This window comes from Xenorhabdus sp. KK7.4, from assembly GCF_963876465.1.
GTDB classification, from domain to species: Bacteria; Pseudomonadota; Gammaproteobacteria; order Enterobacterales; family Enterobacteriaceae; genus Xenorhabdus; species Xenorhabdus stockiae.
Window position 1 is genome coordinate 464,329 of record NZ_CAWNQF010000001.1, and the last position, 45,878, is coordinate 510,206.

A 45,878-nucleotide genomic window follows, 5' to 3' on the forward strand; every position below is an offset into this window, starting at 1 on the left:
AATGTCGGTTACGAGCGTAAGATAGTCAGCTGGAAGGACAACCAGAGTGAATATGATAATAAATGGTCACTCAATATTGAACTCCGTGGCTTAAGTAACAATCATAGTTTGGGTAGCCAGAAGATGCTTCAGCAAAGTATTTTGCCTTACCAGCGTGCCTTCTGATACCAATAAACAAAATGTAAACACAATAACCCCGCTGTAAGGCGGGATTGATATGATGGGAAACATATGAAGAACTGGAGAACGCTCATTCTCGGGTTGATGTTTGCAATGAACACTGCCATAGCAGCACCACAGGAAATCAATAAGGTCGCTGCCATTGTTAATAATGATGTTGTGCTGGAAAGTGACGTCAACAATCTCTTAGAGTCCGTTAAGAATAACGCAAGACTGTCTGGTCAGCAGATTCCGGATGAAAAGACATTGCGCCACCAAATTCTTGAGCGTCTGATTATGGATGATATCGTCCTGCAAATGGCAAAGCAGATGCAGCTTACTATTCCTGATGCGGATGTGAATTCAACCATTGAAAACATTGCGGCACAGAACCATATGAGCCTTGCTCAGATGAAGCAAAGTCTGGCTGCGGAGGGTATGAGTTTCGATACCTATCGTAATCAAATCCGCAAAGAAATGCTGATTGCTGAAGTGCGTAACAACGAAGTCCGTCGTCGCATTTCTATTCTACCCCAAGAAGTTGATTCTTTAGTTAATCAACTCAGTAGCCATAATGATCAGAATACTGAACTGAACGTTAGTCAGATTTTGATCCCTCTGCCTGAGAATCCGACCCACGCTCAGGTCGAGAAAGCAGAAGTTACGGTAAACAAGATTTTGTCTGATCTTAAAAAAGGCGGGGATTTTGGGAAACTGGCAATTGCTTATTCCAGCGATACACAAGCCTTAAAAGGCGGCAACATGGGCTGGAACCGGTTACAGGAACTGCCATCATTATTTGCTGAACAACTTCAGTCGGCTCAGAAAGGGCAGGTTATCGGCCCAATCCGTTCCGGTGTCGGCTTCCATATTCTGAAAGTGAATGATATCCGTGGCGGTAATGCGCCTGTTGCCGTCACCGAAGTCAATGCCCGCCATATTCTGCTAAAAGCATCACCAGTGATGACTGATGATCAGGCCCGTGACAAATTAAGACAGCTCCGGGAAGAAATTTTGAGTGGTAAAACGACATTCGAGCAAGCAGCAAAAGAGTATTCTGAAGATCCGGGTTCTGCCATGCGTGGCGGTGAACTGGGCTGGAATGTGCCAAGTGCTTATGATCCTGCTTTCCGTGATGCTCTGGTTAAACTGAAAAAAGGCGAAATCAGCCAGCCTATTCACTCCGCTTTCGGATGGCATCTTATCCAGTTGCTTGATACCCGCAAAGTCGACAAAACCGATGCAGCACAGAAAGATCGTGCTTACAAGCTGCTGTTTACCCGTAAATTTAATGAAGAAGCGCAAACCTGGATGCAGGAATTACGCGCCTCTGCTTATGTGAAAATTTTAGATGGCAACGATGCAAAATAAACCCATCATTATCACCCCCGGCGAACCAGCCGGGGTTGGCCCGGATTTAGTCATTGCCCTCGCCCAATCTGAGTGGCCCGTCCAATTAGTTGTCTGTGCCGATCCTGAACTCATGCTCTCCCGTGCACGGCAACTGAACCTGCCCTTGCAATTGCAGCCTTACTCCCCGGAACATTTATCTGACTCACAGGCCGCCGGAACACTGAGTATTCTCCCCGTTTCTCTCCATACTCCGGCTGTCGCGGGGGAATTAAACCGGGAGAATGGTACTTATGTAACAGAAACTCTGGCTAAAGCCTGCGATGGTTGTTTAAGAGGTGAGTTTTCGGCACTGGTAACAGGCCCTGTACATAAAGGGGTTATCAATGATGCCGGGATCGCCTTCACCGGCCATACTGAGTTTTTTGCTGACCATAGCCAGTGTTCACGCGTCGTGATGATGCTGGCAACAGAAGAATTACGGGTCGCTCTGGCAACAACCCATTTACCGATTCTGGATGTTCCCAAAGCGATAACTTTTGATTCTCTGCGGGAAGTGGTCACTATTCTTAATCATGACCTGAAAACCAAATTTGGCATCCCTCGCCCTCATATCTATGTTTGTGGTCTTAACCCTCATGCAGGTGAGAACGGCCATATGGGGCGTGAAGAGATAGATGTGATTATTCCGGCATTGGAAAGCCTCAGAGCCGAAGGCATCTGGCTGGAAGGACCATTAGCGGCTGATACGCTATTTCAGCCAAAATATCTGGATCATGCCGATGCGGTGCTTTCTATGTATCACGATCAAGGGCTGCCCGTGCTAAAATACCAGGGTTTTGGCAGAGCGGTGAATATCACGCTGGGGCTGCCATTCATCCGAACCTCTGTCGATCATGGCACCGCACTGGAGCTGGCAGGGACAGGTCAAGCTGATGTGGGAAGTTTTATCACCGCATTGAATCTCGCAATTAAAATGATACAAAACAGTAATGAATAATAAAGTCCACCAAGGGCACCATGCCCGTAAACGCTTCGGGCAAAATTTCTTAACCGACCAGTATGTCATTGATAGCATTGTTGATGCTATGAACCCACAGCCTGGGCAGGCTATGGTGGAAATCGGGCCGGGTCTGGCGGCACTGACCGAACCCGTTGCAGCGCGTCTGGATAAAATGACGGTCGTCGAACTTGACCGTGATTTGGCCGCTCGCTTGCAGGTCCACCCGAAACTGAAAGATAAGCTGACTATTATTCAGCAGGATGCCATGACCGTTGATTTTGGTGAGATCGCCAAAGAACTGGGGCAACCTCTGCGTGTATTCGGTAATCTGCCGTATAACATCTCTACACCATTAATGTTTCACCTGTTCAGCTTCACCGATGCTGTCGCGGATATGAACTTTATGTTGCAGAAAGAAGTCGTCAATCGTCTTGTAGCCGGGCCGGGCAGTAAAGCCTACGGGCGTTTGAGTGTAATGGCGCAATATTATTGCCATGTTATGCCAGTACTGGAAGTACCGCCGACCGCGTTTACCCCGGCACCGAAAGTCGATTCAGCTATCGTGCGATTAATTCCTCATAAGGCCATGCCTTATAAGTCGATACCTCATCCTGTGCAGGATATCCGCATGTTGGCAAGGATCACGACACAAGCATTTAATCAACGTCGCAAAACTATCCGCAATAGCCTAAGTGACCTATTTTCTCCTGAACAACTCTCTGATTTGGGTGTTGATCCGGGCACACGTGCTGAAAATATTTCAGTCGAGCAATACTGTAAAATGGCAAACTGGTTATCGTCTCAATCTGAAACTGTCTGATAACGGACATACGTTGCAGTAAAAGGAGGCATTTATGCTCAACGAACCAAGAGTTCATATTCAAGTTCAAAGCGCTTACGTAGAAAGCCAGTCAGAACCGGACCGGCTACGTTTTGTGTTTTCTTACACAATATTAATTCGTAATCTTGGGCATTCCCCCGTGCAACTCATCAGCCGTTACTGGCGTATAACCAACAGTAACGGCCATCAGACAGAAGTTCATGGCGAAGGCGTGGTGGGAGAGCAGCCAGTGATCCCGCCCGGAACGGAATATCGCTACAGTAGCGGGGCTGTTCTGGAAACACCTTTGGGAACAATGGAAGGCCATTATGAGATGATTGATCATCTTGGCAATCCATTCCGGGTTGCTATTCCGGTATTCCGACTGGCTATCCCAACACTGATAAATTAACTATGGCTACATACCTTATCGGCGATATTCACGGCTGCTACCGCGAGCTGGTTGCACTCTTACAACAGGTTGATTTTGATCCCGACAGAGATACATTGTGGCTGACAGGTGATTTAGTCGCCCGCGGCCCTGATTCTCTGGCGGTTCTGCGCTATGTTAAGCAACTGGGGTCCGCCGTCAGGCTGGTTCTGGGCAATCATGACCTGCATTTACTGGCTGTGTATAACAAAATCAGCCGTAATAAACCTAAAGACCAGTTGGATGAGTTGCTTACTGCTCCTGATGTCGATGAGCTGATTAATTGGCTGAGAAAACAACCGGTATTACAGATCGATGATGAACTGAAACTGGTCATGGCTCATGCAGGACTGACTCCACAATGGGATCTGGAAACAGCCAGAATATGTGCCGACGAAGTGGAAGCAATCCTGCGCAGTGACAGTTATCCCCTGTTTCTCAATGCGATGTATGGTGATATGCCCAATAGCTGGTCACCAAAATTAAGCGGGCTGTCACGACTGCGTTATAGCACCAACGTACTGACACGAATGCGTTACTGTTTTCCGAATGGTCAGCTGGATATGATTTGCAAATCCAAGCCCGAAAATGCGCCCGCGCCACTAAAACCGTGGTTTGAACTCCCGCGAAAAATTCCTGAAGATTATTCCATTGCATTTGGTCACTGGGCAGCACTGGAAGGGCGAGGAACGCCTGCTGATATTTATGCTTTGGATACAGGCTGTTGCTGGGGTGGAGAGTTGACGCTTTTACGTTGGGAAGATAAACAATATTTCAGTCAGCCTGCATTTGCTACTCAGTCAGATGATTCAGATTCGTAATTTTTAATGGAGGGTCGTCTGACACTCCATTTCTCGTACCTGACAGAGAAAAATAATTACTGCCGTCTTTCCAGAATTTCAAAACAGTAGCTGTGTGAATTGCGCTCATCGGCATCGTGATATTCAGTAAAAACCGAGTTCCACTCATCGGGTTCATAATCAGGAAAATGGGTATCCCCGATCACTTCGGCGTCAATATGAGTCAGATACATGCGACGGGCCAGAGGAATAAATTGTTCATAAATTTTACCACCGCCTATCACCATGATTTCTTCGACATCATCTGCCGCAGCCAGAGCTTCTTCGATAGAACTGACCCAGGTTACACGATCATCGCTGCCTGGCTGACGGCTGATGATAATGTTCAGACGGCCCGGTAAAGGTCGACCAATCGATTCATAGGTTACTCTTCCCATCACAACCGGCTTTCCGAGTGTATTACGCTTAAACCAGGCTAAATCACCCGGAACAGTCCACGGCATAGCATTGTCCAGACCAATAACGCGATCTATCGCCATTGCAGCAATCAAGCTGATATTCATTAAGTCACCTTGCAGGCAAGTAGTATGAAAATTGCGGACACTATACGGAAAGAGATAGTAACAGTCGATAAGATTAGTGATTTGTTCAGAATAGATAATTAGCCTATGCATTTGGTAGATTTCAAGCTGTATGACCTTGTTTAATATTTTGTGTAATCGCCATTTTCGTTTAAACGTGACCGTCTAGACGGTCACTAAATTCAATCATAAAACGACTCATCGCAAGACGCCAATCTTGGATAGGCAGGGTCCATTTTTTAGACGCGGCTTGAATCGCCAACCAGATCAGCTTTTTCACCGAATCATCGGACGGGAAGATTTTGCGTTTCTTGATAGCATACCGAATGACATTGTTTAGCGATTCGATAGCATTCATCGTGTAAACCGGAAACCTGAACTATAGATTTCGAGAAACCATATTCTTAAATTGTGATAATGAAGCGACCCCAACTATAGAATCAACAGGTTTCTCATCTTTATAAATGTATGTCGTGGGTATACCACGGATACCATACTTCATAGCGATAGTATTAAACCGTTCAATATCAATTTCGCCGAAAGTGGCCTTATCTTTCATATCAATTGATAACTGCTTAAACGTCGGCGCAACCATGCGACACGGCTCACACCACGGTGCCCAGAATCTGACAACACTGACCCCTTTGGCACTGACAACACTGTCAAAATTCTCTTCGGTTAATTCAAGTAATGTGCTCATATGAATCCTTAGAAAAATTTTCAAGTTGATGAAACACAATCCAGACTAACAATCAATTATTATATTGAATATATTAATTATTACAATCAGTATTATATCAGTTCACTGTCTCCCCCGGCATAAGTTATTAGGACACTACATTCGCCAACATTGGCGGATTGAGAATAGCCAATATTATCTCCTTGATGTGGTTTTTAAAGAGGATGATTTAGGTATTGTTGGACGAAACAATTGAAAATCTGGCGTTATTCCGGAGTATCGTATTGAATATGGTCAAACAATATGACTATGGCTGCTCCCAGCCAAAGAAATAAACTCAAAAAAGCAGACTGGAGTGATGATTATTATGCTCAAGTATTCTTTGGATAGATATTAATCAAAGTATGCTCGTACCCTGCCTAAAAAGTAATGATCATTGAATTATTAAATGTGGGAACAGCAGCATGTAGACATTTAATAATTCAAAAAGTTTTAATTCGATTAAATCATTTAAACCTTACTTGACAAATATCAATAGCCATTAACATCATTAAAAAAATGAGTTGCAGTAATTAATTATATTGTTAAATACTCAATCCGTTATAATTATTGGGGTTGAGAATGAAAAGAAAGGTATCCAGTTCAAAAAGGGAAGTTATTTTTGCTGCAGAGTATGTTCGAATGTCTACTGAGCATCAAAAATATTCGCAAGATAATCAATCTGCATACATTCATGATTACGCAAATAAGAATGGTATCACTATCATTCATACTTATAATGATGCTGGAAAGAGTGGATTAAATTTAACTGGCAGATCCGGACTTAAGACATTAATTGATGATGTCATAAATCACAAAATAAACATCTCCACTCTACTTGTTTATGATGTCAGTAGATTCGGGCGTTTTCAGGATGCGGATGAGGCTGGACATTATGCATATTTGTTAAAAATACATGGTGTGAAGATTATTTACTGTGCAGAACCCTTCTTCAACGAACAATCTGAGATGTATATGCTGGGAGTGTCATTCTCTCGGTATAATGCTGCAAGCTACAGTCGAAATTTGTCGGAAAAAGTATTCCTCGGACAAGTTAATTTAATAAAACGGGGTTTTCATCAGGGAGGAATGGCCGGGTATGGATTGCGCCGTTTACTCATTGATGAGCACCGTAATCCCAAAGGAATACTTGAGTTCGGTCAGCGTAAGAGTATTCAGACCGATCGAGTTATACTTATACCTGGTCCACAAAACGAAGTAGACATCGTTAATCAAATCTTCGATATGTTTATAGTAGAGGGAAAACCTGAATTGGTTATTGCATCTGAACTTAACAGAAAGCAGATCCTCGCTGAGAATGGTACTGAATGGACTCGCGGAAAAATCCATCAAATACTCACAAACGAAAAATACATTGGAAATAACGTTTATAATAAGACTTCGTTCAAACTTAAGCAACAACACATAATAAATCCTGAAGAAGAATGGATTCGATGTAATGGAGCATATCAATCAATTATTAGCCATGATAAATTCAAACAGGCAAACGATATAATTAAATCTCGAACGCTTATTTTTACTGAAGAAGAATTGTTGGAAAAATTACACTCATTATTACAAAGAAAAGGAAGATTATCAGGGCTTATCATTGATGAGGAAGAACTATTACCTTCAAGTAGTGTTTATCGTTCTCGTTTTGGTAGCCTACTCCGAGTATATAAGCTGGTTGGATACAATCCCAAAACTGACTACTCCTGGTTGGAAACCAAAAAATATCTTAACGAGATAAATGCCAATATAACAGAATCAATAATAAAAAATATCTATCTTTCTGATGGCTGGGTTAGTGATTCACCAGAAACAGGGGTTCTGAAAGTTAATGATGAATTCACATTAACTCTACAAGTAGCCAGATGCCAAAAAATATCACCAGAAAACTTTAGATGGAAAATTAAATTTGACCACATGTTTTCACCGGATGTAAATATAGCAGTTCGCATGGATAGTTTTAATCAGTCTATCGTTGATTATTATATATTCCCTTCAATAGATACTATTTTGGGAAATCATTATCTAAAGAAGAAAAACCCATTCAGTTTCGAACTATATAGATTTGATACATTAAATACTTTCTACCAATTAATAAAAAGAACCACTATTCAGGAAGAAAAAAATGCATAAAGAAAAAATAACAATGATAGAAATATCTAAAATACTTATTACTAATCCACGAGAAAGAGATAAGTTTACTCACGATGAAATTAAAACGAACATACATAATATTGGCCTAAAACGTCCAATCACTGTAAGAAAAATAATTCACGGTGATTTTCTTTACGCTTTGATATGTGGGCAAGGAAGGCTGGAGGCTTACCAACAAGTTAGTGAGACACATATACCAGCAATTATTAAAGATGTTGATGAAGAAACAGGACACTTGATGAGCCTGACCGAAAATATTGCTAGAAGAAAGCTTCGTACAACTGAATTATTAGAGAGCGTAAAACAACTTAAAATACAAGGACTCACAGATAAAGAAATTGGTGAACGTTTAGGATATGTTGTTAGTTGGGTTAATGGCGTCATAAAAATAGCGGATCTATTATCCGCTATTCAAAGAGTTAGTCTATTGTACGCAGCAATTCATTGATACCCACTTTGCCACGGGTTTTGGCATCGACTTTTTTCACGATAACAGCACAATACAGGCTGTAGCTGCCATCTTTGGAAGGCAGGTTACCTGATACGACGACAGAACCCGCAGGTACCCGGCCATAATGGATTTCACCGGTTTCACGATCATAGATTTTGGTACTTTGGCCGATGTAAACACCCATTGAGATCACAGAGCCTTCTTCTACGATAACCCCTTCTACAATCTCAGAGCGCGCACCGATAAAGCAGTTGTCTTCAATGATAGTCGGATTGGCCTGTAATGGTTCCAGAACTCCACCAATGCCGACACCGCCGGACAAGTGAACATTTTTGCCGATTTGAGCACAGGAACCTACTGTTGCCCATGTATCGACCATTGTGCCTTCATCCACATAAGCACCCAGGTTGACGTAAGATGGCATTAACACAGTATTACGTGCGATGTAGGCGCCCTGACGTACGGCTGCTGGTGGTACGACACGGAAGCCTTCTTTTTCGAAACGCGCCTGATCATAATCAGCAAACTTCATCGGTACTTTATCGAAATAGCGGCTTTCAGCACCTTCCATAACCTGATTGTCATTAATGCGGAAAGAGAGCAGGACTGCTTTTTTCAGCCACTGATGTGTTACCCACTCACCTGCGATTTTTTCAGCGACACGCAATTTACCGCTGTCCAACATTTGAATGACCTGATTGATGGCATCACGTGTTGTTTCGTCAACAGTTGTTGGAGTGATGTTGGTACGGTTTTCAAATGCACTTTCGATAATGCCCATTAACTCGGCAATAGGTTGTATTTGCTGCATTGGTAAGGGATCCTTTATTCTTAGTCAAATATTGGTTAGTGAACGCTATACTTTATCCTTGGTGTTAAGGGCTTCTGTCAACCTTTCTGACAATTCATCTTTGATTTTTTTATCCAGCGCCAAATAATCTTTATCCGTCAGTACAAAAAAATCCTCTACCCGCTCACCGATGGTTGTAATACGCGCACCATGCAGGGAAATACCTAATTCGGCAAAAATACTGCCGACTTTGGCCAGTAAGCCGGGTTGATCCAGAGCGACGAGTTCCATATAAGTGCGTCGGGTATTTTGTGTCGTTAAGAAACTAATTTTTGGAGGTACGTCAAAGTGGCGTAATTTAGCCGGTAATTTACGCGTTTTGGGTGCTTTCGGATGAGGATCGTTAATGGCTTTGAGCAAAGACTGTCGGATAGGTTCATGGCGATCAGGTGCCAGAGAGTGATCATTCGGATCCAGTATGACAAAGGTATCCATTGCCATTTCGTCCCGATTAGTAAAGATCTGGGCGTTATGAACACTTAAATTGCGCCGATCTAATTCCCCCACGACAGCCGCGAAAAGAGAAGGTCTATCCTGACACCAGATAAATATTTCCGTTCCTCCATGAGAAAATGAAGTACTAATCAATACCATTGGATCGGGATATTGATGGTTAACTAAATGGCTGGCATGCCATGCCAGTTGATCCGGCGTATGGCGCAAAAAATAATCTGCGTGGCAGCGGCTCCAGATAGTATGCAGCCTTTCTTCGTCAATCGCTTCCTGCCGTAACAGTGCCAAAGCCTGTAATCGGTTATGCCGGATACGCTCCCGTAAATCAGGCGTATTTTGTATCCCTTTAAGTAATTGGGTTTCAGTCGCGAAATAAAGCTCGCGCAGCAGGCTCTGTTTCCAGCTGTTCCATAGTTTGGCGTTTGTGGCACAGATATCGGCAACAGTGAGGCAAAGCAGGTAATTCAGGCGATTCTGATTTTTGACCTGACAGGCAAATTGCTGAATGACTTCGGGATCCTGAATATCCCGTCGTTGAGCAGTGATTGACATCAGTAAATGATAGCGAACAAGCCACTCTATCAATTCAGCTTCGTAAGTTGTCAATCCATGCTGTCTGGCGAAGGTAAACGCATCTTTCGCTCCCAGCTCGGAATGGTCGCCATTGCGCCCTTTGGCAATATCATGGAAAAAAGCGGCCAGCCGCAGTATTTCAGGCTGCGGTATGCGTGGATAGAGTTCAACACACACAGGATGAAGTATGCGGTTATTTTCATCGGCAAAACTTTCCAGTTTCTGTAATAACCGGATGGTGTGCTCGTCGACGGTATAAGCATGGAACAGGTCAAACTGCATTTGGCCGACGATGTTGCTCCAAAGCGGAGTATAGGCACTTAATACACTGTGACGATGCATTGGCAGTAAAGCACTTTTGACTGCGTGAGGGTGCCTCAGAATTGCCATAAAAATTTTTCGTGCTTGAGGAAGTTCGCACAATGGCTGTTTAAGGTTCCGGCGGGCATAGCGAAGCTGGCGTAACGTAGTGGAATAGATCCCGTTAATTTCCCGGTGAACGGCCATGTGATAAAACATGCTCAGAATTGAGGCAGGATCACGGGTAAACAGTGATTCATCAATAACATCGATAAGATCTCCCCGTAACTGAAAGGCCTCATTCAGGGGACGGGGTTTTTCATCTGGCTGTAGTGTCAGGATTGCTTCATCAAACAGTTGCAACAGCATGTCGTTCAATTCGCTGACTCGGCGGGTCACGCGATAGAAATCTTTCATCATACGTTCAACAGGCTGATTATGTTCGCCTTTATAGCCGAGAAGCTGTGCGACACTAAACTGCTGTTCAAACAACAGCCGGTTATCATAACGGATAACAGACAGATGAAGGGCAAAACGGATACGCCAGAGAAAATTCTGGCATTCGTTTAATTCATCCCGCTCTTCGTGAGTCAGAAAACCAAAATCGACCATTTCATCTAAAGATGTCGCCCCGAAATGACGGTGAGCCACCCAAAGGAGAGTATGGATATCACGCAATCCTCCCGGGCTGCTTTTTATATCAGGTTCCAGATTGTAGCTGGTACTGTGGTATCGCTGATGACGATTTTTCTGTTCGGTGAGCTTGGAGGCAAAAAATTGGGCTGATGGCCAGAAGTCATCACTGAAAATGTGTTTTTGTAAGCGCAGGAACAGAGGTAAATCACCGCAGATTAAGCGGGATTCCACTAAGTTAGTGGCGATAGTCAGATCGGAAAGCCCTTTTTCAAGACACTCTTCGAGAGTTCTGACACTGTGGCCGACATCCAGACGAATATCCCAGAGCAGAGCAATAAAACGTCCAATCTGGGTTGATTGTTCTTCAGTCAGCGGATGTTCGCTCAGAACCAGCAGATCGATATCTGAAAGAGGATGCAACTCGCGTCTTCCATAACCCCCAACAGCAATCAGGGAAAGAGTGTCTATCTGATCAAACCCATACTGCTGCCATAACCGGGTCAGAAGTTTATCAATATAATCACTACGTGCATAAATCAGTGCGGTCGGGGAAATACCCGCTTTGAATGCCTGTTCAAGCCATAGTTGAAACTCATCAATATGCTGCTTCAGCACCGGGCATTGCAGATCATCACATGAAAATTCTACCGGAGAGACAGGAGGAATCGGGGCGTGCGCAAAAGCAATATCAACTGGCATATTCAGAAACCTATGATAAGAAACTGTGAGATGGGCAGGCGTTTGTAGTCGATTTTGTAGTCGATGATGAAGCCCTGTGAGGACAGTTTATGTACAAGGGCTTCATTTGGCAATGCTATCCTGACAACGGTATCTTTGGCAGGAGTGAACAAATTATGTCAGCAGATTGTTATCGATTAATCTGTGGTTGGTTTACGTAACTACTTGTTAAGCTATTACGCGTTAACCAATACCGCTGAAATTTGCGCTTCTTCCTCTTTGCGCCATGTCATGATTTCGCAGCCGTTGTCAGTAACGACAATAGTGTGCTCGTATTGTGCAGACCAGCCGCGATCCTTGGTTTTGACAGTCCAGCCATCTTTCATGGTACGGATACGATAATCACCCGCATTGACCATGGGTTCGATGGTGAAAGCCATGCCTTTTTGCAGCACAACACCGCCATCATCGGCATCGTAATGAAGTACATGCGGTTCTTCGTGGAAAACCCGGCCAATACCGTGACCACAATATTCACGAACTACGGAGAAATCATTCCCTTCCACATATTGCTGAATTGCTTTGCCGATAGTACGCAGACGGATACCCGGTTTCACCATTTTCAGCGCAAGGTACAGACTTTCCTGAGTCACACGGCACAGACGTTCGCCCTGAATCGTTGGTTTACCAACGATGAACATTTTGGAGGTATCGCCGTGGAATTCATCTTTAATAACAGTAACATCGATATTAACGATATCGCCGTCTTTCAGTACCTTGTCATCACTTGGAATACCGTGGCAAATCACGTCATTGACCGAAATACAGACGGATTTAGGAAAACCGTGATAACCCAGACAGGCAGAAATAGCCTGCTGTTTATTCGTGATGTGTTCGTGGCAAATCCGATCAAGTTCACCCGTGGTAACGCCTGCTTTAACGTGTTGCTCGATCATCTCCAGAACTTCAGCTGCCAGACGACCGGCAACGCGCATTTTCTGAATATCTTCGTCTGTTTTGATAGTAATAGCCATGAAATCAGTCCATTAGAACCGGTAAATCACCGATTCTTTGATATTAGTTAATGAAAAAATGATGGAGTTAATGGTATCAGCCTGCCTGATATCTAACAATAACCGTTGATTGCTAAGACGCCATAAAGCGATAACAAATGTTGGTGTATAGGGTCGGATTATGGTATAAAGCGCGCCGGTATTCTGTGTAATTGTTTCCTGTGGAAGCAATATTTCAGAAATGCTAAATAAACTCATTTGTGTAAATAACACACACGGATCGGCACATACACCGGGGTGCTCTCATGTGACTAATTCGTATGAATCTCTTTCATGCGGTATGAATAGCACACAGTTAAAGAGTCGGTGTCATGGGATCTGTGGAGGCATAACCCCAATTAACTTTATAGAGGTCTAAAATGGCAACTGTTTCCATGCGCGATATGCTGCAAGCGGGCGTTCACTTCGGTCACCAGACTCGTTACTGGAACCCAAAAATGAAACCTTTCATCTTTGGCGCTCGTAACAAAGTTCATATCATCAACCTGGAAAAAACTGTTCCAATGTTCAACGATGCTTTGGCTGAGCTGAACAAAATTGCTTCCCGTAAAGGCAAAATTCTGTTTGTTGGCACCAAGCGTGCTGCAAGCGAAGCAGTAAAAGAAGCAGCTCTGGGCTGTGACCAATACTTCGTTAACCACCGTTGGTTAGGTGGTATGCTGACTAACTGGAAAACTGTTCGTCAGTCAATCAAACGTCTGAAAGATCTGGAAGCTCAGTCTCAGGACGGTACTTTTGACAAGCTGACTAAAAAAGAAGCGCTGATGCGTTCTCGTGAGCTTGGCAAACTGGAAAACAGCCTGGGCGGTATCAAAGACATGGGCGGCCTGCCTGATGCTCTGTTTGTTATCGATGCTGAACACGAACACATCGCTATCAAAGAAGCAAACAACCTGGGTATCCCAGTATTCGCTGTTGTTGATACTAACTCTGATCCAGATGGCGTTGATTTCATTATCCCTGGTAACGACGACGCAATCCGTGCAGTAAAACTGTACCTGACTGCTGCTGCGACTTCTGTTCGTGAAGGCCGTTCACAGGATCTGGCTGTTCAGGCTGAAGAAGGTCTTGTAGACGCTGAATAATAAGGCATGCTCATTTCTGAGCCCTTATTGACCAGGTATTGAAATATATTGGTTAGGGGGCCTGTCAAGGCCCCCTTTACATATCTGATATAGAACTATACCCAATGGATTTCGAGTTGCATCGCGGCGGCAAGGAAGAGAATCCCCGGGAGCATAGATAACTATGTGACTGGGGTGAACGAGCGCAGCCAACAAAGAGGCAGCTTGAAAGACGAAGGATATTATCTGATAACTTTCCACGCGGAATATTATCTTCCCGCGAGACACATCGAGGAATTAAACAAATGGCTGACATTACCGCTGCTCTGGTAAAAGAACTGCGTGAGCGTACTGGCGCAGGCATGATGGAATGTAAAAAGGCACTGGTTGAAGCGAATGGTGATATCGAGCTGGCTATCGATAACATGCGTAAATCAGGTCAGGCAAAAGCGGCTAAAAAAGCAGGCCGTGTTGCAGCTGAAGGCGTTATCCTGGTTGAAGTTTCAGCAGATGCTAAATTCGCAGGTATCGTTGAACTGAACTGTGAAACTGACTTCGTTGCTAAAGATGCTGGCTTCCTGGCATTCGGTAAAGAAGTTATCACTTCCGTTATGGCTGACAAAAATTCTGACATCGATGCACTGAAAGCTAAGTTCGAAGAACAGCGTACTGAACTGGTTGCTAAAATCGGTGAAAACATCAACATCCGTCGTGTTGCTATTCTGGAAGGCGAAGCTGTAGGTTCTTACCTGCACGGTGCTCGTATCGGTGTTCTGGTTGCTGCTGAAGGCGCAAGCGAAGAACTGATCAAGCACGTTGCAATGCACGTTGCTGCAAGCAAACCAGAATATGTTGACCCATCTGACGTTCCTGCTGACGTTGTTGCGCGCGAGCATCAGATCCAGCTGGACATCGCAATGCAGTCTGGCAAACCACGCGAAATCGCAGAGAAAATGGTTTCTGGCCGTATGAACAAATTCACCGGCGAAATCTCTCTGAATGGTCAGAACTTCGTGATGGATCCAAGCAAAACTGTTGGCGCTCTGCTGAAAGAGAACAACGCTAAAGTTATCAACTTCATCCGTTTTGAAGTTGGCGAAGGCATCGAGAAAGTTGAAGCTGACTTCGCAGCAGAAGTTGCTGCGATGAGCAAACAGTCTTAATTGTCTTAACGGAGCCGCCGATTGGCGGTTCTGTTTTATTTAAGAAGAATTTTTTACATCTGGCTGCATAGCATGGATGTGTATTAACTGAATAATTGTAGTAACCCCCAATAATCCTTATCTGCTTAGGACTGAAACACCATGGCAACCAATGCAAAACCCGTATATCAGAGAATCCTGCTTAAGCTCAGTGGAGAAGCCCTGCAAGGCGCAGAAGGTTTTGGTATCGATGCTAGCGTCTTAGACCGTATGGCTCAGGAAATCAAAGAACTGGTTGAGCTGGGTATTCAAGTCGGCGTCGTTATTGGCGGAGGCAACCTGTTTCGCGGAGCCGGTCTGGCTGAAGCAGGAATGAACCGTGTAGTCGGCGACCACATGGGCATGTTGGCAACAGTAATGAATGGTCTGGCAATGCGTGATGCCTTACACCGCGCCTATGTGAACGCCCGTCTGATGTCCGCTATTCCTTTGAATGGCGTCTGTGATAACTATAGCTGGGCTGAAGCTATCAGCTTACTGCGTCATGGTCGTGTTGTTATTTTCTCGGCAGGTACTGGCAACCCGTTCTTTACGACAGATTCCGCAGCTTGTCTGCGCGGCATTGAGATTGAAGCGGATGTTGTGTTAAAAGCAACCAAAGTTGACGGGGTCTACTCTGCTGATCCTGCAAAAGATCCAGAAGCTGTTCTTTATAACAAACTCGATTATCAGGATGTATTGGAGCGTGAACTGAAAGTTATGGATCTTGCTGCCTTTACACTGGCCCGCGATCATAACCTGCCAATCCGTGTCTTCAATATGAACAAACCAGGTGCACTTCGTCGTGTTGTCATGGGTGAAAATGAAGGTACGTTGATTTCTCACGACTGATTTCTTCGTACACATATCCAATGGATTTCGAGTTGGATCGCGGCGGCAAGCGAGTAAATCCCCGGGAGCATAGCTAACCGTATGTTTATAAAAACGGTGACCGGGGGGTGAGCGAGCGCAGCCAACAAAGAGGCAACTTGAAAGACGAAGGGTATAGAGACATCGGTGAGATTTGACGGTATGATCAGCGTCCTGATGCGCCGAATTTAATGACACAGGGTCATAGTATGCCATACTGGCATTTATGGTCTAGAAAATAACCAGTTCCCAAGGGTTTATAACGTGATTAATGAAATCAAGAAAGACGCACAAGACCGCATGGAAAAAAGCGTCGAAGCACTGAAAAACCAAATCAGCAAGGTACGTACTGGCCGTGCTTCTCCTAGCCTGCTGGATGGCATCAGCATCGAATATTATGGCGCAGCGACTCCATTGCGTCAGATCGCGAACGTTGTTGCCGAAGATGCACGTACTTTAGCGATCACAGTATTCGATCGTTCTATGACTCCGGCTGTTGAAAAAGCGATTATGGCTTCTGATTTGGGTCTGAACCCATCTTCTGCCGGAACCATTATTCGTGTTCCTCTGCCTCCACTGACTGAAGAACGTCGTAAAGATTTGATCAAAGTGGTTCGTGGTGATGCAGAGCAGGGGCGTGTATCTATCCGTAATATCCGCCGCGATGCTAACGATAAAGTTAAAGCACTGCTGAAAGATAAAGAAATCAGCGAAGATGAAGAACGTCGTTCACAGGACGATATTCAGAAACTGACTGATACCTTCATTAAAAAGATTGATGAAGCACTGGCGAACAAAGAAACAGAGTTGATGGAATTCTAATTGCCATTTCTCTGCTATGCCTGATTGATTCCGGGTTGTTTCACAGCCAATAAAGAGGCAGCTTGAAAGACAACGGGCATAACTTAACGCCGCAGCCCTGCGGCGTTATTCTTATCATTTAATATTATCAATATTACATTTCGTATCACATTTCTTTCTCAGGCAATGGACATAGCGATCAGGACAGATCAAACTATTGCGATATTATGTCAGTAGAATACTCAGAGTATTAATATGAAACGCTTAACTATCCTCGGCTCAACGGGGTCCATCGGGACAAGTACACTCTCAGTTGTCAGAAAGAACCCAGATAAATTCCGTGTTGTGGCACTTGTTGCCGGGAAAAATAGTGGAGTCATGGCACAACAGTGTCTGGAATTTCAGCCTCAGTATGCCGCAATGGCCGATGAATATTCCGCAACAGAATTGCGGCGGTTATTGCAGGAACAGGGCTGCCAGACTGAAGTTCTGTCTGGAAAAGAGGCTATCTGTGATTTAGCCGCGCTGGAAGATGTCGATCAGGTTATGTCTGCTATTGTCGGTATTGCAGGGTTACTGCCAACACTGGCGGCTATCCGTAAAGGTAAGCAGGTTTTGCTGGCTAACAAAGAATCGCTTATTACCAGCGGGCGTTTATTTATGGAGGCGGTTAATCAATATAAAGCACAATTGTTGCCGATTGATAGCGAACATAATGCCATTTTTCAGAGTTTGCCTGAGTCAGTCCAGCACAATCTTGGTAATGCAACATTAAAAGATCATGGCATTTCCAGTATTATTCTGACCGGATCTGGCGGTCCATTCCGTAAAACGCCGTTGGAAAAATTCTCTTCTGTCACCCCCGATGAAGCTTGTGCTCATCCAATCTGGTCAATGGGACGTAAAATTTCCGTTGATTCTGCAACAATGATGAATAAAGGGCTGGAATATATTGAAGCCCGCCATCTGTTCAACGCTTCTGCTGATGAAATGGAAGTTCTGCTGCACCCACAATCCGTTATCCACTCAATGGTGCGTTATCAGGATGGCAGTATCATTGCACAGTTGGGCACACAGGATATGTGTACGCCAATTGCTTATAGTATGGCTTATCCCAATCGCATTGAGTCTGGCGCTAAACCGCTGGATTTTACTGAACTCAGCACACTGACTTTCGAAGCTCTGGATTATCGTCGTTATCCCTGTCTCAAACTGGCGATTGACGCGTGTCATGAAGGTCAGGCAGCAACAACTGCATTGAATGCCGCTAATGAAGAAACAGTGAGTGCCTTCTTGCAGAATCAGATCCGTTTCACTGATATTGCGGTGATGAATCGACAGGTTGTAGAGAAATTAAATTTGCCTGAACCTCAAAGCATTGAAGAGGTCTTAGAAATCGACCATATAGCAAGAACTCTGGCGAAAGAGGCAATTGGCGCCTTTACTAACTAGCGAATTTTGTTAATAAGTATATGTTTGTTTGCATTTTGGCAAATGATATAGTTCGCAGGTAAATCGTAGTTGCTATAATAGCCAGTTCAATATTTAGCGTATTTTGGTATCTGTTTTTAAAACATGTATCAGAGATAAAGGCTTTCGACCGGGTCTATGCCAGAAATAGCCGTGATAATTGTTGGCACGGCTTTTTCATGTGTGGAAATTCTTGAGCTATAAAGTGTCAGCTTAATTATTTAAGGATTAGTTTGAGTGATATCTCCTAGTGATTGTGACTCATCGCTGTCATTACCCAGACATGTTGCCATCATTATGGATGGTAATGGGCGTTGGGCAAAAAAGCGTGGGAAGTTAAGAGTTTTTGGTCATCGTGCAGGGATTAAGGCTGTACGAAGTGCTGTGAGCTTTTCGGTTAAAAATAATATCGAATCACTGACATTATATGCTTTCAGTAGCGAAAACTGGAATCGTCCACAACAAGAAGTCAGTTCATTAATGGAACTGTTTGTTTTTGCTCTCGATAATGAAGTGAAGAGCTTACATAAGCACAATGTGAAATTGTCTGTTATTGGTGATATTAGTCGGTTCAGCTCACGGTTGCAGGAGCGTATCCGCCGTTCAGTTGAGTTGACGGCGGGCAATACCGGATTGCAGCTTAATATTGCTGCCAATTATGGCGGTCGTTGGGATTTAATTCAGAGTGTCAGGCAGGTTGCTGAAAAGGTCAGGGCAAATCAGCTTGAACCTGAAGACATTACTGAATCAACAGTAAGCAGTTTTATGAGCCTGAGTCGGCAGTCTGATGTTGATTTAGTAATCAGAACCGGGGGCGAGCATCGTATCAGTAATTTCCTGTTATGGCAGATAGCTTATGCAGAATTATATTTTACCGATATACTTTGGCCTGATTTTGATGAAACAGCCTTTGAAGGTGCTATTCATGCCTTTGTTAAACGAGAACGCCGTTTTGGCGGAACGCCAGACGATGCCGAAGTGGGATCATAGGAGGAGAACTTGCTGAAGTACCGTCTTTTAACTACGTTAATATTAATTCCCCTTGTTGTTGCAGCTCTGTTTTTACTTCCTCCTTCAGGGTTCGGGCTGGTTGTCATTGCAGTTTCAGCGCTCGCTGCATGGGAATGGGGGCAATTTGCCGGATTATTCACACAGTCCAAACGTATAGCACTGGCAGTATTGTGTGCTGCTGGGCTGCTTGCTTTACAATATTCTTTGGCAGACTTTACTCACCTGACTGAGAAACCTCAAATTCTGTATCTTTTATGGGCAGGAATGCTCTGGTGGGTTGTCGCTGTCGTATTAGTTGTTGCTTATCCAGCTTCAGCTTCTATTTGGAAATCTTCCGTTATATTGCGCCTGCTATTCGGTTTTCTGACGATTGTGCCATTCTATTGTGGAATGATGGTTCTCCGTACTCAGGGGTATGAAAATAATACCTATAATGGTGCGTGGTGGCTGCTGTATGTGATGCTGCTGGTTTGGGCCGCTGATTCAGGGGCTTATATTTTTGGTCGCACATTGGGTAAACACAAAATGGCACCTAAAGTATCCCCGGGCAAAACCCTCGAAGGGCTGGCCGGAGGGCTGCTGACAGCGGCACTGATTTCCTGGTTGTTCAGTAAATTTGCTCCAGTCCCAGTGATGCCTGAAAACTTGTTGCTGATTTCTGCTGTTGTCGTTATTGCCTCTGTTTTTGGTGATCTGACCGAAAGTATGTTTAAACGGGAATCGGGAATTAAAGATAGCAGCCAGTTGATCCCGGGGCATGGCGGAGTAATGGACCGGGTGGACAGTTTAACGGCGGCAGTACCTGTTTTTGCCGGGCTGGTAATGTTAGTTTCTTCTGGATTTGGTCTCTGAAGGTACATTAATGGATATTCTCTGGAATCTGGCTGCATTTATTGTTGCATTGGGAGTGCTTGTTACAGTGCATGAATTTGGTCACTTTTGGGTGGCCAGACGGTGTGGTATTTACGTTGAGCGTTTTTCTATCGGGTTTGGTAAAGCGCTTTGGCGTCGTACAGATAAACAGGGAACCGAATTCGTTATTGCCCTTATTCCTTTGGGCGGCTATGTCAAAATGCTCGATGAAAGAGTTGAGACCGTCGCCCCTGAGCGCCGCCATATGGCGTTCAATAATAAAACCATAGGACAGAGAGCGGCAGTTGTCAGTGCCGGGCCAATCGCAAACTTTATTCTGGCTATTGTTGCTTACTGGCTGGTTTTTGTGATCGGCGTACCTTCCGTTCGTTCCGTGATCCTGGATGTTAAGCCTGACTCGATTGCGGCCCAGGCAAATATTTTGCCCGGAATGGAACTAAAAGCCGTTGATGGTATCGAAACTCCTGACTGGAATTCAGTAAGGCTCGCTTTGATAAGTAAAGTCGGAGAATCTTCTGTGTCGCTGGATGTGGCCCCGGAGGATTCTTCGGAATCCATTCAAAAGACTCTGGATTTACGGCACTGGGCTTTTGATCCGTCCCGGCAGGACATCCTGCTGTCTTTAGGCATTATGCCCGTTATTCCGTACCCTAGTTCTCAGATAGAGAAAATTTATCCCGGCTCAGCGGCGGAAAAAGCGGGTTTACAAAGCGGGGACAGGATCGTTAAAGTCGATGGCCAGAACGTAGATATTTGGCACTCTTTTGCATCTTACGTCAGGAAGAATCCGAATACTCCCCTGAAACTTGATGTTGCAAGAGCCGGCAGTATGATGACTCTGTCATTGATACCCGAGGCTAAGAAACTTTCCGATGGGCGAGAAGAAGGTTTTGCCGGAGTTGAATTGAAAATTATTCCATTGGCTGATGAATACAGAACAGTTCAGCAGTATGGGCCTTTCTATTCCGTTTATGAAGCTGGAGAGAAAACCTGGCAATTGATCAAGCTGACCGTGAATATGATTGGCAAATTGATTGTCGGGGATGTGAAACTTGATAATTTGAGTGGCCCTATTTCTATAGCCAAGGGTGCTGGTGTGTCAGCGGATTCTGGCTTGGTGTATTATTTGATGTTTTTGGCGCTAATCAGCGTCAATCTTGGGATCATAAACTTGTTCCCGTTACCTGTACTAGATGGTGGACACTTGCTTTTCCTTGCTATCGAGAAGATCAAGGGGGGGCCAGTTTCCGAGCGTGTACAAGACTTCAGTTATCGCATTGGTGCTATATTGCTGGTGTTATTAATGGGGCTTGCACTTTTCAATGATTTCTCCCGCTTTTAGGTGGGGGACCAGTTAGGAAAACGCATAACAACGATGGCGATGAAAAAGTTGCTCATAGCGTCGCTGCTGTTCGGCAGCGCCACTGCATACGGTTCAGACGGATTCGTAGTTCAGGACATTCATTTTGAGGGTCTTCAACGTGTCACCGTTGGTGCAGCATTATTGAATATGCCAGTTCGCGTAGGTGATACAGTCAGCGATGAAGATATCAGTCGTATGATTCATGCCCTGTTCGCGACTGGAAACTTTGAAGATGTTCGTGTCTTGCGTGATGGTAATTCACTGGTTGTTCAGGTAAAAGAACGGCCAACCATCGCCAGTATTACTTTCTCCGGTAACAAGGCCGTGAAAGATGACATGCTCAAGAGTAATCTTGAAGCATCGCGCGTTCGTGTTGGTGAAGCCCTTGACCGCACCATGCTGTCGAATATCGAAAAAGGGCTGGAAGATTTTTACTATAGCGTCGGTAAATACAACGCTACAGTGAAGGCTGTTGTTACACCCCTTCCCCGTAATCGGGTTGACTTGAAACTTGTTTTTTCTGAGGGTGTCTCTGCCAAAATTCAGCAAATTAACATTGTTGGCAATAAAGATTTCTCAACGAGTGAATTACTCGATAGTTTCCAACTCAGGGATGATGTTCCGTGGTGGAATCTGACGGCTGATCAGAAATATCAGAAGCAGAAATTAGAAGGTGACCTTGAGAAATTGCGTAGTTTCTACCTTGATAGAGGCTATGCGCGGTTTAATATTGATTCGACTCAGGTGAATCTGACGCCTGATAAAAAAGGGATTTATATTACTATCAACGTCACTGAAGGGGATCAATATAAAATCTCAGGTGTTGATGTTAGTGGTAATCTGGCAGGCTATCAGGCTCAAATAACAAAACTGACTACTATTAAGCCGGGTTCACTGTATAACGGAACAGAAGTTACCCACATAGAAACAGCAATCAAGCAGCTTCTTGGCCGTTATGGTTACGCTTATCCTCGTGTCATGACACAACCTGAAATCAATGATGCCGATAAGACGGTGAAGTTGCATATCAATGTGGATGCCGGTAACCGTTTTTATGTACGTAATATTCGTTTTTCTGGTAATACCACCAGTAAAGATTCGGTATTGCGTCGCGAAATGCGCCAGATGGAAGGGGCGTGGCTGGGTAGTGACTTAGTTGAATATGGCAAAGAACGCCTTAATCGTCTGGGTTATTTTGAAACTGTTGATGTTGCCACTGAACGTGTGCCGGGTAGCCCGGATCAGGTTGACGTCATTTATAAAGTTAAAGAACGTAACACAGGCAGCATGAACTTTTCTGTTGGTTACGGTACTGAAAGCGGAATGAGTTTTCAGGTCGGCGTTCAGCAGGATAACTGGCTGGGTACAGGTAATGCGGTTGGGATCAGTGCCAGTAAGAATGATTATTCAACATCGGCTGACTTATCGTTTACTAACCCTTACTTCACTGTTGACGGGGTCAGTTTAGGCGGGCGGATATTCTATAGTGATTTCCGTGCGGATGATGCCTCGCTTTCTAATTATACCAATAAATCATACGGTACAGATGGCTCTCTTGGCGTTCCTCTGAATGAAAATAACTCATTATATTTCCGGTTAGGTTACGTTCATAACTCATTGTCTAACATACGTCCTCAGTTAGCGATGTGGCGCTATATGGAGAAAATGCATAAAAAACCGGATTTCACGGATAAAATCAGGTTTGATGCAAATGACGTAACAATGACAGTGGGTTGGAGCTATAACAACCTTGATCGTGCTTTCTTCCCAACATCAGGTGTTAAAGCTGGTTTGGATACAAAAGTCACGGTGCCTGGCTCTGAGAACCAGTTCTATAAAGTTACGCTGAACTCTTCCGGCTACTATCCTATTGATGACGATCGCACATGGGTCATGATGGGACGTACCCGATTGGGTTATGGTGGTGGATTTGGTGGCAAGGAACTGCCATTTTATGAGAACTTTTATGCCGGTGGTTCTAATAGCGTCCGTGGTTTCCGTCCTAACAACATTGGGCCAAAAGCGGTTTACCTTGAAAAAGGCCCGGGAGGCCAGCCTAAGGTTAACTCAAGAGGTTCATTCCAGGATGCCGTGGGTGGTAATGCGATAGCAGTTGCCAACTTCGAGCTGATTACGCCAACCCCGTTCCTGGATGCAAAATATGCTAATTCTGTACGAACGTCTCTGTTTGTAGATGCGGGAACAGTATGGGATACCAGCTGGAGCAACAGTTACGATGGAGTAAATTACCCGGATTTACCTGATTACGGTAAACCCAATAGAATACGTGTTTCTACTGGTATCGCATTGCAATGGCTATCGCCATTGGGGCCTCTATCTTTCTCTTATGCGAAGCCAGTCAAAGATTACAAAGGGGATAGAACAGAGCAATTCCAGTTCAACATCGGTGGAACCTGGTAAAAAACCAATCGTTATTGGTAGGAAATCGCCTTATTATCAGATAAGGCGATTATAAATATCCCAACGTGTAAAATGGCGTAGGTCAAAGGAGTTTATAGTGAAGAAAGTACTGTGTGCAGTAAGCCTTGGTATTGCATTAGCGTTTTCTGCCGGTGTTCAGGCAGCGGACAAAATCGCTGTTGTGAATATTGCCGAAATTTTCCAACAATTGCCTGCTCATGAGGCTGTTGCAAAACAATTGGAAAATGAATTCAAAGGCCGCGTTTCCGATTTACAACGTATGGAATCTGATTTGCAGTCTAACATCCAGAAATTGCAGCGTGATGGCTCAACAATGAAAGCGAGCGACCGCGAAAAACTGGAAAAAGACGTAATGGCTAAACGTGATGAGTTTGCGAAGAAAGCACAGTCTCTTGACAACGATAGCCGTCGCCGTCAGATGGAAGAACGCAATAAACTCGTCAACCGCATTCAGGATGCAGTTAAGGTTGTTGCCGGTAAAGAAGGTTATGACCTTGTTCTTGATGCAAGTACTGTAGTATATGCTGCATCCGGTAAAGATATTACCTCAGACGTCATGAAGCAGGTTAAATAATTAAATGGTTTCAATTCGATTGGCTGATCTTGCTCAGCAGTTGAATGCGCAATTACATGGTGATGGCGATATCGTCATCACTGGTATTGCTCCTATGTATTCAGCAAACAGCGAACAAATTACATTTTTATCAGATAGTCGTTATACCGATAAACTTGCAGAGTGTCAGGCTGCGGCAATTGTGTTGAGCGAAGCCGATCTTCCTCATTGTAAAGTTGCTGCACTGGTGGTTGATAACCCTTATCTGGCTTATGCGCGTATGGCGCAAATTATGGATATAACGCCACAGCCAGCGCAGGATATCCACTCGTCAGCAGTGATTTCTCCAGAAGCGACATTGGGAAGAAATGTTGCAATCGGAGCAAATGCTGTCATCGAATCTGGTGTTGTACTTGGTGATAATGTCATCATTGGTGCTGGCTGTTTTGTTGGTAAAAATACCCGCATTGGTACAGGAAGCCGTCTTTGGGCCAATGTTTCGGTATACCATAACGTCGAAATGGGTGAGCAGTGTCTCATTCAGTCAGGTGCTGTGATAGGCTCTGATGGTTTTGGCTATGCGAATGATCGCGGTAACTGGATTAAAATCCCGCAGTTAGGCACGGTCATTATTGGTGATCGCGTTGAAATAGGCGCATGTACGACTATCGATCGTGGTGCTCTGGATAACACTATCATCGGTAATGGTGTTATCATTGATAACCAGTGCCAGATTGCTCACAACGTTATCATTGGTGATAACACGGCAATAGCGGGTGGCGTCATTATGGCAGGCAGCCTGAAAGTCGGTCGTTATTGTATGATTGGTGGGGCCAGTGTTATCAACGGACATATGGAAATCTGTGATAAAGTAACTGTGACTGGCATGAGCATGGTAATGCGCCCAATCACCGAACCTGGTGTATACTCATCGGGTATCCCGCTACAACAGAACAAAGTCTGGCGTAAGACGGCTGCTTTGGTAATGAATATCAACGAAATGAATAAGCGGTTGAAATCTGTTGAACGCAAGCTTGAAGGTGACAACAAGTAATCATACAAACATTTTGTTGGTTAAGTTTTTATTTTTACGGCCTGTCTGATAACTCCACCGGAGTTAACGCAGGCCGTGTCATTAGTGCTTTTTTTATACTGCATTAGTTTTATACACAATGGATTTCAAGATGCGTCGCCAACAAAGAAGCAACTTGAAAGACGAAGTGTATTGTATAGTGCATATTTTTTAATACTACGATTGGATATAGACAGGAAGAGTATTTAGATGAGTGATAATCATACTCTGCAAATTGAAGAAATTTTGAAATTACTGCCACATCGCTACCCATTTTTACTGGTAGACCGAGTTCTGGATTTCGAAAAAGGCAAGTTTCTGCGAGCAGTTAAAAATGTAACGGTTAATGAACCATTTTTTCAGGGGCATTTCCCGGGTAAACCTATTTTCCCCGGCGTTCTGATCCTTGAAGCAATGGCTCAGGCGACAGGAATTCTGGCATTCAAAACTGTTGGTACGCTGGAGCCAGGAGAATTGTATTACTTTGCAGCTATTGATGGCGCACGTTTTAAGCGTCCGGTTCTGCCAGGTGATCAAATGATTATGGAAGTAGAGTTTATTAAAGAACGCCGTGGTGTTGCGCGTTTCAGAGGTGTAGCGAAAGTCGATGGAGAAGTGGCTTGCGAAGCTGAAATGATGTGTGCCCGCCGCCGTGAGGCTTAATGCATGATTGATCAGACCGCTGTTATTCATCCTTCTTCAATTATTGAAGAAGGAGCTGTTATTGGTGCCAATGTTCGTATTGGCCCATTTTGTTATATCGGTTCGCAAGTAGAAATTGGTGAAGGAACTGAATTGAAATCCCATGTTGTGATCAACGGGATAACCAAAATTGGTCGAGATAACCAAATTTATCAATTTGCTTCAATTGGTGAGGTCAATCAGGATCTCAAATATCAGGGTGAACCGACTCGTGTTGAGATCGGGGATCGTAACCGTATTCGCGAAAGTGTCTCCATTCACCGTGGTACTGTTCAGGGTGGTGGATTAACTAAAGTCGGCAGTGATAACTTGCTGATGATTAATGCTCACATAGCCCATGACTGTATTGTGGGTGATCGCTGCATCATTGCCAATAATGGTACTTTGGGCGGGCATGTCATTTTAGGTGATTACGTGATCATCGGTGGTATGACAGCTGTTCATCAGTTCTGCCAGATTGGCTCCCATGTTATGGTCGGCGGTTGTTCCGGTGTTGCTCAGGATATACCTCCCTATGTTATTGCGCAGGGGAATCATGCCACACCTTTCGGTTTGAATATTGAAGGCCTGAAACGTCGTGGGTTTGATAAAGAGTCGCTGCACGCTATTCGTAATGCTTATAAAGCACTTTATCGCAGTGGAAAAACGTTGGAAGAAGCCAGAAACGAGATCGAAACTCAGGCCGAAAACAATCCACACGTGAAATTATTCAGTGATTTTCTGGCGAATTCAGTAAAATCCAGTCGCGGCATTATTCGCTAAGTATACCCTATGGATTTCGAGTTGCATTGAGGCGGCAAGGGAGTTCATCCCCAGGAGCATAGATAACCGTATGTTTATAAAAACGGTGACTGGGGTGAGCGAGTGCAGCCAACAAAGAGGCAATTTGAAAGACGACGGGTATAGATAAAGGGTGTTCCTTTGACTACCATTTCTTCTGTTAACCATCAGCGCCCACTGACAATTGGCTTAGTCGCCGGAGAAACTTCCGGTGATATCCTGGGGGCGGGGCTGATCCGTGCATTGAAAGCCAAAATTCCTGACGCCCGCTTTGTGGGTGTCGCAGGTCCTCTTATGCAGGCCGAAGGTTGTGAAGCCTGGTATGAGATGGAAGAACTGGCGGTCATGGGGATCGTTGAAGTTCTGGGGCGTTTGCCGCGTTTACTGAAAATCCGCAAAGATTTAACAACTCGTTTTACAGAGTTGAAACCGGATGTTTTTGTTGGTATTGATGCGCCAGATTTCAACATCACTTTAGAAGGCCGCCTGAAACAGCAGGGGATCCGGACGATTCATTATGTCAGCCCATCGGTATGGGCATGGCGCCAGAAGCGGGTGTTTAAAATCGGCCGCGCAACAGATCTGGTACTGGCATTTCTACCCTTTGAAAAAGCGTTTTATGATCGGTTTAATGTGCCATGCCAGTTTATTGGGCATACAATGGCTGATGCCATGCCGTTGCAAACAGACAAAATAGCCGCCAGAAAAGGTTTAGATATTCCGGCAAATGCCCATTGTCTGGCTATCCTGCCGGGCAGCCGCCACGCTGAAGTAGAAATGCTCAGCGCCGACTTTTTGAGAACCGTGCAGTTACTCAGGAATGAACTTCCTGATCTGCATGTATTGGTTCCATTGGTAAATGCCAAACGGCGTGAGCAGTTCGAGCGTATCAAAAATGAAGTTGCACCGGATTTATCCATTCACATATTAGATGGTCAGGCTCGTGCAGCTATGATTGCCAGTGATGCAACTTTATTGGCATCCGGTACAGCAGCACTGGAATGTATGCTGGCTAAATGCCCGATGGTGGTGGGTTATAGAATGAAGCCTTTTACATTCTGGCTGGCAAAACGTCTGGTAAAAACCCCCTATGTTTCCCTGCCTAATTTGCTGGCAGGTAAAGAATTAGTCAAAGAGTTACTACAGGATGAATGTGAGCCTCAGGCACTGTCGGAGGCATTATTGCCGTTGTTACGTGGTGGTGTTGAGGTGGAAGCGTTGAAAGAAACCTTCCTGCATTTGCATGAAAGTATTCGCTGTGATGCCGATGAACAGGCGGCACAAGCGGTACTGGAATTAGCGAGAAAATAATGAATTTTGTTTATCCGCAGGCGAATCTGATTGCCGGTGTTGATGAAGTCGGGCGCGGCCCGCTGGTGGGGGCCGTGGTGACTGCGGCAGTTATTCTTGATCCGGCCAGACCGATTACGGGCTTGATGGATTCGAAAAAACTGACAGAAAAACGTCGCAAGGCGCTTTATCTGGAGATCACAGAAAAAGCGTTGTGCTGGAGCCTTGGGCGCGCTGAACCGGAAGAGATTGACCGTATCAATATTCTCCATGCCACCATGCTTGCAATGCAGCGGGCTGTTGAAGGCTTAGCAATTCAGCCAGATTATGTCCTGATTGACGGAAACCGTTGCCCGGTATTATCAATGCCAGCGCAGGCAGTCGTTAAGGGAGATAGTCTGGTTGCAGAGATCAGTGCCGCTTCCATTCTGGCTAAAGTGACGCGGGACAGAGAAATGGCCGAGCTGGATAAACATTTCCCTGAATATGGTTTTGCAAAGCATAAAGGTTATCCTACCGCCCTGCATTTGGAAAAGCTGTCTTTGTTGGGTGCAACGGAACACCATCGTAAAAGCTTTGCGCCAGTTAAACGCGCGCTGGCTATTGGATAAAAATCTGGAATAAGTATCTGGACAGACTATGACAGAACCACGTTTCGTACACTTACGTGTTCACAGCGATTATTCAATGATTGATGGCTTAGCCAAAACCGGCTCACTGATAAAAAAAGTCGCCGGATTGGGGATGCCTGCTTTTGCAATCACTGATTTTACCAATCTGTGTGGCCTTGTTAAATTTTATGGCAGTGCCCATAGTTCAGGAGTCAAACCCATCATTGGGGCCGATTTCTATATGGAAAGTGAACAGTTGGGTGATGAGTATGCCCATCTGACCGTTCTGGCCCGTAATAATGAAGGTTATCAAAACCTGACTTTATTGATTTCTGAAGCTTATCAGAAAGGCTATGGCGCGGTCGGCCCAACTATCAGGCAAGAATGGCTGGCTAAACACAAGGCGGGGTTGATATTGCTGTCAGGCGGACGCATGGGGGATGTCGGTAAGTTTTTGCTGCGTGGTAACCGCGTGTTAGTCGATCAGTGTCTGGATTTTTATCAGGAACATTTCCCGGATAGTTACTATCTGGAACTTATTCGCACCGGGCGTCAGGATGAAGAATCTTATCTGCACGCTGCGGTTGAGCTGGCAGCAGAAAAAAACCTGCCGGTTGTGGCGACCAACGATGTCTGTTTTCTGGAAAGTGGTGATTTTGACGCCCATGAAATTCGTGTTGCTATACATGACGGCTATACACTTTCCGATCCTAAACGTCCGAAAAATTACAGCCCACAGCAATATTTGCGCAGTGAGCAGGAGATGTGTGAGCTTTTTTCAGACATCCCTGAGGCATTAGCAAATAGCGTAGAAATTGCAAAACGCTGTAATGTCACGATTCGGCTTGGCGAATATTTTCTGCCTAAATTCCCGACAGGGGATATGAGTACTGAAGACTATCTGGTCGAAAAATCAAAACAGGGCTTAGAAGAGCGTCTGGAATTCCTCTATCCGGATCCGGCAGTCAGAGCTGAAAAGCGGCTGGAATATGATGAACGTCTGGATATTGAGTTAAAAGTTATCAACCAGATGGGTTTTCCCGGTTACTTCCTGATCGTGATGGAGTTTATCCAGTGGTCGAAGGATAACGGCGTACCGGTAGGCCCGGGGCGTGGCTCCGGTGCGGGTTCTCTTGTCGCTTATGCGCTGAAAATCACTGATCTAGACCCACTGGAATTTGACCTACTGTTCGAACGTTTCCTGAACCCCGAACGTGTCTCCATGCCTGACTTTGATATCGATTTCTGTATGGAAAAACGTGATCAGGTGATTGACCATGTTGCTGATATATACGGACGCGATGCGGTATCACAGATCATTACCTTTGGTACGATGGCAGCAAAAGCGGTCATTCGTGATGTTGGGCGAGTGCTCGGGCATCCCTATGGCTTTGTTGATCGGATATCTAAGCTGGTTCCTCCCGATCCGGGAATGACACTGGAAAAAGCGTTTGTCGCAGAGCCTCAGCTACCTGAAATTTACGAAGCGGATGAAGAGGTTAAAGCGCTGATAGATATGGCGCGGAAACTGGAAGGTGTCACTCGTAACGCGGGTAAACATGCTGGTGGAGTGGTTATCGCTCCGACTAAGATCACTGATTTTGCTCCTATATATTGCGATCCGGAAGGATTGAACCCGGTTACTCAGTTCGACAAAAACGATGTGGAATACGCCGGGCTGGTGAAGTTTGACTTTCTTGGCCTGAGAACCCTGACCATCATCAACTGGGCACTTGAGATGGTTAATGCCCGCCGTGTCGGAAAAAATCTGGAACCGATAGATATTGCCGCCATTCCACTGGATGATCAGAAAAGTTTCGATATGCTGCAACGCTCCGAAACGACCGCTGTATTCCAGCTTGAATCCCGTGGCATGAAGGATTTGATCAAACGTCTGCGTCCTGACTGTTTTGAAGATATGATCGCACTGGTGGCATTGTTCCGCCCGGGGCCTTTGCAATCGGGAATGGTGGATAACTTTATCGACCGTAAACACGGACGGGAAGAGATTTCCTATCCGGATGTTGAATGGCAGCATGAAACGCTGAAACCTGTACTGGAGCCAACTTACGGCATCATCCTGTATCAGGAGCAGGTCATGCAGATTGCACAGGTTCTGGCAGGTTATACGCTTGGCGGGGCAGATATGCTTCGTCGTGCGATGGGTAAGAAAAAACCGGAGGAGATGGCTAAGCAGCGCTCAGTCTTTGAAGAAGGGGCGATAAGTCAGGGAGTTGATGGCGAACTTTCGATGAAGATCTTCGATCTGGTGGAGAAATTCGCAGGTTATGGCTTCAATAAATCTCACTCCGCTGCTTACGCGCTGGTTTCTTACCAGACATTATGGTTAAAAGCGCATTATCCGGCAGAATTTATGGCTGCGGTAATGACAGCGGATATGGATAATACAGAGAAAGTGGTTGGTCTGGTGGATGAGTGCTGGCGCATGGGGCTGAAAGTCCTGCCACCGGATATCAATAGCGGGTTATACCATTTCCACGTCAATGATGAAGGCGAAATTGTTTATGGTATTGGCGCAATCAAAGGCGTCGGTGAAGGGCCGATTGAAGCCATTATCGAAGCACGCCAGAAAGGCGGGCATTTTAAAGAACTGTTCGATCTGTGTGCTCGTGTTGATACTAAAAAGCTGAACCGTCGTGTGATGGAGAAGCTGATTATGTCAGGGTCATTCGACAGGCTGGGGCCACATCGTGCTGCTTTGATGTCTTCGCTGGAAGATGCGCTGAAAGCGGCGGATCAACATGCTAAAGCGGAAGCTACTGGGCAGGCTGATATGTTTGGGGTACTGGCTGAGGAGCCTGAACAGGTTGAGCGCTCATATGCCAGTACACCTAAATGGCCGGATCAAGTGGTATTGGATGGCGAACGCGAGACGCTGGGATTATATCTGACAGGCCACCCGATCACCGGTTATTTAAAAGAAATTGAACGATATACGAATGGGTTACGTCTAAAGGATGTGAATCCAACACCCCGTGGTCAGGTTACTACTGTAGTAGGTTTGGTACTGGCATCCAAAATTGTGACGACTAAACGAGGTAATCGGATTGGTATCTGCACATTGGACGATCGTTCAGGACGGCTGGAAATTATGTTGTTCTCCGATGCTCTGGAAAGATATCAACATTTGTTAGAGCAGGACAAAATTTTAATCGCAACCGGACAAGTCAGCTTTGATGACTTTAGCGGTGGGCTTAAAATGACAGCGCGAGAATTAATGGATATCAGTGAGGCGCGTGAAAAATTTGCACGCGGGCTTGCTATCTCGTTATCAGACAGGCAAATTGATGAACAATTATTGAACCGTCTCCGTGGTGCACTGGAGCCACATCGTTCAGGCACGATACCGGTTCATCTGTATTACCAGCGGGTAGATGCCCGTGCCCGTTTACGATTCGGGGCAACATGGCGGGTAACTCCAACGGATACCCTTTTGACAGATCTGCGAACTCTGCTGGGTAGCGAGCAGGTAGAATTAGAATTTGACTAAAATAGGAACGTTATGAGTCTGAATTTTCTGGATTTTGAACAGCCGATTGCTGAGTTGGAAGCGAAAATCGATTCGCTCACTGCGGTTAGCCGTCAAGATGAAAAGCTAGATATCAATCTGGACGAAGAAGTCCAGCGTCTGCGGGAAAAAAGTGTCGAACTGACTCGCAAAATATTCTCTGATTTGGGAGCATGGCAGATTTCCCAACTGTCACGTCATCCTCTCCGTCCCTATACGCTGGATTATATTCAGCGCATTTTCACTGACTTTGAAGAGCTGGCGGGTGATCGTGCCTACGCAGATGATAAGGCTATCGTCGGTGGTCTGGCACGTATTGAAGGCCGTCCGGTCATGGTTATCGGGCATCAGAAAGGCCGTGAAACAAAAGAAAAAATCCGTCGTAACTTTGGTATGCCATCGCCGGAAGGTTATCGCAAGGCTTTGCGCCTGATGGAAATGGCTGAGCGCTTCAAACTGCCGATTATTACTTTTATTGATACCCCGGGCGCATACCCTGGAGTGGGTGCTGAGGAACGAGGTCAGTCGGAAGCCATAGCCCGTAACCTGCGTGAAATGTCCCGTCTGTCTGTGCCGGTTATCTGTACTGTTATTGGTGAAGGTGGTTCCGGTGGTGCTCTGGCACTGAGTGTCGGTGATAAAGTGAATATGTTGCAATACAGTACTTTTTCTACCATATCTCCGGAAGGTTGTGCGTCTATCTTGTGGAAAAGCGCAGAAAAAGCGCCTCTGGCAGCAGAAGCGATGGGAAATACCGCTCCCCGCCTGAAAGAGCTGAACCTGATCGATACCGTGATCCCTGAACCATTGGGGGGCGCACATCGCAGCTACGATATGATTGCAGAATCACTGAAAACCCAATTGTTGGCAGACCTTGCTGAGCTGAGCGAACTGAACAGTGAAGAGTTGGTTAACCGCCGTTATGAGCGTCTGATGCAGTACGGTTACTGCTAATACCCCTCGTCTTTTGACCATTTTGTCGCAGGTGGAAGTATTGGAGAATAATAATTCTCCATTATTTCCGCCTATTTTATTGAGTATGGGAAAAAATCAGTAAAACTATATCTATTGCAGCACTTAAAAAATAACAAACCGGGTTTTGCCATGGCCAAATATAAATATATTATTTATGCGTTTTCCTGTGTGTTTATCTGGAGTTTTATCCCTTCTATATCGCGCTTTGGTCAGAAAGAGATGGACCATTTCCAATTTTTATTCTGGTCAAATGTGCTGTCTGTGCTGGCGGTTTTTTTGGTTGCAGTGATGATGGGAAAAAACTGGAAGGATCTGATATTTGTTCCTTTCCCTGTCATGATTAAGGTGTTCATATTAGGTGCTCTGGACTGTTTTTTTTATCTGCTGCTGTATTATGGTTATTCCATCGAAAACGGTGTTGCTGTTTTAGTTATTCAATATAGCTGGCCGTTGATGATAATCGGGTTATCGTTTTTCCTGTTTAAAGAAAAATTGTCTATTAAGCAGATGATAGGCATGGCGATTGGCTTCATCGCAGTTGTGATTACCTTTACTCAGGGCAATATTACCGAAATTTCCGTGCAGCATCCGCAAGCCCTGCTTCTGGTCTTTAGCGGAGCATTCTGTTTTGCTCTGTTGTCTGTTTTATCAAAACAATTTGCCATTGATCCTTATATCAGTACGTTTTGGGTATTCATTAACTCAACTGTCGTTTCTCTTATCTTCTTATTGGCATTCAGTAAATTCATCTGGCCTGTGGGAGATTCACTGATGCCAACAGTGCTGAATGGCATCATATTAAATGGAATATCCTATATTATCTGGTTCAAGGCCATGAGCAGCCCGGATTCGCCTAAAATAGCTTCAATATTATTTTTATCACCGATATTGTCGATGATGTGGCTGATTTTGTTCTTTGGTGATGAGTTTGTTCCGGCCTACGTAGTAGGATTAGTGCTTGTGATCATATCCGGGATACTTTGCATTAGTGCAAAAAATAAAGCTGATACACAAAATAAACTGCCGGACGATTTAATTGAGGACTGATTTTTCGGTCTGAAAAAAGAGTTTATCCACAATGAATAATATCTATGAGCCTCTGATGCTGAAATTAGCTGATCAGATAGGGGCACATAAAAAATTTTTAGTCGGGTTTAGCGGTGGATTAGATTCCACCGTTCTGTTGCATTTGCTGGCACATCTGCGTCAACACGCTTTGCAATCATGCAGTGATAAACAGAACGCATTCACATTAAGGGCAATTCATATTCATCATGGTTTAAATATAAAAGCAGATGAATGGGTTGCTCACTGTCGTCAGATTTGTGCAGATTGGCAGGTTGATTTTTGTGTTGAAAAAGTGTGTTTGGATAGCCGTAAAAAAGGTATTGAAGCCGCCGCCCGTGATGCCCGTTATCAGGCTTTTAAACATGAACTGCGGCAAGGGGAAATTCTGTTAACAGCACAGCATCTTGACGATCAGGCTGAAACATTTTTGCTGGCATTAAAGCGGGGAAGTGGTCCGGCTGGATTATCTTCCATGCCTGCTGTTATGCCTTTTGCTGAGACAACATTAATTCGCCCATTGCTGAATATCAGCCGGACAGAATTAGAACTCTACGCGCAGGAACACAGCCTGAAATGGGTTGAAGATGATAGCAATCAGGATGATCGTTATGATCGCAATTTCCTGCGTTTGAATATCATGCCGTTACTCAATCGGCGTTGGCCACACTTTTCTCAGGCTGTTTCCCGTAGTGCTGATTTATGTGGAGAGCAGGAGCAATTGCTGGATGAGTTGCTTGAGGAATCGTTAAATGCACTGATAACCCCGGAAGGATCAATGTCTATTCTGCCACTGGAGACATTTTCTGAGGCGAAACGTAATGCTCTATTGCGTCGATGGCTCAGCCGGTATGGAGTGAGAATGCCGTCACGTGAACAGCTTCAGCGAATTTGGGCAGAAGTGGCTCTTTCCCGGCAGGATGCGGAGCCGAGTTTCAGATTGGGTCAGCTTGATATCCGTCGTTATCGTCAGCATTTATGGTTGGTTCCTCAGTACCAATCGCTCTCTGGTGTTGTTATTCGATGGGATATAAAACAGGAACTGCGATTACCAGATGGGCTGGGAGTGCTTTTTCTTTCTGAAGATAAGGAAGCGGCAGTTAATATCAGGTCACCGGGGAATGATGAACGGGTTACGATCCGCTTTGGAATTCAGGCAAATATCAGCATCGTCGGGCGGCAACATTCCCGCCATAGCAAAAAATTATGGCAGGAGTTTGGTATTGCTCCCTGGCTCAGGGAAAGGACACCGTTACTCTATTATGATGACAAACTTATTGCAGCCCTGAATGTTTTTGTAACGAAAGAGGGGCAATGTCTGGCTGATGAACGGCAACTTTCCATTTTGTGGCAGAAAATTTCGCCTGATAGTTAGTTACTCACTTACTCATTATAGTCTGGTGGAGTAAGGCTTTAAGAGATTACATCAGAAATGATGTAATCTATTTTGTTAATTAAATTCAATGCATTAAATTAATTTCAACCTATTAAAGTATAAAAATGGAATAATTTAATATTGAAAATATACAAAAGTGTACTAAATTTTAAAATATAAGATAATTCTTGATTTGGAAAGAGGATTTTAAAATTAAAATAATTATAAAAATTATTAAATAAATTTAATTTTTAGTTGTGATTTGAAACTCTGTAAATATTGGAGTGTTATTCATATAGAACTTAATTTTGTCTGTTATATTTTTAAATATGTGTGATTTCTTTTTTTAAAGAAAATTATTTTTATAAATAATGAATGTAGGATTGAAATTATAAAATTATTTTAAAAAATATCTATTATTTCATATTTTTCGAATATCGGTCGTAGATTTATCGAAAGCGAAGATGCATTCAGTACACCGAGAAAAGGAAGTATCGTCGGACATATGGGGCTTATGATTATGGCAGGTTAATAAACGATACAACCAATTATTTTTCTAACACGAGTGCCTTGTCAGTAGCAATAATGTTATTTTTATAAAAATAATGTGCCATTAGAGGTTTTTATTGATGGTAGAGCATCTACAGTTTTAGGTTACAGTGCAGGAAAAGGAGTCAGGGATAATATCCAATAATTTTTTGTTTTTCAGATCTTATTGGACTTTGTAACCACAGTATAAAGAAAAAATGTGATCTTAAAATTTAAATATATAGAAAGTATTTTATCTTAGAGTTTCAATTTTTTGAAAGGATAGGAGTTAACTATGAAGAAGTATAAATGGCTTATCTTGATATTTACAGCGTTGATTTGTTCGATTTCGGCTAATGCTGTAGCAGATAAATGTGGAGAGGGTTATGTGACTGGACTATGGGTAAACTGGGATAACAAAAATGATTGGGGAGTTTGGTTGTCAGATAGCGGTGGATCCTGGTATTCTAAAAGCATCGCGTATACGGCTGACAAGCAATTATATACCGATACTGATTCAGGGAAAAGTGCTTACGCGGCTATTTTAGCTGCTCAGGCTAATGGTCAAAAGGTAGAGCTTCGTTTTGTGGGTGCATGTAAGAATAAGGTGTTTAGTGTGGTTGAAACTTGGTCCCCATAACAATGAAAAAATTTACTTCACAATAACAAAAGTCCTCAAATTAAATGAGGACTTTTGTTATTTAATAATCCTTTGTTGTGTAGTAAACGTGTTAACCACGTCATTTACAATGAAGAATGCTCAACAACAATCGTGCCAATTTCTGGATTACTGAAACTGATAATGTGATCCAATCTTAACTCACGGGTTTCTTCATTTGATTCTATGAGAATATATTCGACTTTTTTTCTCAAAATCAATTTAGTCGCTTTTCCTTCAAAAATCTCACCACCACGCAGCTGAACGTGTAAATGAAGCTGGTGTTGGCAAGCTAGCTCAAGGCTTTCATAATCATCACAGTTAATGGGTTGATATTCAGTATCTATAGACATATTCGCTCACCACTATGTTAGTGGCGGTTATCGTGCCGCCCGCGATTGACCAAACTCAGATGCAAAAAAATGCTACCTACGACTATAGCACAGTAAGTTTTTCCTGATGACTGTGACTATATAAGTTTGTTGAGTTACATTGAAAAAGCCAGTAGGTTAAAGCCTAACCTTATCATTAGGCAACAAAATTACGTCATATTAGCGGGTTTTGCACTGTGTATTTTGAGATACGGTAAAGTAATGTCAAAGCTGTTCATGTCTTATGTGTAACTCATGTTAAAACTGGACTTTCTGCTGCACTTATTGGATGAAAATGATGAATAAGAACATATTGCTTGCTTTGGTCGCATCGGGTGTACTGACTGCGGTTGGATGTCAGACTAATCCTCCTGCACATCAGGTTGACTCGACATCCCCAAATAAATTTACAATCAACGAAAAAGTGTTTAAAGGCGTGATACCTTGTGCTGATTGCGCAGGTATTGAAACTACCTTACAACTTGCGAAAGATGGTTCGTATATTCTGGAACAAACTTATCTAAAATCGGGGCAAGAAGAGCCTTTTTTTGATACAGGCCATTGGAACGTCAACGGTAAAAAAATAAACCTGACCAGTGGAGAAGAGGGTAAAAAAGCGTATTACCAGATGAAGGGAGAAAATCTGGTTATGCTGGATATAAATGGTGAGCCAATTCAGTCCAAATTGAATTATGAACTGACAAAAGTCACTCCTCAAAAACTGGCCGGAGAATATATCTATTTTGCGGATAGTGCGACGTTTACGGAGTGTCGGACAGGGAAACTCTACGATGCATCAGAAAATATCGATCTGGAGCAGGGTTACAGCGCAACAGGCGTTGAAGGTGGCAAACCTGTTTATGTTGAAGTCGAGGGATATTATACGCTTCGCCCTTCAATGGAAGATGGATTATTTGATAATGCGCTAATTCAGACAGGTAAAATCCATTTTGATAAGTCGTTTTCCTGCCAGACTAAAAAGTAAGAAGTGATAGGGCGTATTCTGGCATATAAAAAAACCTGCGCACTGAATACGCAGGTTTTTTATTACTGACTTTGCCTGATAGCAGAATCAAGGCGTAATCATGATTGTTTGATGTTACTTTTCAGGTAGTCAACCACGCCTTCCAGTTTCAGCATCTGCTTATCACCGGTACGACGGTATTTGTATTCCACTTCGTCGTTATCGAGATTGCGATCACCAATAACGACAGTATGTGGGACACCCATTAATTCCATATCGGCAAACATGACACCCGGACGTTCTTTGCGATCATCTAAAATGACATCAATACCATTAGAACGTAAGTCTGCATAAAGCTTTTCTGCCACTTCTTTGACACGATAAGATTTATGCATGTTCATTGGCAAAATGGCTACCTGGAATGGGGCAATGGCATCTGGCCAGATAATACCGCGATCATCGTGATTCTGTTCGATAGCAGCCGCGACAATTCGGGTGACACCAATCCCGTAACATCCCATCGTCACAACCTGATTGTGGCCATCTTCGTTCTGTACGGTAGCTTTCAGTGCATCTGAGTATTTGGTGCCGAGCTGGAAGATATGACCGACTTCAATACCACGCTTGATCAGTAAAGTGCCCTGACCATCCGGGCTGGCATCACCTTCAACCACATTACGGATATCTGCAATTTCTGGCAGAGGAAGATCACGCTCCCAGTTAATACCGAAATAGTGTTTATCATCAATGTTGGCGCCCGCACCAAAATCACTCATGACAGATACAGAGCGATCAATAATCACAGGCATAGGCAGATTAACAGGGCCTAAAGAACCAGGGCCGGCGTTGACGATAGCCCGGATTTCTTCTTCTGTCGCGAATTGCAGCGGGCTGGCGACTAAGGCCAGTTTTTCTGCTTTGACTTCATTTAATTCATGATCACCACGAACCAACAAAGCAACCAGTTTGTGTTCGCTTTCTTCTGCAGCATGAACAATCAAAGTCTTGACCGTTTTTTCAATCGGCAGGTTGAACTGTTCTACCAGTTCCGCGATGGTTTTCGCCTTTGGTGTATCCACCACACGCATATCTTCTGCAGGAGCAGCGCGTTCTGCGGATGGCATGACAGCTTCAGCCAGTTCAATATTAGCTGCGTAGTTAGACTCGGTGGAGAAAACGATATCATCTTCGCCGCTGGCAGCCAGAACCTGAAATTCGTGAGATGCACTACCACCAATTGAGCCTGTGTCAGCCAGAACAGCACGGAAATCCAGCCCGATACGGGTAAAGATCTTACTGTAAGCATCGTACATCTTATCGTAAGTCTCTTGCAGGGATTCCTGAGTGGTATGGAAAGAGTAAGCATCTTTCATGATGAATTCGCGTGAGCGCATAACGCCAAAACGTGGGCGAACTTCATCACGGAATTTGGTTTGGATCTGATACAGACTTAGTGGCAGCTGTTTATAAGAAGTCACTTCATTGCGAACCAGATCAGTGATGACTTCTTCATGGGTTGGCCCCAGAACAAAAGGACGGGCACCGCGATCTTCAAAACGCAGTAATTCCGCACCATATTGTACCCAACGACCACTTTCCTGCCATAAATCTGCTGGCTGAACTACCGGCATGGAAACCTCAACCGCCCCGGCATTATTCATTTCGTCACGAACAATGTTTTCAACTTTTCTCAACACGCGGACACCGGTTGGCATCCAGTTGTACAAACCTGAAGCGAGTTTACGGATCATTCCTGCACGAAGCATCAGTTTATGACTGACTACTTCTGCATCAGCAGGCGTCTCTTTCAAAGTAGACAGCAAATATTGGCTAGTACGCATAGTAAGTTTCCATTGGACAGCAAATTGCTTCTAGGTGGCAATGAAGACAGAGCCACCGAACCCAAAAATAAAGTAAACCGTTAGTCTACCAGTGAGTTTGTGATGTCAAAAGGAGTTTTATCCCTTTCATCTTTCAAATTGTCTCTTTGTTGGCTGCACTCACTCACCCCAGTCGCATAGTTATCTATGCTCAGGGATTCGTTCCCTTGCCGCCGCGATACAATTCGAAATCTATTGGGGATAGCGGAGTTCGATAGAAACTACTTCTGTTATGGCACCATTAATTAACCAACGGACATTAAAATCCAGAATATGAGCAGCGTATATGCGGTTTTCCTGCTCTTTTTTGCGGTAGGCCGGACGCGGATCCTGAGCCAGAATCTGGCAGATAAAGCGTCGTAATTGCGGATAACTTACCTGATGGCATAAAAGTTGATGTTCTGCGTTTGAAGAAAAACAGACCTCCATATCTGTATTTGGCGCTTCCTGAGCAAATCCTGCTTTGGCATCAGGGCGTGATTCAGCAAAAGGCAGATAAGGTTTAATATCAAGTACGGGCGTTCCATCCACGAGATCCAGGCTGCCAAGTTGTAGCAGCACGCGATTGTTCTGGTAATCAATCCCTTTTAGTTCAACTAAAGACATCCCAATCGGATTAGGGCGGAAAGTTGAGCGGGTGGCAAATACCCCCATTTTGGCATTACCGCCTAAGCGGGGAGGGCGAACCAGCGGGTTCCAGCCCCCATTCATCGTTTGGTGAAAAACGAAAACAATCCATAAATGACTGAACTGTTCTAATCCCCGCACAGCATCTGCCTGATTATAAGGAGCGAGCAATTCGAGTTGCCCCGTGCCATCTTCCACCAGACCCGGCTGACGGGGAATGGCAAACTTCTCTTTATAAGGAGAATGAATGGTTCCTATTTGAGTAAAATGAAAATCTGCCATGAGTTTTTTTTCAGTACCAAATTTACAATGAATAATTAATTCGTGGTTCTTATTGCCGTACCTTCGCAGATAGCTATCTGATAACATCCCTGACCAGACATAATGGCACATTGGTGAAGTAAGACGGCGTTAGCATTCAGGCGGGAGGCTTTTGCCAGCATCTTCTGCCGTGCAGTTGCGATACTGGCAGGAGGATCCTGAAATGTATTGCGGCAGGATTCACCAGCAACAATACCAAGATCTTTAAATGGTGAGCCCAACAACTCATCTGGTTTTTTATAAAGCCGGACATAAGTTGCCTCTTTATTTCTGAGAGCTGGATATTGTTCAGCTTCAGAGCCTTGACCGTCAGTTTTATTAATCTGAGTTGGCAATGAAGTACACCCAACTATAAAAAGCACCATGAAACAGACAGGTAACATACGCATTGAGCTTTATCCTTATTACGGTTGCATCAGTGAGTGTGGGATTAATTCCAATATATCCTTCGTCTTTCAAGTTGCCTCTTTGTTGGCTGCACTCACTCACCCCGGTCACATAGTTAGCTATGTGACCGGGGATGAACTCGCTTACCGCCGCGATGCAATTTGAAATCCATTGGGTATAAAAAGGGGCGGATATCTTTATCCGCCCCAGAATTTTAATCTTGATTGTTAAAATATGAAAGATTACCAGCCTTTTATTGCTCCGCCCTTGAATGCTATTTGAGCTTCCTGCTCAACTTCAGGAGATTGATAGGCTTTCACAAATTTTTGTACATTTTCCGCATCTTTATTATCTTCACGGCTTACGATGATATTCACGTAAGGTGAATCTTTATCTTCAACAAAAATCCCGTTCTGCTCTGCTGTCAGGCCAATCTGCCCGGCGTAGGTATTATTAATAAGAGCCAGCGCGATTTTTTGATCATCCAGTGAGCGAGGTAGTTGTGGTCCTTCCAGCTGAACAAGATCCAGCTGTTTAGGATTGCTGGTAATATCCAGAATAGTTGGCAGCAGACCAACACCCGCTTTCAATGTGATAAGACCCTGTTTTTGTAATAACAGCAGAGCACGGCCCTGATTGGTCGGATCATTCGGGATAGCAATCTGAGAACCATTCTGAAGTTCATCCAATGATTTTATCTTTTTAGAGTATGCAGCCATTGGAAAGATGAAAGAGTTACCTACAATCGCCAGTTTATAGTGACGTTCTTTTATTTGCTGATCTAAATAGGGTTTGTGCTGGAAGACATTAACATCAATGTCTCCTTTGCTCAGTGATTCGTTTGGCAGTACATAATCATTGAATGTTGTCAGTTCAACATCAAGGCCATATTTCTCTTTCGCTACTTTTTTCGCGACTTCAGCAACCTGTAATTCAGGCCCTGCAATAACACCGACTTTCAGATGGTTTGGATCTCTCGGTTCCTGACCACAGCCTGTAAGTGCTAATGTGCCTAATAAAGCCCCGATGACTGCAATGGATTTCAATTTCACTGACATATTTTTACCCCTATTGAATACTGATTAATAACCTGTCTTATTAAATGATCGTACTACTATAGTGAGGCTTTTGAATGTAAGCCCTAATAATATACCCGTCGTCTTTCAAGTTGCCTCTTTGTTGGCTGCGCTCATTCACCCCGGTCACCGTTTTTATAAACATACGGTTATCTATGCTCCCGGGGATTCATTCCCTTGCCGCCGCGATGTAACTCGAAATCCCTAGGGTATAGGTGCCGATAATGGCACCTTTTGCTGAAATAATCTTATTTACGATTCACGGCCTTAACTAAATAGTCGCCGCCTAACTGAATCAGGAAAACCAGAACAACTAATAATGCGAGTACCGTATTCATCACCGTTGCATTGTAGCCAATATAGCCATATTGATAGCCAATCTGACCGAGACCACCCGCACCGACAGCTCCACCCATCGCTGAGTAACCAACCAGCGTAATCAGAGTAATTGTGGCCGCGTTGATCAAACCGGGTAATGCTTCAGGTAACAAAATCTTTTTCACAATCTGAAGTGGAGTCGCACCCATTGCACGTGCCGCTTCAATCAACCCTGATGGGATTTCTAATAAAGCATTTTCCACCATACGGGCTATAAAAGGTGCAGCACCAACCGTTAAAGGAACAATCGCGGCTTGTAATCCGATAGATGTGCCTACAATCAGCCGGGTGAATGGGATCATCCATACCAGTAAAATAATGAACGGAACAGAGCGGGTAATATTTACCAGCGCAGACAGAATACGGTATAGCGTACCATTTTCTATGATCTGCCCCGGACGAGTGACATACAACAGCACTCCCGCCGGTAAACCAATCACGAAGCCAAAAAAGCCGGAAACAAAAGTCATCACGAGAGTTTCCCAGACTCCTTTAGCTAATAATAAAATCATTCCTTCAGACATAACCGAGAACCTCTACTTTTACATGATGCTCTTTTAAAAACGTAATTGTTGATTCAATGCTGCTGTTCTCACCATTTAATTCAGCCAGCATAACCCCGAACTTGACCCCACCGGCATAGTCCATCTGAGAACTCAATATGCTGATATCGATATTAAAACGACGAACTGCCATGGAAATTAATGGAGCATCAACTGATTTACCTGTAAATTCCAGTTTCACTAATGGGCATTTATCCGATGCAGGTTCAGACTGTAATTTTTGCAGATAATCTTCAGGTATATCCAAATGTAACGTGGACTGAATAAACTCCTGAGCCACAGGCGTTTTCGGATGGGAAAATATCGCGCTGACCACATCCTGCTCAATCAGCTGCCCTCCACTGATAACGGCAACCTGATCACAAATGCGTTTAACAACATCCATTTCATGGGTAATCAGCAAGATGGTTAACCCTAAACGACGATTAATGTCTTTCAATAATTCCAGAATAGAACGGGTTGTTGCTGGATCCAGTGCGCTGGTGGCCTCGTCACACAACAGCACTTTAGGTGAATTTGCTAAAGCACGGGCAATGGCGACACGCTGTTTCTGCCCACCAGATAAGTTAGCTGGATACGCATCATGTTTCTCTGAAAGACCAACCAGCTCCAGCAATTCACTGACTTTTTTCTTTATTTCTGCCTTTGGCGTGTTATTCAGTTCTAAAGGTAATGCCACATTGCCAAATACCGTTCTGGATGACAGCAGATTAAAGTGCTGGAAAATCATGCCAATATGACGACGGGCACGAGTCAGTTCGCGCTCAGAAAGAGAGGTTAAATCCTGTCCGTCAACCAGTACCTGACCAGAAGTAGGGCATTCAAGCATATTCACGCAGCGGATTAATGTACTTTTTCCTGCACCAGAAGAGCCAATAACACCATAAATCTGCCCTTGGGGGACATGCAGGTTGATATCAGAAAGGGCTTTTATACAGCGCGTTCCTTGTTGAAATACTTTGTTTACCTGGTTCAGTCTTATCATTTTTATTCTTTTTCTCTTATGAGATATAAAAGTGAATAACTTGAAAGCATTTGCAACAAGTCATGAATTGATGTGGATGTTAAGGCGTCTAGACGTCTAAGTCAACTAGGAATAAATTAAATGCTGCATTCTCATTCACTGACAAATCATGCGATACTGTCGACTTTGTACATTCTTGGAGCAATCAGGTGACTCAAGGTATTCCCGCTGTATTTTTAGATCGTGACGGCACAATTAACATCGATCATGGGTATGTTCATGAAATAGATAATTTTCAATTCATTGATGGCACGATTGAAGCCATGCTGGAGTTGAAAAAAATGGGTTATGCACTGGTATTAGTAACAAATCAGTCTGGGATTGCCCGGAAAATGTTTACCGAAGATCAATTCTTGCAGTTAACAGAATGGATGGATTGGTCATTGGCAGACCGGGGTGTTGATCTTGATGGTATCTATTATTGTCCGCATCATCCAGAAGCAAGCGATGAACACTATAAAAAGACGTGTGATTGTCGTAAGCCACAACCGGGCATGTTACTTGATGCACAGAAAACACTGCACATTAATATGGCGGCTTCTTATATGGTAGGAGACAAAATAGAAGATATGTTGGCAGCGAATGCAGCCAGTGTTGGAACAAAAGTCCTTGTACGTACAGGAAAACCAATAACAACAGAAGCAGAACAGTCTGCTGATTTGGTTATTAATAGCCTTTCTGACCTGCCAAATGTGATAAAAAATAGCCTTTTGGATTAAATTGTAAGCGTTTGAAAAAGAAATTGTAAAAAACGCTTGCGTAAATTCTAAGGCTCCCTATAATGCGCATCCGTTGTCACGACAAACACACAAACAAGTCGAGATGACAGGAGTTGAAAGCCGCGAAAATAAAGGCTTGACACTCTGAGAGGAAAGCGTAAGATACGCAGCCTCGCAACACGGAAGCTACTTCCGGTTGCAATCGCTCTTTAACAAATTAATCAGACAATCTGTGTGGGCACTCGCAAGACACTATCAAAAGCCGAAAGGCAAAAAAGATTAAAGTCTTGAAGAGTGACTGAAACAGTTAATTCATT

At 44.2% G+C, this 45,878-nt stretch carries 43 protein-coding genes and 2 pseudogenes (1 of these 45 running past the window's edge); 31 read left to right on the forward strand and 14 right to left on the reverse strand.

All coding sequences use genetic code 11. From position 1 onward, the window contains the following. The 6 genes from lptD to apaH form a co-directional block, all read left to right on the forward strand. On the forward strand, positions 1-165 hold the 3' portion of the coding sequence (gene lptD, locus AACS90_RS02045) for an LPS assembly protein LptD (protein ID WP_099120152.1). Its footprint begins 2,187 nt before the window's first position; the window shows 165 of its 2,352 coding nt (coding positions 2,188-2,352); its start codon lies beyond the left edge, outside the window; it ends in the stop codon at positions 163-165. Between the two features lie 66 nt (positions 166-231). Beyond that, positions 232-1,530: a peptidylprolyl isomerase SurA gene (gene surA, locus AACS90_RS02050; RefSeq protein WP_099120153.1), complete on the forward strand. Its 1,299-nt coding sequence runs from the start codon at positions 232-234 to the stop codon at positions 1,528-1,530. After that, complete coding sequence (pdxA, locus tag AACS90_RS02055) at positions 1,511-2,509, forward strand: 4-hydroxythreonine-4-phosphate dehydrogenase PdxA (protein WP_099120154.1); 999 nt, start codon at positions 1,511-1,513, stop codon at positions 2,507-2,509. The genes surA and pdxA overlap by 20 nt, the downstream gene beginning before the upstream one ends. Continuing rightward, a complete protein-coding gene (gene rsmA, locus AACS90_RS02060; RefSeq protein ID WP_099120155.1) occupies positions 2,502-3,332 on the forward strand; it encodes a 16S rRNA (adenine(1518)-N(6)/adenine(1519)-N(6))-dimethyltransferase RsmA in 831 nt (276 codons plus the stop codon). The genes pdxA and rsmA overlap by 8 nt, the downstream gene beginning before the upstream one ends. Before the next feature lie 34 nt (positions 3,333-3,366). Continuing rightward, positions 3,367-3,744 (forward strand): Co2+/Mg2+ efflux protein ApaG, encoded by a 378-nt coding sequence (apaG, locus tag AACS90_RS02065; RefSeq protein WP_099120156.1) that lies wholly within the window; start codon positions 3,367-3,369, stop codon positions 3,742-3,744. A gap of 2 nt (positions 3,745-3,746) precedes the next feature. Beyond that, positions 3,747-4,583: a bis(5'-nucleosyl)-tetraphosphatase (symmetrical) ApaH gene (gene apaH, locus AACS90_RS02070; protein WP_099120157.1), complete on the forward strand. Its 837-nt coding sequence runs from the start codon at positions 3,747-3,749 to the stop codon at positions 4,581-4,583. A 56-nt stretch (positions 4,584-4,639) separates the two neighbouring features. On the opposite strand, the gene folA is transcribed toward apaH, so the two are convergent. The 3 genes and pseudogenes from folA to AACS90_RS02085 form a co-directional block, all read right to left on the reverse strand. Further along, positions 4,640-5,125, reverse strand: coding sequence for a type 3 dihydrofolate reductase (folA, locus tag AACS90_RS02075; RefSeq protein ID WP_099120158.1), 486 nt, complete (start codon positions 5,123-5,125; stop codon positions 4,640-4,642). A 169-nt stretch (positions 5,126-5,294) separates the two neighbouring features. Then, a pseudogene (locus AACS90_RS02080) lies at positions 5,295-5,510 on the reverse strand (transposase); the annotation flags it as partial. A 12-nt stretch (positions 5,511-5,522) separates the two neighbouring features. Next, entirely contained in the window at positions 5,523-5,843 is a 321-nt protein-coding gene (locus AACS90_RS02085; protein ID WP_099120159.1) for a thioredoxin family protein, read from the reverse strand. A gap of 90 nt (positions 5,844-5,933) precedes the next feature. Between AACS90_RS02085 and AACS90_RS02090 the strand changes: the two are divergent. The 3 genes and pseudogenes from AACS90_RS02090 to AACS90_RS02100 all read left to right on the forward strand — a co-directional run. After that, positions 5,934-6,212: pseudogene (locus tag AACS90_RS02090) on the forward strand (transposase); the annotation flags it as partial. Between the two features lie 231 nt (positions 6,213-6,443). Then, positions 6,444-8,003: a recombinase family protein gene (locus AACS90_RS02095; RefSeq protein WP_241538156.1), complete on the forward strand. Its 1,560-nt coding sequence runs from the start codon at positions 6,444-6,446 to the stop codon at positions 8,001-8,003. Further along, positions 7,996-8,472 (forward strand): ParB/RepB/Spo0J family partition protein, encoded by a 477-nt coding sequence (locus AACS90_RS02100; RefSeq protein WP_099120160.1) that lies wholly within the window; start codon positions 7,996-7,998, stop codon positions 8,470-8,472. Before AACS90_RS02095 ends, AACS90_RS02100 begins: the two co-directional genes overlap by 8 nt. On the opposite strand, the gene dapD is transcribed toward AACS90_RS02100, so the two are convergent. From dapD to AACS90_RS02120, 4 genes are all read right to left on the reverse strand, one after another. Continuing rightward, positions 8,444-9,286, reverse strand: a complete 843-nt coding sequence (gene dapD, locus AACS90_RS02105; protein WP_371635049.1) for a 2,3,4,5-tetrahydropyridine-2,6-dicarboxylate N-succinyltransferase — start codon at positions 9,284-9,286, stop codon at positions 8,444-8,446. The genes AACS90_RS02100 and dapD overlap by 29 nt on opposite strands. Positions 9,287-9,331: 45 nt before the next feature. After that, positions 9,332-11,986, reverse strand: coding sequence for a bifunctional uridylyltransferase/uridylyl-removing protein GlnD (gene glnD / locus AACS90_RS02110; protein ID WP_099120161.1), 2,655 nt, complete (start codon positions 11,984-11,986; stop codon positions 9,332-9,334). A 215-nt stretch (positions 11,987-12,201) separates the two neighbouring features. Further along, positions 12,202-12,999, reverse strand: coding sequence for a type I methionyl aminopeptidase (map, locus tag AACS90_RS02115; protein ID WP_099108917.1), 798 nt, complete (start codon positions 12,997-12,999; stop codon positions 12,202-12,204). 12 nt (positions 13,000-13,011) lie between these two features. Beyond that, positions 13,012-13,236: a hypothetical protein gene (locus AACS90_RS02120; RefSeq protein ID WP_099120162.1), complete on the reverse strand. Its 225-nt coding sequence runs from the start codon at positions 13,234-13,236 to the stop codon at positions 13,012-13,014. Between the two features lie 161 nt (positions 13,237-13,397). On the opposite strand from AACS90_RS02120, the gene rpsB reads away from it, so the two are divergent. The 20 genes from rpsB (at position 13,398) to AACS90_RS02220 (ending at position 37,233) form a co-directional block, all read left to right on the forward strand. Next, a complete protein-coding gene (rpsB, locus tag AACS90_RS02125; protein ID WP_099108916.1) occupies positions 13,398-14,123 on the forward strand; it encodes a 30S ribosomal protein S2 in 726 nt (241 codons plus the stop codon). Positions 14,124-14,407: 284 nt separating this feature from the next. Continuing rightward, positions 14,408-15,265 (forward strand): translation elongation factor Ts, encoded by an 858-nt coding sequence (tsf, locus tag AACS90_RS02130; RefSeq protein WP_099120163.1) that lies wholly within the window; start codon positions 14,408-14,410, stop codon positions 15,263-15,265. Between the two features lie 141 nt (positions 15,266-15,406). Beyond that, complete coding sequence (pyrH, locus tag AACS90_RS02135; protein ID WP_086955305.1) at positions 15,407-16,135, forward strand: UMP kinase; 729 nt, start codon at positions 15,407-15,409, stop codon at positions 16,133-16,135. A gap of 282 nt (positions 16,136-16,417) precedes the next feature. Then, positions 16,418-16,975: a ribosome recycling factor gene (gene frr / locus AACS90_RS02140; protein WP_099108913.1), complete on the forward strand. Its 558-nt coding sequence runs from the start codon at positions 16,418-16,420 to the stop codon at positions 16,973-16,975. A 234-nt stretch (positions 16,976-17,209) separates the two neighbouring features. After that, positions 17,210-18,406: a 1-deoxy-D-xylulose-5-phosphate reductoisomerase gene (gene ispC, locus AACS90_RS02145; RefSeq protein WP_099120164.1), complete on the forward strand. Its 1,197-nt coding sequence runs from the start codon at positions 17,210-17,212 to the stop codon at positions 18,404-18,406. A gap of 255 nt (positions 18,407-18,661) precedes the next feature. Then, the gene (ispU, locus tag AACS90_RS02150; RefSeq protein WP_099120165.1) at positions 18,662-19,414 is read left to right on the forward strand and encodes a (2E,6E)-farnesyl-diphosphate-specific ditrans,polycis-undecaprenyl-diphosphate synthase; all 753 of its coding nucleotides are present in this window, start codon (positions 18,662-18,664) and stop codon (positions 19,412-19,414) included. Positions 19,415-19,423: 9 nt separating this feature from the next. Further along, entirely contained in the window at positions 19,424-20,287 is an 864-nt protein-coding gene (gene cdsA, locus AACS90_RS02155; RefSeq protein WP_099120166.1) for a phosphatidate cytidylyltransferase, read from the forward strand. 10 nt (positions 20,288-20,297) lie between these two features. Continuing rightward, a complete protein-coding gene (gene rseP, locus AACS90_RS02160) occupies positions 20,298-21,650 on the forward strand; it encodes a sigma E protease regulator RseP (RefSeq protein WP_099108909.1) in 1,353 nt (450 codons plus the stop codon). 33 nt (positions 21,651-21,683) lie between these two features. Then, positions 21,684-24,092 carry an outer membrane protein assembly factor BamA gene (bamA, locus tag AACS90_RS02165; protein WP_099120167.1) on the forward strand — a complete coding sequence of 803 codons (2,409 nt, stop codon included), beginning with the start codon at positions 21,684-21,686 and terminating at the stop codon, positions 24,090-24,092. Positions 24,093-24,189: 97 nt separating this feature from the next. Further along, on the forward strand, positions 24,190-24,687 hold the full coding sequence (gene skp, locus AACS90_RS02170; RefSeq protein ID WP_099120168.1) for a molecular chaperone Skp: 498 nt from the start codon (positions 24,190-24,192) through the stop codon (positions 24,685-24,687). A gap of 4 nt (positions 24,688-24,691) precedes the next feature. Continuing rightward, positions 24,692-25,720 carry a UDP-3-O-(3-hydroxymyristoyl)glucosamine N-acyltransferase gene (lpxD, locus tag AACS90_RS02175; protein WP_099120169.1) on the forward strand — a complete coding sequence of 343 codons (1,029 nt, stop codon included), beginning with the start codon at positions 24,692-24,694 and terminating at the stop codon, positions 25,718-25,720. Between the two features lie 228 nt (positions 25,721-25,948). Then, on the forward strand, positions 25,949-26,401 hold the full coding sequence (gene fabZ / locus AACS90_RS02180) for a 3-hydroxyacyl-ACP dehydratase FabZ (RefSeq protein ID WP_099108905.1): 453 nt from the start codon (positions 25,949-25,951) through the stop codon (positions 26,399-26,401). Positions 26,402-26,404: 3 nt separating this feature from the next. Then, complete coding sequence (lpxA, locus tag AACS90_RS02185; protein ID WP_099120170.1) at positions 26,405-27,202, forward strand: acyl-ACP--UDP-N-acetylglucosamine O-acyltransferase; 798 nt, start codon at positions 26,405-26,407, stop codon at positions 27,200-27,202. Positions 27,203-27,346: 144 nt separating this feature from the next. After that, positions 27,347-28,531, forward strand: coding sequence for a lipid-A-disaccharide synthase (lpxB, locus tag AACS90_RS02190; RefSeq protein WP_099120171.1), 1,185 nt, complete (start codon positions 27,347-27,349; stop codon positions 28,529-28,531). Next, a complete protein-coding gene (rnhB, locus tag AACS90_RS02195; protein ID WP_099120172.1) occupies positions 28,531-29,121 on the forward strand; it encodes a ribonuclease HII in 591 nt (196 codons plus the stop codon). The genes lpxB and rnhB overlap by 1 nt, the downstream gene beginning before the upstream one ends. A gap of 28 nt (positions 29,122-29,149) precedes the next feature. Next, positions 29,150-32,632, forward strand: a complete 3,483-nt coding sequence (dnaE, locus tag AACS90_RS02200; RefSeq protein WP_099120173.1) for a DNA polymerase III subunit alpha — start codon at positions 29,150-29,152, stop codon at positions 32,630-32,632. Positions 32,633-32,644: 12 nt separating this feature from the next. Further along, positions 32,645-33,604, forward strand: a complete 960-nt coding sequence (gene accA, locus AACS90_RS02205) for an acetyl-CoA carboxylase carboxyl transferase subunit alpha (protein ID WP_099120174.1) — start codon at positions 32,645-32,647, stop codon at positions 33,602-33,604. Positions 33,605-33,754: 150 nt separating this feature from the next. Then, entirely contained in the window at positions 33,755-34,672 is a 918-nt protein-coding gene (locus AACS90_RS02210; RefSeq protein ID WP_099120175.1) for a DMT family transporter, read from the forward strand. A 31-nt stretch (positions 34,673-34,703) separates the two neighbouring features. Further along, a complete protein-coding gene (gene tilS / locus AACS90_RS02215; protein WP_099120176.1) occupies positions 34,704-36,065 on the forward strand; it encodes a tRNA lysidine(34) synthetase TilS in 1,362 nt (453 codons plus the stop codon). Positions 36,066-36,888: 823 nt separating this feature from the next. Beyond that, positions 36,889-37,233, forward strand: coding sequence for a hypothetical protein (locus tag AACS90_RS02220; protein ID WP_099120177.1), 345 nt, complete (start codon positions 36,889-36,891; stop codon positions 37,231-37,233). A gap of 104 nt (positions 37,234-37,337) precedes the next feature. Here the strand turns inward: AACS90_RS02220 and rof are convergent, their stop codons facing one another. Then, the gene (gene rof / locus AACS90_RS02225) at positions 37,338-37,604 is read right to left on the reverse strand and encodes a Rho-binding antiterminator (RefSeq protein WP_099120178.1); all 267 of its coding nucleotides are present in this window, start codon (positions 37,602-37,604) and stop codon (positions 37,338-37,340) included. A 313-nt stretch (positions 37,605-37,917) separates the two neighbouring features. Here rof and nlpE point away from each other — a divergent pair, with 313 nt between their 5' ends. Continuing rightward, complete coding sequence (gene nlpE, locus AACS90_RS02230) at positions 37,918-38,607, forward strand: envelope stress response activation lipoprotein NlpE (protein ID WP_339373599.1); 690 nt, start codon at positions 37,918-37,920, stop codon at positions 38,605-38,607. 98 nt (positions 38,608-38,705) lie between these two features. On the opposite strand, the gene proS is transcribed toward nlpE, so the two are convergent. The 6 genes from proS to metN all read right to left on the reverse strand — a co-directional run bounded on the left by proS (position 38,706) and on the right by metN (position 44,803). Then, the gene (gene proS / locus AACS90_RS02235) at positions 38,706-40,427 is read right to left on the reverse strand and encodes a proline--tRNA ligase (protein WP_099120180.1); all 1,722 of its coding nucleotides are present in this window, start codon (positions 40,425-40,427) and stop codon (positions 38,706-38,708) included. Positions 40,428-40,658: 231 nt separating this feature from the next. Continuing rightward, positions 40,659-41,375 carry a tRNA (N6-threonylcarbamoyladenosine(37)-N6)-methyltransferase TrmO gene (gene tsaA, locus AACS90_RS02240; RefSeq protein ID WP_099108893.1) on the reverse strand — a complete coding sequence of 239 codons (717 nt, stop codon included), beginning with the start codon at positions 41,373-41,375 and terminating at the stop codon, positions 40,659-40,661. 35 nt (positions 41,376-41,410) lie between these two features. Continuing rightward, entirely contained in the window at positions 41,411-41,803 is a 393-nt protein-coding gene (gene rcsF, locus AACS90_RS02245; RefSeq protein WP_099120181.1) for an Rcs stress response system protein RcsF, read from the reverse strand. Between the two features lie 240 nt (positions 41,804-42,043). After that, the gene (locus tag AACS90_RS02250) at positions 42,044-42,859 is read right to left on the reverse strand and encodes a MetQ/NlpA family lipoprotein (protein WP_099120183.1); all 816 of its coding nucleotides are present in this window, start codon (positions 42,857-42,859) and stop codon (positions 42,044-42,046) included. 266 nt (positions 42,860-43,125) lie between these two features. Continuing rightward, positions 43,126-43,779, reverse strand: coding sequence for a methionine ABC transporter permease MetI (locus AACS90_RS02255; RefSeq protein WP_099108890.1), 654 nt, complete (start codon positions 43,777-43,779; stop codon positions 43,126-43,128). Further along, positions 43,772-44,803 carry a methionine ABC transporter ATP-binding protein MetN gene (gene metN, locus AACS90_RS02260; RefSeq protein WP_099120184.1) on the reverse strand — a complete coding sequence of 344 codons (1,032 nt, stop codon included), beginning with the start codon at positions 44,801-44,803 and terminating at the stop codon, positions 43,772-43,774. The genes AACS90_RS02255 and metN overlap by 8 nt, the downstream gene beginning before the upstream one ends. 188 nt (positions 44,804-44,991) lie before the next feature. Between metN and gmhB the strand changes: the two genes are divergently transcribed. Continuing rightward, entirely contained in the window at positions 44,992-45,561 is a 570-nt protein-coding gene (gene gmhB, locus AACS90_RS02265; protein WP_099120185.1) for a D-glycero-beta-D-manno-heptose 1,7-bisphosphate 7-phosphatase, read from the forward strand. Positions 45,562-45,878 lie beyond the last annotated feature (317 nt).

Coding starts and splice junctions, on each gene's coding strand:
- rsmA (WP_099120155.1), top strand. CDS start 2,502: ATGAATAATAAAGTCCACCAAGGGCACCATGCCCGTAAACGCTTCGGG.
- rof (WP_099120178.1), bottom strand. CDS start 37,604: ATGTCTATAGATACTGAATATCAACCCATTAACTGTGATGATTATGAA.
- apaH (WP_099120157.1), top strand. CDS start 3,747: ATGGCTACATACCTTATCGGCGATATTCACGGCTGCTACCGCGAGCTG.
- tsaA (WP_099108893.1), bottom strand. CDS start 41,375: ATGGCAGATTTTCATTTTACTCAAATAGGAACCATTCATTCTCCTTAT.
- accA (WP_099120174.1), top strand. CDS start 32,645: ATGAGTCTGAATTTTCTGGATTTTGAACAGCCGATTGCTGAGTTGGAA.
- pyrH (WP_086955305.1), top strand. CDS start 15,407: ATGGCAACCAATGCAAAACCCGTATATCAGAGAATCCTGCTTAAGCTC.
- AACS90_RS02250 (WP_099120183.1), bottom strand. CDS start 42,859: ATGTCAGTGAAATTGAAATCCATTGCAGTCATCGGGGCTTTATTAGGC.
- rnhB (WP_099120172.1), top strand. CDS start 28,531: ATGAATTTTGTTTATCCGCAGGCGAATCTGATTGCCGGTGTTGATGAA.
- AACS90_RS02085 (WP_099120159.1), bottom strand. CDS start 5,843: ATGAGCACATTACTTGAATTAACCGAAGAGAATTTTGACAGTGTTGTC.
- metN (WP_099120184.1), bottom strand. CDS start 44,803: ATGATAAGACTGAACCAGGTAAACAAAGTATTTCAACAAGGAACGCGC.
- tsf (WP_099120163.1), top strand. CDS start 14,408: ATGGCTGACATTACCGCTGCTCTGGTAAAAGAACTGCGTGAGCGTACT.
- AACS90_RS02095 (WP_241538156.1), top strand. CDS start 6,444: ATGAAAAGAAAGGTATCCAGTTCAAAAAGGGAAGTTATTTTTGCTGCA.
- bamA (WP_099120167.1), top strand. CDS start 21,684: ATGGCGATGAAAAAGTTGCTCATAGCGTCGCTGCTGTTCGGCAGCGCC.
- AACS90_RS02220 (WP_099120177.1), top strand. CDS start 36,889: ATGAAGAAGTATAAATGGCTTATCTTGATATTTACAGCGTTGATTTGT.
- dapD (WP_371635049.1), bottom strand. CDS start 9,286: ATGCAGCAAATACAACCTATTGCCGAGTTAATGGGCATTATCGAAAGT.
- pdxA (WP_099120154.1), top strand. CDS start 1,511: ATGGCAACGATGCAAAATAAACCCATCATTATCACCCCCGGCGAACCA.
- rpsB (WP_099108916.1), top strand. CDS start 13,398: ATGGCAACTGTTTCCATGCGCGATATGCTGCAAGCGGGCGTTCACTTC.
- dnaE (WP_099120173.1), top strand. CDS start 29,150: ATGACAGAACCACGTTTCGTACACTTACGTGTTCACAGCGATTATTCA.
- rseP (WP_099108909.1), top strand. CDS start 20,298: ATGGATATTCTCTGGAATCTGGCTGCATTTATTGTTGCATTGGGAGTG.
- AACS90_RS02120 (WP_099120162.1), bottom strand. CDS start 13,236: ATGAGTTTATTTAGCATTTCTGAAATATTGCTTCCACAGGAAACAATT.
- ispC (WP_099120164.1), top strand. CDS start 17,210: ATGAAACGCTTAACTATCCTCGGCTCAACGGGGTCCATCGGGACAAGT.
- nlpE (WP_339373599.1), top strand. CDS start 37,918: ATGATGAATAAGAACATATTGCTTGCTTTGGTCGCATCGGGTGTACTG.
- rcsF (WP_099120181.1), bottom strand. CDS start 41,803: ATGCGTATGTTACCTGTCTGTTTCATGGTGCTTTTTATAGTTGGGTGT.
- tilS (WP_099120176.1), top strand. CDS start 34,704: ATGAATAATATCTATGAGCCTCTGATGCTGAAATTAGCTGATCAGATA.
- fabZ (WP_099108905.1), top strand. CDS start 25,949: ATGAGTGATAATCATACTCTGCAAATTGAAGAAATTTTGAAATTACTG.
- glnD (WP_099120161.1), bottom strand. CDS start 11,986: ATGCCAGTTGATATTGCTTTTGCGCACGCCCCGATTCCTCCTGTCTCT.
- lpxA (WP_099120170.1), top strand. CDS start 26,405: ATGATTGATCAGACCGCTGTTATTCATCCTTCTTCAATTATTGAAGAA.
- folA (WP_099120158.1), bottom strand. CDS start 5,125: ATGAATATCAGCTTGATTGCTGCAATGGCGATAGATCGCGTTATTGGT.
- AACS90_RS02255 (WP_099108890.1), bottom strand. CDS start 43,779: ATGTCTGAAGGAATGATTTTATTATTAGCTAAAGGAGTCTGGGAAACT.
- apaG (WP_099120156.1), top strand. CDS start 3,367: ATGCTCAACGAACCAAGAGTTCATATTCAAGTTCAAAGCGCTTACGTA.
- surA (WP_099120153.1), top strand. CDS start 232: ATGAAGAACTGGAGAACGCTCATTCTCGGGTTGATGTTTGCAATGAAC.
- AACS90_RS02210 (WP_099120175.1), top strand. CDS start 33,755: ATGGCCAAATATAAATATATTATTTATGCGTTTTCCTGTGTGTTTATC.
- proS (WP_099120180.1), bottom strand. CDS start 40,427: ATGCGTACTAGCCAATATTTGCTGTCTACTTTGAAAGAGACGCCTGCT.
- lpxD (WP_099120169.1), top strand. CDS start 24,692: ATGGTTTCAATTCGATTGGCTGATCTTGCTCAGCAGTTGAATGCGCAA.
- map (WP_099108917.1), bottom strand. CDS start 12,999: ATGGCTATTACTATCAAAACAGACGAAGATATTCAGAAAATGCGCGTT.
- AACS90_RS02100 (WP_099120160.1), top strand. CDS start 7,996: ATGCATAAAGAAAAAATAACAATGATAGAAATATCTAAAATACTTATT.